The sequence below is a fragment of the Candidatus Defluviilinea gracilis genome, assembly GCF_057138825.1.
The window spans coordinates 1-43375 of sequence record NZ_DBNHEF010000061.1 but is presented as its reverse complement, the minus strand read 5'-3'; the positions used below and the strand labels follow the sequence as shown (position 1 = coordinate 43375).

General features: G+C 53.2%; 47 protein-coding genes and 1 pseudogene. 12 read left to right on the top strand and 36 right to left on the bottom strand.

Translation table 11 applies throughout. The features are described 5' to 3' along the window. Positions 1 to 134 precede the first annotated feature (134 nt). The 8 genes from msrB to AC16KF_RS09355 form a co-directional block, all read right to left on the bottom strand. On the bottom strand, positions 135 to 581 hold the full coding sequence (msrB, locus tag AC16KF_RS09390) for a peptide-methionine (R)-S-oxide reductase MsrB (protein WP_484037050.1): 447 nt from the start codon (positions 579 to 581) through the stop codon (positions 135 to 137). 398 nt (positions 582 to 979) lie between these two features. Continuing rightward, the gene (locus AC16KF_RS09385) at positions 980 to 1807 is read right to left on the bottom strand and encodes a serine/threonine protein kinase (protein ID WP_484037049.1); all 828 of its coding nucleotides are present in this window, start codon (positions 1805 to 1807) and stop codon (positions 980 to 982) included. 50 nt (positions 1808 to 1857) lie between these two features. Next, a complete protein-coding gene (locus AC16KF_RS09380) occupies positions 1858 to 2826 on the bottom strand; it encodes a hypothetical protein (protein WP_484037048.1) in 969 nt (322 codons plus the stop codon). 60 nt (positions 2827 to 2886) lie between these two features. After that, on the bottom strand, positions 2887 to 3375 hold the full coding sequence (locus tag AC16KF_RS09375; RefSeq protein ID WP_484037047.1) for an aminoacyl-tRNA deacylase: 489 nt from the start codon (positions 3373 to 3375) through the stop codon (positions 2887 to 2889). Positions 3376 to 3520: 145 nt separating this feature from the next. After that, the gene (locus AC16KF_RS09370; protein ID WP_484037046.1) at positions 3521 to 4564 is read right to left on the bottom strand and encodes a proline racemase family protein; all 1044 of its coding nucleotides are present in this window, start codon (positions 4562 to 4564) and stop codon (positions 3521 to 3523) included. A 153-nt stretch (positions 4565 to 4717) separates the two neighbouring features. Next, entirely contained in the window at positions 4718 to 5143 is a 426-nt protein-coding gene (locus AC16KF_RS09365; protein WP_484037045.1) for an aconitase X swivel domain-containing protein, read from the bottom strand. Next, positions 5131 to 6399 (bottom strand): aconitase X, encoded by a 1269-nt coding sequence (locus AC16KF_RS09360; RefSeq protein ID WP_484037044.1) that lies wholly within the window; start codon positions 6397 to 6399, stop codon positions 5131 to 5133. Before AC16KF_RS09360 ends, AC16KF_RS09365 begins: the two co-directional genes overlap by 13 nt. A 4-nt stretch (positions 6400 to 6403) precedes the next feature. Beyond that, positions 6404 to 6979 (bottom strand): TMEM175 family protein, encoded by a 576-nt coding sequence (locus AC16KF_RS09355; RefSeq protein ID WP_484037043.1) that lies wholly within the window; start codon positions 6977 to 6979, stop codon positions 6404 to 6406. A gap of 197 nt (positions 6980 to 7176) precedes the next feature. Here AC16KF_RS09355 and AC16KF_RS09350 point away from each other — a divergent pair, with 197 nt between their 5' ends. Beyond that, positions 7177 to 7782, top strand: a complete 606-nt coding sequence (locus AC16KF_RS09350; protein WP_484037042.1) for a superoxide dismutase — start codon at positions 7177 to 7179, stop codon at positions 7780 to 7782. 272 nt (positions 7783 to 8054) lie between these two features. Beyond that, positions 8055 to 8468, top strand: coding sequence for a 4Fe-4S dicluster domain-containing protein (locus tag AC16KF_RS09345; protein WP_484037041.1), 414 nt, complete (start codon positions 8055 to 8057; stop codon positions 8466 to 8468). Between the two features lie 175 nt (positions 8469 to 8643). Here the strand turns inward: AC16KF_RS09345 and AC16KF_RS09340 are convergent, their stop codons facing one another. The 4 genes from AC16KF_RS09340 to AC16KF_RS09325 form a co-directional block, all read right to left on the bottom strand. Continuing rightward, the gene (locus tag AC16KF_RS09340) at positions 8644 to 9117 is read right to left on the bottom strand and encodes a GNAT family N-acetyltransferase (RefSeq protein ID WP_484037040.1); all 474 of its coding nucleotides are present in this window, start codon (positions 9115 to 9117) and stop codon (positions 8644 to 8646) included. Next, complete coding sequence (hisS, locus tag AC16KF_RS09335) at positions 9110 to 10387, bottom strand: histidine--tRNA ligase (RefSeq protein WP_484037039.1); 1278 nt, start codon at positions 10385 to 10387, stop codon at positions 9110 to 9112. The genes AC16KF_RS09340 and hisS overlap by 8 nt, the downstream gene beginning before the upstream one ends. A gap of 532 nt (positions 10388 to 10919) precedes the next feature. Beyond that, positions 10920 to 11528 carry a hypothetical protein gene (locus AC16KF_RS09330; protein WP_484037038.1) on the bottom strand — a complete coding sequence of 203 codons (609 nt, stop codon included), beginning with the start codon at positions 11526 to 11528 and terminating at the stop codon, positions 10920 to 10922. A 42-nt stretch (positions 11529 to 11570) separates the two neighbouring features. Further along, positions 11571 to 12770, bottom strand: coding sequence for a hypothetical protein (locus AC16KF_RS09325; RefSeq protein ID WP_484037037.1), 1200 nt, complete (start codon positions 12768 to 12770; stop codon positions 11571 to 11573). Between the two features lie 168 nt (positions 12771 to 12938). On the opposite strand from AC16KF_RS09325, the gene AC16KF_RS09320 reads away from it, so the two are divergent. Together AC16KF_RS09320 and AC16KF_RS09315 are read left to right on the top strand one after the other, a co-directional pair. After that, positions 12939 to 13739 carry a class I SAM-dependent methyltransferase gene (locus tag AC16KF_RS09320; protein WP_484037036.1) on the top strand — a complete coding sequence of 267 codons (801 nt, stop codon included), beginning with the start codon at positions 12939 to 12941 and terminating at the stop codon, positions 13737 to 13739. Between the two features lie 72 nt (positions 13740 to 13811). Beyond that, positions 13812 to 14444, top strand: coding sequence for a PIG-L deacetylase family protein (locus AC16KF_RS09315; RefSeq protein ID WP_484037035.1), 633 nt, complete (start codon positions 13812 to 13814; stop codon positions 14442 to 14444). 173 nt (positions 14445 to 14617) lie between these two features. Here AC16KF_RS09315 and AC16KF_RS09310 read toward each other — a convergent pair whose 3' ends face one another. The 7 genes from AC16KF_RS09310 to sufC form a co-directional block, all read right to left on the bottom strand. Then, positions 14618 to 14965, bottom strand: a complete 348-nt coding sequence (locus AC16KF_RS09310) for a Rieske (2Fe-2S) protein (protein WP_484037034.1) — start codon at positions 14963 to 14965, stop codon at positions 14618 to 14620. An 84-nt stretch (positions 14966 to 15049) separates the two neighbouring features. Then, positions 15050 to 15445, bottom strand: a complete 396-nt coding sequence (gene sufU / locus AC16KF_RS09305) for a Fe-S cluster assembly sulfur transfer protein SufU (protein ID WP_484037033.1) — start codon at positions 15443 to 15445, stop codon at positions 15050 to 15052. A 91-nt stretch (positions 15446 to 15536) separates the two neighbouring features. Further along, entirely contained in the window at positions 15537 to 16763 is a 1227-nt protein-coding gene (locus AC16KF_RS09300) for a cysteine desulfurase (protein ID WP_484037032.1), read from the bottom strand. Between the two features lie 79 nt (positions 16764 to 16842). After that, positions 16843 to 17391, bottom strand: a complete 549-nt coding sequence (locus AC16KF_RS09295; RefSeq protein ID WP_484037031.1) for a hypothetical protein — start codon at positions 17389 to 17391, stop codon at positions 16843 to 16845. A gap of 15 nt (positions 17392 to 17406) precedes the next feature. Then, on the bottom strand, positions 17407 to 18747 hold the full coding sequence (gene sufD, locus AC16KF_RS09290) for a Fe-S cluster assembly protein SufD (RefSeq protein WP_484037030.1): 1341 nt from the start codon (positions 18745 to 18747) through the stop codon (positions 17407 to 17409). 66 nt (positions 18748 to 18813) lie between these two features. Further along, complete coding sequence (gene sufB, locus AC16KF_RS09285; RefSeq protein WP_484037029.1) at positions 18814 to 20223, bottom strand: Fe-S cluster assembly protein SufB; 1410 nt, start codon at positions 20221 to 20223, stop codon at positions 18814 to 18816. 87 nt (positions 20224 to 20310) lie between these two features. Continuing rightward, entirely contained in the window at positions 20311 to 21084 is a 774-nt protein-coding gene (sufC, locus tag AC16KF_RS09280) for a Fe-S cluster assembly ATPase SufC (protein ID WP_484037028.1), read from the bottom strand. A gap of 189 nt (positions 21085 to 21273) precedes the next feature. Here sufC and AC16KF_RS09275 point away from each other — a divergent pair, with 189 nt between their 5' ends. Together AC16KF_RS09275 and AC16KF_RS09270 are read left to right on the top strand one after the other, a co-directional pair. After that, positions 21274 to 21894 (top strand): helix-turn-helix transcriptional regulator, encoded by a 621-nt coding sequence (locus AC16KF_RS09275; RefSeq protein ID WP_484037027.1) that lies wholly within the window; start codon positions 21274 to 21276, stop codon positions 21892 to 21894. 55 nt (positions 21895 to 21949) lie between these two features. Continuing rightward, the gene (locus AC16KF_RS09270) at positions 21950 to 22297 is read left to right on the top strand and encodes a metal-sulfur cluster assembly factor (RefSeq protein WP_484037026.1); all 348 of its coding nucleotides are present in this window, start codon (positions 21950 to 21952) and stop codon (positions 22295 to 22297) included. 215 nt (positions 22298 to 22512) lie between these two features. Here AC16KF_RS09270 and AC16KF_RS09265 read toward each other — a convergent pair whose 3' ends face one another. After that, entirely contained in the window at positions 22513 to 23184 is a 672-nt protein-coding gene (locus AC16KF_RS09265) for a peptidylprolyl isomerase (RefSeq protein WP_484037025.1), read from the bottom strand. A 202-nt stretch (positions 23185 to 23386) separates the two neighbouring features. Here AC16KF_RS09265 and AC16KF_RS09260 point away from each other — a divergent pair, with 202 nt between their 5' ends. The 3 genes from AC16KF_RS09260 (at position 23387) to AC16KF_RS09250 (ending at position 25698) form a co-directional block, all read left to right on the top strand. Beyond that, the gene (locus AC16KF_RS09260; RefSeq protein WP_484037024.1) at positions 23387 to 24205 is read left to right on the top strand and encodes a YwiC-like family protein; all 819 of its coding nucleotides are present in this window, start codon (positions 23387 to 23389) and stop codon (positions 24203 to 24205) included. 105 nt (positions 24206 to 24310) lie between these two features. Continuing rightward, positions 24311 to 24550, top strand: coding sequence for a putative signal transducing protein (locus tag AC16KF_RS09255; protein WP_484037023.1), 240 nt, complete (start codon positions 24311 to 24313; stop codon positions 24548 to 24550). Then, on the top strand, positions 24547 to 25698 hold the full coding sequence (locus tag AC16KF_RS09250) for an acyl-CoA dehydrogenase family protein (RefSeq protein WP_484037022.1): 1152 nt from the start codon (positions 24547 to 24549) through the stop codon (positions 25696 to 25698). Before AC16KF_RS09255 ends, AC16KF_RS09250 begins: the two co-directional genes overlap by 4 nt. A 94-nt stretch (positions 25699 to 25792) precedes the next feature. Here the strand turns inward: AC16KF_RS09250 and AC16KF_RS09245 are convergent, their stop codons facing one another. Continuing rightward, positions 25793 to 26812, bottom strand: a complete 1020-nt coding sequence (locus AC16KF_RS09245) for a hypothetical protein (protein WP_484037021.1) — start codon at positions 26810 to 26812, stop codon at positions 25793 to 25795. Positions 26813 to 26975: 163 nt separating this feature from the next. On the opposite strand from AC16KF_RS09245, the gene AC16KF_RS09240 reads away from it, so the two are divergent. The 3 genes from AC16KF_RS09240 (at position 26976) to folK (ending at position 28601) form a co-directional block, all read left to right on the top strand. Continuing rightward, on the top strand, positions 26976 to 27704 hold the full coding sequence (locus AC16KF_RS09240) for an SDR family oxidoreductase (protein ID WP_484037020.1): 729 nt from the start codon (positions 26976 to 26978) through the stop codon (positions 27702 to 27704). A 68-nt stretch (positions 27705 to 27772) separates the two neighbouring features. Further along, the gene (folB, locus tag AC16KF_RS09235; protein ID WP_484037019.1) at positions 27773 to 28129 is read left to right on the top strand and encodes a dihydroneopterin aldolase; all 357 of its coding nucleotides are present in this window, start codon (positions 27773 to 27775) and stop codon (positions 28127 to 28129) included. Continuing rightward, positions 28122 to 28601: a 2-amino-4-hydroxy-6-hydroxymethyldihydropteridine diphosphokinase gene (folK, locus tag AC16KF_RS09230; protein WP_484037018.1), complete on the top strand. Its 480-nt coding sequence runs from the start codon at positions 28122 to 28124 to the stop codon at positions 28599 to 28601. Before folB ends, folK begins: the two co-directional genes overlap by 8 nt. Positions 28602 to 28640: 39 nt before the next feature. Here folK and folE read toward each other — a convergent pair whose 3' ends face one another. The 15 genes and pseudogenes from folE to AC16KF_RS09155 all read right to left on the bottom strand — a co-directional run bounded on the left by folE (position 28641) and on the right by AC16KF_RS09155 (position 43144). Beyond that, positions 28641 to 29261 (bottom strand): GTP cyclohydrolase I FolE, encoded by a 621-nt coding sequence (gene folE / locus AC16KF_RS09225; RefSeq protein WP_484037017.1) that lies wholly within the window; start codon positions 29259 to 29261, stop codon positions 28641 to 28643. Positions 29262 to 29428: 167 nt separating this feature from the next. Further along, positions 29429 to 29998: a ribosome hibernation-promoting factor, HPF/YfiA family gene (gene hpf / locus AC16KF_RS09220; RefSeq protein WP_484037016.1), complete on the bottom strand. Its 570-nt coding sequence runs from the start codon at positions 29996 to 29998 to the stop codon at positions 29429 to 29431. A gap of 47 nt (positions 29999 to 30045) precedes the next feature. Continuing rightward, positions 30046 to 30555, bottom strand: a complete 510-nt coding sequence (locus tag AC16KF_RS09215) for a ComF family protein (RefSeq protein WP_484037051.1) — start codon at positions 30553 to 30555, stop codon at positions 30046 to 30048. A gap of 36 nt (positions 30556 to 30591) precedes the next feature. Further along, a pseudogene (locus tag AC16KF_RS09210) lies at positions 30592 to 30726 on the bottom strand (double zinc ribbon domain-containing protein); the annotation flags it as partial. 66 nt (positions 30727 to 30792) lie between these two features. Continuing rightward, positions 30793 to 31734, bottom strand: coding sequence for a type II secretion system F family protein (locus AC16KF_RS09205; RefSeq protein ID WP_484037015.1), 942 nt, complete (start codon positions 31732 to 31734; stop codon positions 30793 to 30795). Position 31735: 1 nt separating this feature from the next. Then, positions 31736 to 32704: a type II secretion system F family protein gene (locus tag AC16KF_RS09200; protein WP_484037014.1), complete on the bottom strand. Its 969-nt coding sequence runs from the start codon at positions 32702 to 32704 to the stop codon at positions 31736 to 31738. 27 nt (positions 32705 to 32731) lie between these two features. Next, positions 32732 to 34144 (bottom strand): TadA family conjugal transfer-associated ATPase, encoded by a 1413-nt coding sequence (locus tag AC16KF_RS09195; protein WP_484037013.1) that lies wholly within the window; start codon positions 34142 to 34144, stop codon positions 32732 to 32734. Positions 34145 to 34167: 23 nt separating this feature from the next. Further along, positions 34168 to 35409, bottom strand: coding sequence for a CpaE/TadZ family protein (locus AC16KF_RS09190; protein ID WP_484037012.1), 1242 nt, complete (start codon positions 35407 to 35409; stop codon positions 34168 to 34170). Between the two features lie 41 nt (positions 35410 to 35450). Continuing rightward, positions 35451 to 36506, bottom strand: coding sequence for a CpaB family protein (locus tag AC16KF_RS09185; RefSeq protein ID WP_484037011.1), 1056 nt, complete (start codon positions 36504 to 36506; stop codon positions 35451 to 35453). A 157-nt stretch (positions 36507 to 36663) separates the two neighbouring features. Next, positions 36664 to 36813 (bottom strand): Flp family type IVb pilin, encoded by a 150-nt coding sequence (locus AC16KF_RS09180; protein ID WP_484035248.1) that lies wholly within the window; start codon positions 36811 to 36813, stop codon positions 36664 to 36666. Between the two features lie 144 nt (positions 36814 to 36957). Beyond that, entirely contained in the window at positions 36958 to 37989 is a 1032-nt protein-coding gene (locus AC16KF_RS09175) for a sensor histidine kinase (RefSeq protein ID WP_484037010.1), read from the bottom strand. Between the two features lie 3 nt (positions 37990 to 37992). Beyond that, positions 37993 to 38694, bottom strand: a complete 702-nt coding sequence (locus tag AC16KF_RS09170; RefSeq protein ID WP_484037009.1) for a response regulator — start codon at positions 38692 to 38694, stop codon at positions 37993 to 37995. Between the two features lie 193 nt (positions 38695 to 38887). After that, positions 38888 to 40360 (bottom strand): hypothetical protein, encoded by a 1473-nt coding sequence (locus AC16KF_RS09165; protein ID WP_484037008.1) that lies wholly within the window; start codon positions 40358 to 40360, stop codon positions 38888 to 38890. Then, entirely contained in the window at positions 40323 to 41882 is a 1560-nt protein-coding gene (locus AC16KF_RS09160; protein WP_484037007.1) for a hypothetical protein, read from the bottom strand. The genes AC16KF_RS09165 and AC16KF_RS09160 overlap by 38 nt, the downstream gene beginning before the upstream one ends. Further along, the gene (locus AC16KF_RS09155; RefSeq protein WP_484037006.1) at positions 41879 to 43144 is read right to left on the bottom strand and encodes a hypothetical protein; all 1266 of its coding nucleotides are present in this window, start codon (positions 43142 to 43144) and stop codon (positions 41879 to 41881) included. Before AC16KF_RS09155 ends, AC16KF_RS09160 begins: the two co-directional genes overlap by 4 nt. Positions 43145 to 43375: the final 231 nt, after the last annotated feature.

Genomic DNA, 43375 nt, shown 5'->3' with positions numbered 1-43375 from the left:
GGGGTCTGGTGTGCATGGCGCACAATTTACGAAAACTGGCGATCCAATGACCGCCAGTTTTTTTGTCTCTTGCTCCGTTTACGCCGTTTTCTCAACTTGTTCTTCCCCTTTTTAGACAACCCCAGGTCTAAACTTTACTTCTCAAACAACGACTTGTACTCCCCATATCCTTCCTCTTCCAATCTTTCGGCAGGGACAAACTTCAGCGAAGCCGAGTTCATGCAATACCGCAGACCTGTCGGCGCGGGACCGTCGTCGAACACGTGACCGAGGTGCGAATCGGCATGTTTCGAGCGGACCTCGGTGCGCGGCATGAACAACTTGAAGTCGCTGCGCTCAATAAGATTATCCGACACTAACGGGCGGGTAAAGGAGGGCCAGCCGCATCCCGAATCGTATTTATCCAGCGAACTGAACAGCGGCTCGCCGGAGACCACGTCCACATAAATCCCAGCCTGTTTGTTGTTCCAATAAGTGTTCGAAAACGGACGCTCCGTCGCCTCATGTTGGGTCACTTCATATTGAAGCGGGGACAATTGCTTGCGCAGTTCGGTATCTGAGGGTTTCGTAAAGTCTTTCATCGGACGATCTCCTTTTATCTTGTTCTACTCGATAGACGAGAAGTAGACGTTCACTTTTACCCGTGAATTCATTAAGCAAATCTTACAAATTCACTTTACACAAAAAAAACAAAGTTAGATTCTGTAACGAGGCATTTTACAGGTTAACAAGTAAACCGAGCATTACGACAATGACTCACAGACCCCGAAGGGGTCAAATGATTCTAGTTGAGGATGTATCACATTCAACCCCGAAGGGGTGTCAGAGGCGGCAAATTTATGTCATCTGTCGCCACGGCGCCACGCGACGCCTTCGGGATTTGGAGACCCTTTTGCCGTTTTTAGAATTCTGCCATCCCTTCGGGATTGGCTTTATGGCAACAATCCATATCGCGCTAATTGCTAGATGCAAAGGTTAGTTACAAAGCATTCAGTGCTTGTCTCATTTCTCGCGCCGTCCAAAACCGCCGACTTGGTTTCGGCTGAACCGCTTTCATCACAATCGCTTCCATTCCTTTTGAAACGGCGGAGTTCAGTGACCGCACGCGATAATTTTGAAACGTGAAAGGTTTTTCCTTACGAGGGTCTCTTTTTGTCAACAGATGATGTAATGTCGCGCCGAGCGCGTACACGTCACTGCGCGGGGTGACGATGCCGCGATATTGTTCGGGCGGAGAATATCCCTTTGTGCCGATGGGAAATCCTTTTTTGAAGTGGTCGAATTCCTTTTTGTCTTCCTCAAAGAAACGCGGCGGAAATATGCGGGCATGTTCAAAGTCAACGAGAGAGACGCGGCTCGCTGAATTGACCATAATGTTGTTCGGCTTCAAGTCACGAAAAACCATCGGGTGAACGGGATGAGTATGTAGAATCTCCAACGCGCCGCAGATTTGGATCGCCCAATGGACAACAACTTTCTCTTTCAAAAATCCTTTGCAGCTATCGAGAATCTCTTCAAGGTTTGACCCTCGCACCAACTCACGCACAAGATAGGAATGGGTATCGGTGGCAAAGTAATCGAAGACGCGTGGAATGGACGGATGGATCAACGTCGCGCGTAAATCTGCCTGCCGCTCGCAGTCAACGATCATTTGCATGGGCATCTGTTTGATGGCGACATAACAAGGCGTGTTGACCGCTTTCGTGTCCCGCGCTTGGTACACCGTGCCAAAATCTCCCGCGCCTAATATTTTTATAATCTCATAGCGCTTGTGGAGGATGGTTGCTTTTTTGAGCGTTGAGGTCATTTGGAAATCATCCGAGGAACACTGACTTTTCCCTCTCCGTCAAATTACGATCAAAAGATAATCGAAATCAACCCAGCAAACACAAAAAGCCAGACACTGACCGGAATAATGTAAGGCAACCGCTCAAAAATGTTTTCCGCTTCTGAAGACCAAAATCTATTCCGTTCTTCTAGATCCATGACGCCCGCCGACTCGCTGTAGGTGCGACTGCCTCTATGTCTTCCTGAAAAGCTGACATAGCCGTAGACAGCCAGTAACAAACTCGTCCAAAAGAGTCCCTCACTGAATTGGGCGCTTGAACTCCAGCCTAAAATTTGCCAGCCAACAACCGAAAGGATTATCCCTACAACCACAGCAGAGACAAACGCTCTTAACAAAATAATAATTTTCCCGCCTTTTTGAAAATTCATACGGCTTTGCAAAGGAGGAGAAGAGTTAGTTGTCTGGCTTATTTGTACAGGAGATATTCTTTTTGGCGTCTCTGGGTATCCCCAACTCATTGGAGGCGAATTCTTCATCAGTTCGCGGTTTCTCTGTAACTGCAAATGAGACTGAATGATCTCATGAACGACTCCAACCGCGCCAAAAAGCGCAAAAGTTACGGCACCAACGTAGCCGCCTACTTTGGCGCCGTACCCCATGATTGGGGTTACTGCAAGCCGATGACTTGCTCTGATCCTGTAAAAATCACTTTGGTCATAAACTTCAACATATCCATAAACAAAAACAACAACGAAAAGCCCAATAAGGACTCCAGGGATTACGCCAAGGAATAAATTAATGTTGGTTTCATTCAACCTATTGTAGACCCTTGTCGCAAACGAACTAAGGGAGACTCCTAATAGCGCAGAAATGAAAAAACTAATGAGAGTCGCTTGGTGGGATGTAAATACATCTGGAACTAGAAAACTGGCAATTATTCCAAACACAGCCCCAAGGATAGAGCCTAGGAAATATCCGACAATGCAACCGACAATGATGACCCCAACAACCTTCAAGATGTTTCCAATCAATGTCATTTTTATCCTTAGTGCGTATTGAAGAATGGCTTCATTGATTCAAGTATAACCTCGAAAAACTTACGCAAACACAGACTTCTCCCTCTCCGTCAAATTGACCACGATCGCGCTACTCGCCTTCACCAAATTCTGCGGCGTGATCATGATCTCCTCGCCCCATTGACCCGCACCCGTGCCAAGGATGGGTTCGTCGAGCAGAGTCGCTTCAAGGAAGGAGCGGAATCCGCTGGGTTGCCAGCCGAACGCGGGAATCGAACCGATCACGTAACCCGTCGTCTCTTTCACCGCGTCAGGCTCAGCCATCCGAATATTGCGCGAGCCGATAGCCTTCTTCAAATTTCCAGAGATCGCGTTCTGGTCGCCGCCGAGCATCACCAACACGCGCTCACCCGTGTCCACTTGAAAGATCAGCGTCTTCACCGCCTGCCGTTCCGAGAACCCAAGCGTCCGCGCTACGTTCACCGCGCCCTTTTCAGTTTCAGGCGAAAAACTGCGCGCTTCGTATGGGATGTTTCGTTCATCGAGATAGATGTGTGGTGGAAGTTTCATAAAATCGGGTCTCTCGTAATTAACGGAAAAGTGCCTCACCACGAAGGACACAAAGTACACAAAGGAGAAAAGAGTTAGATTACTTGTGTTTTCCTTCGTGACCGTCGTGTCCTTTGTGTTTGAAAAAAAGAATTCTCGGGACGGTTTACCTCAAAATAAATCCACTGCTAAACGGATCATTCGGATCGATCCACAACTCGTTCCTACCAACGATATGCGCTTCACCTCGGACCTCGGGGATGATCGCGGCATGGGGACCGAACGTCGCCTCTTCGACGACCCTGCCCGTGAATTTGCTTCCAATGATACTCTCGATCACAATGGACTCGTTCAACTGAATCTCGCCGCGCGCGTGATGGATGGCGAGTCGCCCGCTGACGCCTGTGCCTGTGGGACTACGATCCACCTCCCCATCGGCGAAGATGCACACGTTGCGGCTGTGTGACGCGGGGTCTTGCGGTTCATCCACAAAGATCGTGCCGTACAAAAATCCCAAATCCTTTTCAAACGGATGCGCGATCTGCTTCGTTTGCATCACCGCGCGTTTGATCGCCATCCCCTTTTCGATCAACGGACGATAATCTTGCGGAGAGCAAGTCACACCGACATCTTTCGCGTTGACGTACGCATAGAACGCGCCGCCAAACGCAAGGTCATAGCGGACTTTTCCCAACTCTGGCACATCAACCACCGCGTCGAGTTCCGAAACAAAAGACGGCACGTTCAGAAACGAAACGTTTTTCACGTGACTATTTTCGATATGAGCAAAGGCAGTGATTCGACCTGCTGGGCTGTCAATCTTGATTTCGGTGATCGGCGAGACCATGGGCATCATCCCCGTTTCCAGCACGACGGTTGCGATGCCGATGATTCCATGTCCGCACATGGTGCTGAATCCCTCGTTGTGGATGAACAGGATTCCAAAGTTCGCGCCTTGCGTGACGGGAGGCGTGAGGATACATCCGTACATGTCCGCGTGACCGCGCGGCTCCCACATCAACGCAGTGCGGAGGTGGTCATAATTCTCTTTGGCATATCGCCGCTTTTCGAGGATGGTGTCCCCTTTCAATTCAGGGAATCCATCCACGATCACGCGGAAGGGTTCTCCGCCCGTGTGCGCGTCAATCGCGGTGATTTTGAGCCAATCGGAGGGAGGAACGAATTTTAGGGCGGGGTTGAAGCTGAGCATAGATTCCTCGCTAAAAGTATATCCGGTGGTTGAGTAGCCCGAGGCCATAGCCGAGGGCGTATCGAAACCACCAGGCGCCAAAGCAATTCTCGTTACAAAATTATGTATGCCTACCTGTGGTTTCGATACGGGGCGGAACTGCACCGCCCCTACTCAACCACCGGGTTTGATTGAAATAGTATTTCCTTCAATCTCAACCTCATCACCCGTCTTCAACCGCGCAAAATCTTCGGGTGAAACAGCCACCAGCGGAATTGGACTCGCGTACATCTCGTCCGCTACCACAGAGGCGAGCGCGAAGAAAAAATCGGTGGCGGTGGTGATGATGCCCGCTGGCGCGGTCCCAGCGCGAATCGACTCCAGCAAAACTGCTGTCGTGGTTGATGATCCGCGCGTGAACGGGATGGCAAGAATTTTACCTTTCGCAATCTCACCCGAAAGCGGATGCCTGCGGTCAATGATCTCGCCCGTCTTCCAATCGTAGCCACCCCAAAACGAAAGCGGCTCACTGCTGACGAGTGCGATTCCCTTTGCCGAGCCTGCGATGAACGGTTTGCCTGAAATCGTCAACTTGTCCATAAGGATTCATCCCGAACGATTTTGCCTTCGCTGGCAGAGTCCACGCAGTCTTTCAAACTTCCAAACGCGATTTTTCTGCCGAGCAAGCCCGGCGTGTAATACGCGAACTTCGCCGAGTTGGTCATCAGGCGTTTGATGTCTGGCGGAAGCATCGGCGTGGTGAGGATGCACGTATCCACAGTCAATTGCGCGCCGAAGGATTGAAGCGAATCCAGATAGCCCGCTTGCTGTGCGAGTTGAGTCATGGCGCGGCTGGAGGTGACCAAAAATTTCACGCGCGGATGTTTTTGTTTCCCAGCGATCAACGGCGCGAGGTGTCTAAATTCTGCCAGTGAAAAATGTGGACTTCCCAGCACGACCATGTCCAACTCGTCGCTGTCGGTGTGCGTAAGTTCGGCGCGCGCGTTGCGCAACAGATCCATCGTCACATCAATCGTTTCATGTGGAGATTTATTTTGAAACGCCGACTCCAACGTCGGCGCTTCGGGCGTGACGCCGACGACATGGAACAACGCCACTCCGCCCGACGACGCAGACGCGGCGCCTAACGCTTTGAGTTGATCCTCCGCAGGCGAAACAGCCAGCCCGTGGATGACCGGGATTCGATCCCGCGCAATCTTGCCGATGAAATGTCCAAGCACTGGATAAAAATCATCGCTGTGTTGAAGCGCGGCGGGAACGTCTCGCAATTGCAACAACAATTCGCCCGCGCGATTTTCCGTGAGATGCAAGCCAATCGCGGGCGCGCGACCCGTGATGGCGCAACAGATGTCAAACAGGTCGGGATAGCGTTCTGTTCTTGCTCCGATCACAGAGTTTGCAAACACGATCGCATTCGACTCGCCCCACGCAATTTGCTGACCAAACTTCGGCTTGGATTCCTCTGTCTGATACGGAGCGCACGTCCACGTGGGAGTCGTGCCCATGCTTCGATACGCTTCCATCTGACGTTGAGCCTGCCTCGCCCACTCCGGCGGGACCGCCCACTCCTGCCAGTGATGCTCGTCGAGTCCGCTCACGTTGAGGCTGGTCGGCACGGCCACTTTCGCGCCGAGGCTCGCCAGCCGTTCGGCAAACTCCAATCCCGCGTCGCCGATGTACACCGTGCTGTCAATGTGCGCGCCGGTGATGTCGAGCAATTCTTTCGCGCCAGACACCTCCGCCATGCGGACGATGATATTCATCGCCATCTTCGCGGCGGCTCCTCCATCTCCGCGCAACATGGCGCGGTCTTTGTCCGTCAATGCGAGAGTCATGTTATCAACGACCTATCATCTTTTCGATTCGACGGTCGGGAATAAACCAGTGCATGGCGACAGCCGCATACAACCCCAATGAGATCAACGGATTGAAAAACGCAACGATGATCGCGACCGTGTATCCAACCAACGAAACGATGCCTTTGAAATCGTTGCCGATCGCGGAGGCAAGACTCGATTCTTTTCCATGATGCGAGATCATCTCATGGACGAGTATGTAATATGCGAATCCCGCCATCCACAACACGAATCCATACGTTGCCATCGGCAGTGTCGCAAAACTCGTTTCGCCGCTCCATGCGGTTGCGAACGGAATCAACGACAGCCAAAATAGGAGGTGCATGTTCGCCCACAGGATTCGTCCGTTCACCTGTTTGCCCATCTGCCACAGATGATGATGGTTATTCCAGTAAATGCCGACGTAGATGAAACTCAATACGTAACTGAGAAACACGGGAGCCAATTCGCTCAACGCGGCAAACGTCGGTTCGTGTGGAACTTTCAATTCCAACACCATGATGGTGATGATGATGGCGATCACGCCATCGCTGAAGGCTTCCAGTCTGTTTTTGTTCATGCGGGGAGGATAACAGAGGGAGCCGATTCGAGGCAAGAGAGAAATCGAATATCTTTCTTGACACGCTCCCTCCACAGGGCTACAATTTCTTTGTAAGAAATCCACAACGTAGTGACGACTTCAGTCGTCAAATAACGACTGACGCACAGCGCGCTTCGCAGAGTCGTTACTACGATAATTCCAACAAGGAGACGATCATGGCATTCGAACTTCCAAAACTGGCATACGCCTACGACGCGCTCGAACCTCACATCGACGCGCGCACAATGGAGATCCATCACACGAAACATCATCAGGCTTACATCACCAACCTGAACGGCGCGGTGGAGAAGACCCCCGAACTCGCGGGCAAATCGCTCGTGGCGATGTTGAGCGACCTGAACGCCATCCCCGAATCGGTGCGCGGAGTTGTCCGCAACCACGGCGGTGGGACGTTCAATCACAATTTGTTCTGGGAAGTGATGGGACCGAACGCCGGCGGAGCGCCGAAGGGCGAGTTGGCAAAAGCGGTCGAATCAGCCTTCGGGTCGTTCGACGCGTTCAAAGAGGAGTTCGCCAAATCCGCCGCCACGCGCTTCGGATCAGGCTGGGCATGGCTCGTCAAAAAAGGGAGCGGACTCGCGGTGGTCTCGACGGCGAATCAGGATAATCCGCTGTCCGACGGCGCGACGCCCATCCTCGGCATTGACGTGTGGGAACACGCGTATTATTTGAACTATCAAAGCCGCCGCGCCGATTACGTCGCTGCGTGGTGGAACGTGGTCAACTGGGATGCCGTCGCCGCGAAGTTTGCCGCGAAGTAAGCGCGTTACCCTGCGGTCTTAGCCGCAGAGTCCACAGAGCGCTCAGAGTTTTTTCTCAAAATCTCGGTGTTCTCTGTGGCGAAAACAACTTTAGCAGGACTTACGCAGTTGGCGGGCAGTTGTACTGCCGCCGCCGCAGTGCAACTACGGCGCAACAGGTTCAGTGGCAAAAACAACTTTAGGAAGAAATCGAATTTCAATCTTGCAGAGTACGCGAAGGCAGATATAATCAGACAACTTCGAAAATAACTTCTCAAAGGAGACGTTTCTACATGACCCATATCATCACCAGTTTGTGCGTTCGAGACCGCGGTTGTATCGACGTTTGCCCCGTCGAGTGCATGTTGCCGGGCTTCCCGCTCGACAAATGGCCCTGGATCTACATCGACCCCGACACTTGCATTGACTGCGGCGCGTGCGTGCCTGAATGCCCGTATCTTGCGATCTTCCCCGAAGACGAAGTGCCGACCGCCTACACCGCGAAAGGCGGCGAATACATCAGCGCCGTCGGACTCACCGGTCTCTTCGAAGGGACGAACCATCACGGCAAGCCCATCCTGCTCGAGACCGCCCGCCAACTTGAGGCTGGCGAAGTCCTCGACTTTACGCCGGACATCAAACCGCATTACGATTTCTTCAAAGACGGTCCCGGTTACGGCGTGAAAGATCAAGACGACGGAAGATAATAAATTAAGAGCCGCGTAAAAACGTGGCTCTTTTTATTAGTCACAGTGCAATCAACCAGGCATCTCTTTTCAAACACAAAGGACACAACGGTCACAAAGGAAAAAGCCGATCAAATCAAAGGCGCTTTTCCTTCCTTCGTGTCCTTGGTGTCCTTCGTGTTAAGGTTCTTTCGCTTTAGTTATTGGGGGCTTTCAACTTCAACACCGCTTCCGCTTCACCTTCGATGATGCGCCCTGTCTCTACAAACCCCAAACTTGCGTACAACTTTCGCGCAACGTCGTTCTCTGGCTCATAGCTAATGCTCACTTCTTTGACGCGTTCATCGGCGCGAAAAATTTCGAGCATCTTTTCCATCCCAAACCGCCCATAGCCCTTGCCCTGAAATTTTTCATCCACCATCAAGCGTTGGATGTAAGCCTGTTGCGACGGATGCGAAAAATTAAATCCATACATCAAAAAGCCGACGGGCGTATCGCCATCGTAAATTCCATACGCGAACAGATCCCAATGTCCCTCGAACTCATCGCCGAACTGCGCCTGGGCAATCGAATACAAATTCGACGCGACAAAATTTTTCTGATCGTCGCGCACTTTCAGATCGATCAACGTTTGCCAGTTCTCTTTTGTTACAGGACGAATTTCAGGCATCCCTCAAAATCCCTTTTACGGATTCAAGAACCGCTTCTTTCTTGACCTGAGCCTGCTCGCCCGTCGTCAGGTTTTTGACCACCACCAAGCCTTTCTCCGCTTCGTCGGGACCCAGCACCAGCGCGACCTTCATCTTCATCTTGTCGGCGAATTTAAATTGCTTCTGTAGTTTTGTTGGCTCAGGATAAACCATCGCATTGAGTCCCGCAGTGCGCAACTCCGCCGCAAGCGCGAAGGATTGAGGCAAGAGAGTTGCATCGAACACAGTGACCAATACCTGCGCAGGGCTTGGCTGAAACTCAGGGATGAGTCCCGCCTCTTGCAGGATGATCCCCGCCACCACATCGCCCATCGCAAAGCCAACGCCTGAAAGCGGTTGCCCGCCGACATCTGCCAGCAAATTATCGTAGCGACCTCCGCCGAAGATGGCGCGTTTGACCGATCCGCTGGTGTCGAAGGCTTCGAAGACCGTGCCTGTGTAATACAACAGTCCGCGCATGATGTTTGGATCGAACCTCACGTAGTCTTTCACACCCAACGCTTCGAGCGCGGCGAACGCGCGAGTGAGTTCTTCGCTTTGCTTCCATAAGTCGAAATTACCGAGCAAACTTTTCAAGCCGTCGAGTTGATTCTGATTCAGTCCGATCTCAAGCGCGTACGCGTCCCATTTCGCGGATTCCATTTTGGCGCGGCGGTCAACGAGATTCGACACGTCCACGCGCTTGTCGGCTGGGATGTCGAGCGCGTCGAACTGCGAATCCATCAGACGCCGATTATTCACACTAATTTGAGTCAGGCTGGGGCTGAGTCCGACCGAGCGCAGGAACGTCGCCCCCACCGCGATGAGTTCCGCATCCGCTTCGGGCGAGTCCGCGCCGAGCATGTCAATATTCCACTGGAAGAATTCGCGCGAGCGTCCGCGCTGAGGCGACTCGTATCTCCAAAACGGACCGAACGACCACCAGCGGACGGGGAAATTCAACTCGCCCTGTTTCGCCGCGATCATGCGCGCCAGCGACGGCGTGAGTTCGGGGCGCAGGGCAACTTGCTCGCCGCCGCGATCTTCGAACGTGAACGATTGCTTCTTCACGAGTTCCTCGCCCGATTTCGCGGCGTACAACTCAAGCGGCTCGATGAACGGACCGTCCCACTCTTGATAACCGAACATCTCAGACGCCGCGCGAACTTTTGCATAGATGAAGTTGCGCGCGAACATCTGCTCGGGGTAAAACTCGCGTGTGCCTTTGACAGAATTTATTTTGCTCGCCATAATGACTCCAGTGCGGAGATTTTATCATGGCATCGAAAGACTTCCCGCTGTTCACAATGCAGGAGTGGCGATACATGTGGGCAAAAACCTCTTTGCCACAGAGAACACAGAGACCGCAGAGAAAAATCTCAAATCCTCTGTGATCTCTGTGGCTTTACGCACCCAAATAGCCACTACCCACAATGCCCCTGCCTGCACTCCCCTGGGCACGATGATCCACCGCCCCCACCTCCACCCGTCCCTCCCCAGCTACAGTAGCCACCACTCCCACACGTATAGCTCCCGCCAAATCCCGCCGCGTTGCAAGTCGCCTCATTTGTATAGTCCGAGCAGTACTCGATAGCCAGCGTCACCCCGCTACAACTCTGAGTGCAACATCCAGGTTGACTAGGTTGACACGCACCCCCGCAAACCGTTATCGGTTGTGCGCCCGTGATCGTCCCGCCTCCACAGCTCTGCGCCCCTACACTGCCTGGCAACACCAACAGAGTTGTGAGCAATATCCCTGCCGAGAGTAACAGGTTAAGGTGCTTCATGGTCTACCCCCCGCCTTATCTATGCTCCACCAGCTCGCTCCCACCCCGCTCTGGATATACTCACTCATCCCCGCAAACCGCTCCATCCCTGTGTACTCCGCTTTTTGCGGGTGGGTCAAGTCCCAGAGAGCGTTCAGGAGTACGCCCTGATACCACTTGGCGAGCGACTCGCCCGTCTCTCTCTGCACGATATCCTCCCGCACATACAGCCAGATGGTTAGGTCGTGCTTGGCGCCCGACGCCGTCGGTGCATACTCCACCCCCCAGCTCTGAAAAGGCTCACGCTCTCCCTGATAATAGGTCAAGCCAAGCGGTTGTTTGGTAGGAGTCAAAACTATTTTGATCTTGCGCACGCTCACGCTCCCCTGCTGTGCCGTCGTGGGTGCATAATAGGTGACGCCTCTGGCATCATACAAGTTGATCGTATTGAGTTCGTCCCTGATCTTGTCCCTATCTACCGTCCCCACCGCTAGGAGGCTCGAGTCAGACACGACCTCGATATCAGGAGTCACGATGTCAGTCGCCAGGTCACCGAGATATTTTCTCCCCACCACCGACCCTGCAATCACCAATAACAATAAAACAATCCATCCATATCTCTTCACCCCCTCATTGTGCAAAAAATCTCGCCCACAGTCAACTTAATCTTACTTTCTCGTAAACAAAGACCATGTGTAATCCGTAAAAGCATCATTATATTTGGCAAAAAGATCTCGATCCAATATCGTGTTACCTGGACGATAACTCGCCCCTACTCTGGCAAAGAACTTTTGCAACCACTGATTGGGACCAAAGTCGCCTGCGTCGCTAAATCCGTCGGTCATTGCCGCCAAAATCTCCAACTGATCAAACAAGTCCCCACTTACATACTCTGCCCTACCTGTAATCATCGAGCCTTCGTAATCAAAACGCACATGGACCAAGGCGCCTTGCGCGTCAACAAACCATCCACTCCGCTCTCGAGAGTCGCCGATAAGAAATAGTACCCTCTCGGGTAGATCGGTCAATACCACTCCATTGACTGCCTGACCCAGATTGACCTCCGCGCGATGGCTCCGATAAAACGGCTGGGACAAGTCCACCTCTACCAGCTCCGACTCGGTCAGGAGCGAGGGCGAGTAGCTCGACCCGTTGGCTCTGTTAGGCAACCTGATTTTGATTTTGTAGTCATGCTCTACGATATAGTCCCATATCTGGCTCTCCGCTATCCCCCTCTGGTGAGCAATCGCCCGCAAAAACTGTCCATACACCGAGTTGGGTCCATTCTCCTCTCGAAAATAGGTTGCCAGATCAGTCCCAGGCGACACTGGCATATCAAGCACAATGCCTCCCGATCCTGGGTATGCCGTGGTCGGATACCATAGTCCCCGCACCCAACGTAGCTCGCCGTCGATCATCACCTCCATCCCGTCAATGCGCTGTCCCTCAACAGAAGGATCGTCATGGATGAGCATCCGCACCTGCTGTCCCTGCCATTCGCGCGTTTCGATGGTGTAGAACTCAGAACCAAAGCTCTCGTGATCAGAGGCGTCGTAGTCGAGGTCTGCGAGGAGGTCCGCCACCTCAGCGGTATTTGCTTGTTCGTCTTCTGTGGGGGCAGGGATTGGCGCGGGCGTTTCAGTTGAAATTGAAATTGCCGCGCGCGTCGAAGTGGGGACAGCCGTCACTGTCGCTTGCGCTGTCGGCGCGGCGCAGGAGGCTAAAAGAATCGTTGCAAGAAAAGCGAAGACCGTCCACGAATACACACGAATAAACGAATTGACGCCTCGACATTCGAGAATTCGTGGTCTTATTCGTGGACGGTTTACCATCGAGTCAAAATTATGCAAGGTGAGTTTTCTAATCATGGCAATTCCAACAGGGCTTCAAAATTCAGCGGTTGAATTTTAGTTTGTTTGTTGGTATAATTTTTTGTACCAGTTCGTACCGCAAGATTTATCTTGCGCTTCACTTGCTTTTACACTGCGCATCCGCAAAGTGAACTTTGCGGTACGAGGACCACATCAGGAGAATCAATGGAAATCAATTACCAAGAAACATCAAAAGACCTGCTCACCCGCATTGACATTCACGAAACATACGGCTCCGCCAACATTGACGTGTGGACGAACGAATTGCTCCAGCCTCAGGCGGGCATGAACATTCTCGATGTCGGCTGTGGCGCGGGCAAACTGTCTTTTCTCTTCGACGATTATACTCAACGCGGCGCGAAAATCACGGGCGGCGATTTCTCGGAAGAACTGCTCGACAAAGCCCGCGCGAAAAACAAGGAGCGCGGCTCGAACATTGACTTCGTCTTTTTGGATTTCAACAAGCCCTTCAACTTTGCGGACAACACCTTCGACCTCTGCACCAGCGCGTTTGCGATTTATTACGCTTCTGACCTCGACTTTACATTTGGTGAGGCTCATCGGGTGCTGACTTCTGGCGGACGGCTTTTCGTCTCGGGTCCACTGCCTGAGAACAAGCAGATGTTCTACGACATCATCAAAGAAGCGACGAATGCGACCATCCCGCCGATGCCTGGGTCGAGTCGCTTCAAAGGCGACATCTTCAACACCATTGACCGCATCTTCGCCAAGACCGAACTGCACAAGTTCGAGAATCATCTCACCTTCCCCAGCGTCCCACCGTTCATCGAATACGTCCGCGCCTCGTTGAGCGAAGACCGCAAGTTGTGGACTTCGATGTTTAACGGTCACGACGAATACGAAGCGCTCATCGGCAAGATCACCAATGTGGCTACGCGCTGGTTTGAACGCGACGGCAAGTTAGTGATGACGAAGGTTGTGGGCGGAATTTTGGCGACAAAGTAATAGTATCCGCAGATTACGCAGATTGAACAGATTTTTTTCTGCGTAATCTGCCAAATCTGCGGATTGCATTTCATGAACTTCTCTGGCAAACGAGTCCTCTTCCTCGGCGCGCATCCCGATGACATTGAGTTGGGATGCGGCGCGTTACTTCATAACATCGCGGACAAGACCGATGTTCTCTGCGTCACGCTATCGGACAACCAAAAGAATCCCGATCTGCAAAACGTGAAGAGCGAACATCACGAAGCGATGGCAGTGTTGGGTATTTCAAAAGAAAAAATTATTCTGGGACCATTCACCACGCGCGTCTTCCCCGATTCGCGGCAGGAAATTCTCGAATACTTTCTCAAACTCCGCAAGGACTTCAAGCCTGATCTTATCTTCACCCACTCCAAGCAGGATGTGCATCAAGATCACAACACGATGACCGATGAGGCGCTACGCGCGTTTCGCGGCATCACCGTGCTGGGATTCGACGTTGTCCGTTCCTCGTACGGATTCTTCCCCCACTTCCTCGTCGAAGTCACCGAGGAGGATGTGAACAAGAAGATCGAAGCGCTATCCAAATACGAGACGTATCGCGACCGCTACTACTTCAACAGCGAATTGACCCGCTCCATCATGGTTCGTCACGGCGCGCTGGCGGAGCGTCCCTTTGCGGAGGGGTTTGATATTTTGAGGATTGTGGGGACGTTTGAGGGGTGAGGAAGTAAAGAGAATTGGGAGAATTAGAGAATTGACGGTGGTCGAGTAGCCCCGAATGGTTTTGAGGGGCGTATCGAGACTGGAGACTGCGATGGAATTCAAAATTTTTGGTAAACAAAAAGCGGAAGGACAACCAAGCCTTCCGCTTTTACTTTCCACTTTCTACTTTTGCCTTACTCCTTCGGTATCCCGATGAAAACAACCCCATCCCGCACTTGCACAGGATACGCGGGGATATCGTCCACGGCGGGAAGTTGAACCACCTTGCCAGTCCGCACGTCGAACTCGGCGCCGTGGCGCGGACAGATCACATTGAATCCCTCCAGGTCGCCCTCCCCTAGCGGACCGCCGTCGTGCGAGCAGATGTCGGCAATGGCAAAGAATTGACCCGCAATGTTGAAGATCACCAGCGAGTTGCCTTCGATCTCGATAAACAATCGCTCTCCGTTCGGCAATTCGCTGGCGGGGATGATTTCATAGTATTCGATTTTTGATTCGTCTAAGGTTGTGTAGTTGAACATTCGATGATGTATACAGGTAAACAAGTAGACACGTGGGTGCGTGTTTCCCTGTTTACCTGTGTACGTGTCTCCTTGTCTGTGTTTTTATTCCACCAATTCATCACTCGCTTCGCCGAGACCATACACCCCCGCCTTCAAAACTTTCAGCGACAGCAACGCGCATTTCAAGCGAACAGGTCCCAATTCGATGCCGAGCATATCGAGGATGTCCTGTTTGCTCATCAGTTTTATGTCTTCAAGCGGCTTGCCAATGATCGACTCGATCAGCAGATCGGCGGAGGCTTGCGAGATAGCGCATCCATGCCCATCGAAGCGCGCGTCCTTGACCGTTCCATCCGCGGCGGCTTGAAGCGTGATCTCGATATGGTCGCCGCACAGCGGATTGTTGTCCGCAAATTGAATATCGTGCGGGTCGAGGCGCCCGCGGTAGGCGGGGTTCTTGTAGTGTTCGATGATGACTTCGCGATAGAGGTCGTCCATAGGTAGTCTCGTAGTCCAATAGCCAGGTAGTTTCGTAGTCGGTCAGCGAAAAGTCAAAACAATCAGACTATTCGACTAACGAACTATGCGACTAACCAAACAATTCCTTCACCTTATAAAGTCCGTTTACCAGAAAATCAACTTCTTCTTTTGTGTTGTACAAATAGAACGAAGCGCGGCTGGTGGCAGGGATTCCAAATTTCTCGTGCAACGGTTGGGCGCAGTGATGTCCCGCGCGGATGGCGATCCCGTCGCGGTCTAGGATCTGCGCCACGTCGTGAGGGTGGACGCCGTCAAAGGTGAACGCGGCGACGCCGCCTTTTTTATCTGCCGAGGGACCGAACAACTTCACGCCGGGGATCTCTTCCAAGCGTTCGAGCGCGTATTCGGTGATCGCGTGTTCGTGGGCGGCGATATTGTCCATACCGACTTTGGTCAGGTAATCCACCGCCGCGCCGAAACCGACCGCCTCCGCGATGGCGGGAGTGCCCGCCTCGAATTTGTGCGGAAGTGTGTTCGGTCGAAACGAACGGAGTTTCACTTCTTTGATCATATCGCCGCCGCCCAGGAACGGAGGCATGGATTCGAGCAATTCAGTCTTGCCATACAACGCGCCGATACCGGTTGGTCCGCACATTTTGTGGGCAGAGAAAGCGAGGAAATCCGCGTCGAGGGACTGCACATCCACTGTGAGATGCGGGACAGATTGCGCCGCGTCCACGATGGTGATCGCGCCAACTTCATGCGCCATGCGGATGAGGTCGGCGGCGGGGTTGATCGTTCCCAGCACGTTGGACATGTGGGTAAAGGCGACCAGTTTCGGGGTCCGCGAAAGAAGCGTTTTGTACGAGTCCAGATCCAGCAAGCCGTCTTCGGTTACAGAAATGAAATCCAATTCGATGCCGCGTTCGGCTTGCAACATCTGCCACGGCACGAGGTTCGAGTGATGCTCCATCTCGGTGAGGATAACGAGGTCGCCCGCCTTGAGATTCGCGCGCGCCCACGTGTACGCCACGAGGTTGATGGACTCAGTCGTGTTGCGCGTGTAAATGATCTGCTTTGACGATGGCGCATTGATGAACCTGGCGATCTTCTCGCGCGCCTCTTCGTACATCGTCGTCGCTTCTTCGGCAAGCGTATGCACGCCGCGATGGATGTTCGCGTTCGAGCGGCGATAATAGTCATTCATCGCTTCGATCACCGCCGTTGGCTTTTGCGAGGTGGCGGTCGAATCCAAATACACCAGCGGGACACTGTCATGCGTCTTACGCTGGAGGATGGGAAAATCTTTGCGGATTTCGTTGGGGTCGAGAGGCATGGTAAGCAAGTACACACGTAAACAGGTAAACAAGTAAACATGTGTGCGTGTCTATTTGTCTACGTATATACGTGAATTCCTAATAATCTGGAATAAATTTTTCTTCGCGCTTCGCCGATTTCTTGCCCGGCACCGGTCGCATGTGTTCGGAGGTCAGCGGATACCACAGGATGCGGTCGGGAACCATCCAGCCGTCGGTGAGATACACGTTGGAGCGGAACTGCACCGCGACGAGTTTGTTGTCCACCTGCACCACAACGCCCTGGATCCAGCCGCGAATTCGCTCGCGATTCTTTTCGTGGTCGCAAAACACTTCCACCTTATCGCCCACTTGAAAGTTATGCGCCAAACCGGGCGGCTTCATATAATTGTATTGAGGCAAGCGCAGTCCCTTCGACAATCGCCGTCCGTCACGCGATAAGATGTCTGGAGATGCAACCTTGTTCACCACGCGCACTTTCGTAGAGGTTGACGCCTTCGGTTTCGCAGACAAGTTTTTCGCGCGAGACAAAACAATCGATTTTGGCTTAATAATCGCCACTGTCGCTTTTTTCTCAGCAACCGCCTTCTTCTTTAACTTTGGCTGGGTTTTCGATCTTGCAACTGTTTTTGTTTTCAACTTTGTCATGGTTTTCTGGTTTCCTTATGCCATTTTATCCGCTATATACTGCTGAAACCGCTCCCGCACGCCTTCGAACGGGATGCGCTGGAAGATCGGGTCGAAGAATCCCTCGACGACAATTTTCTCCGCTTCGTTTTGCGGGATGCCGCGCGACTTCAAATAGAATAACGGCTCGGCTTCCAGCTTGCCAACGGTCGCGCCGTGCGTACAGCGCACATCGTCGGCGAGAATTTCCAAGCCGGGGATCGAGTCGGCGCGCGCCCCTTCGCTCAACACGAGATTGCGATTCGCTTGATAGCCGTCGGTCTTTTGCGCGCCGGGCGCCACGTAGATCATGCCCTGCCACACCGAGCGGCTCTTGCCTTTGAGCGCGCCCTTGAACAGCAGGTCGCTGGTGGTGTGCGGCGCGAAATGATTCTGTTGCGTGTCGTGATCGAGATGCTGGTTGCCATCGGTAAAATAAAAACCCGACATGCGTCCCTGCGCGCCTTCGCCAGCCAGATCGAGTTCGGAGAAATTTTTTGTAAGGCGCGAACCGATCGCGCCGAAGATCCAATCGAGATTGCCGCCGCGTTCGACGCGCGCGCGCTCGTGACTGAAATTCCACACGTGACGTCCCCACGATTGCAGTTCGACAAATTTGAACGTGGCATCTTGCATCACCTGGATTTCGACGATTCCCGCGTGCAGTGAATTTGATCCAGTTTCGTCGGGCGACGCCGCCTCGTGGACATACGTCACGGACGCGCCTTCGTCCACAAGGACGAGGATGTGCGAGATGTGAGCCAAGTCTGCGCCGGGACCCCACAACACGGAGTGAAGCGGTTCGTCCACGGTCACGCCTTTGGGGACGTACAACACAACTCCGTTTTGCGCGAACGCGCCAGCCAACGCGGAAAATTTCCCTTCCTCAACGTTGACGGTCTTGCCGAACATTTTCGCAAGCAGTTCAGGATGTTTTTCTTCCGCAGTTTTCAAGTCAGTGAAAATGACGCCCTTCTTTGCGATCTTTTCATCCAACTCGATCTTTGAGCCGCCGGGCAACAAAACGATCTGTCCGCCGTGTTGATCGGCAACCAGAGGACGAAGCAGATCTTCGCGGACGGGAGGCAAATCGTCGAACGCGCCATCCTTCGGCAGGACGAATTTATCGGCGGGGAGCGCGTGAATATCCGTGCGGCGCCATGCCTCTTCGGTCGTTAGGGGGAGAGAATGTTTCCTAAAGGCGGACCAGGCTGAGGTCCGATAAGAAGCGACTGCCCCTTGTCCCATGCGAATATCAGATTCGGCGAATGCAAAATCCTTCGCGGCAGAATCCGCGCGTCTAGTTTTTGAAATTACTACTTTTGGTTTTTCTTGCATGTGAATTCCTCAAGTCGAAAGTCAAAGGTCGAAGGTCTGGCTTTTGACTTTCGACCTTAGACTAATTTATCCGATCGACCCTTCCATCTGCAATGCGATGAGGCGGTTCATTTCGACGGCGTATTCCATCGGCAGTTCTTTGACGAGCGGCTCGATGAAACCAGAGACGACCATGGTGGTGGCTTCTTCCTCGCTGAGACCGCGCGACATGAGATAGAAGAGCTGCTCCTCGCCCACTTTGCTGACCGAGGCTTCGTGACCGATGGTCACATCGTCTTCGTCAATTTCAATGTATGGATACGTGTCGGAGCGCGATTTGGGATCGAGCAGAAGCGCGTCGCACACCACGTTCGATTTGACGCCCTTCGCGCCTTTGTGCACTTTGAGCAGACCGCGATACGAAGCGCGTCCGCCAGACTTTGAAATTGATTTGGATGTCACCTTGCTGGAGGTGTTCGGCGCGAAGTGAACCATCTTCGAACCCGCGTCCTGCGTTTGACCGGGACCTGCGAACGCCATCGAAAGCATTTCGCCATGCGCGCCCGGTTCCATGAGGTAGCATGAGGGATATTTCATCGTGACCTTCGAGCCGATGTTGGCATCCACCCATTCATGCGTGGCGTCAGCGAAGACCTTGGCGCGTTGGGTCACAAGGTTGTACACATTCGTTGACCAGTTTTGCACGGTCGAATAGCGCGAGCGCGCGCCTTGTTTGACGATGATCTCGATCACGCCGGAGTGGAAGGAATCGGTGGTGTACTGGGGCGCTGTGCAACCCTCAACGTAATGCACCGACGCCCCTTCGTCCACAATGATGAGCGTGCGTTCGAACTGTCCGACGTTCGCCGTGTTCAAACGGAAATATGCCTGCAACGGCAGATCCACTTTGACGCCTTTCGGCACGTAGACGAACGATCCGCCCGACCAGACCGCGCTGTTCAACGCGGCAAACTTGTTATCTTCAATTGGAATCACTGTCCCGAAATATTCACGGAACAGATCGGGATATTGCTTCAAGCCGTCTTCGATCGAAAGGAAGATGACGCCTTGCTTTTCGAGATGTTCCTGAATCGAGTGATAAACCATCTCCGATTCGTATTGCGCGCCGACGCCCGCTAAAAATTTCCGCTCCGCTTCGGGGATGCCCAGTTTGTCGAACGTCCGCTTAATGTCATCGGGAACATCGTCCCATGATTTTTCGCTCTTCTCCGTCGGCTTGACGTAGTAGTAGATATTATCGAGGTCCAACTCTGCGAGAGTCGGTCCCCAGTTCGGCATGGGACGCTTCATGAAATGTTCGAGCGCTTTCAAGCGGAAGTCGAGCATCCATTGCGGCTCTTGCTTCATACGCGAAATGTTTTCCACCACGGCGCGGGAGAGTCCGCGTTCCGATTTGAACACGTAATTATCGTCGCGGTCGTGGAAGCCGTATTTATATTGTCCAATATCTTCAAGCAGTTGCGCATCTTCAGACATAGTATCTCCAATTTGTCAGCCACAGAGAGCACAGAGACTCTGAGAAAAGATTTAAAACTCATCTTTCTCAGTGGGCTCTGTGGCTAATTATGCGGCGACTTCTTCGTGTTTCTCGCGCACCCAATCGTAACCTTGCTCTTCAAGATGCAACGCGAGGTCGGGTCCGCCCGATTCGACGATACGCCCGTCCAGCATGATGTGGACGAAGTGCGGTTTGATGTAATTCAGCAAACGTTGATAGTGTGTGATGACCAGCACGCCGAGTTCGGATCCGCTCAGGGCGTTGACTCCCTCCGCCACGATGCGCAGAGCATCGATGTCCAGACCCGAATCGGTTTCATCCAAAATGGCGATCACGGGCTTCAAGGTTGCCATCTGCAAAATTTCGGCGCGTTTCTTTTCTCCGCCCGAGAAGCCGTCGTTGAGGTAGCGGCCCGCAAAATTCTGATCCATTTTCAACATGGACATTTTTTCTTTGAGCAGTTTGCGGAACTCGGGAATCGGCATGCCCTTGTCTTCGGGATTCTCCGCGCGTCGGCGGGCATTGATGGCTGTCCGCAAAAAGTTGGCGACGGTGACGCCGGGGATGGCAACCGGATACTGGAACGCGAGGAAGATTCCGAGGCGCGAGCGCTCATCGGGTTCGAGTTCCAAAACGTTCTGCCCTTTGAAAATGATTTCGCCTTGTGTGACGGTGTAATTGGGATGCCCCATCAATGTGTATGCCAATGTGGACTTCCCCGTTCCGTTCGGTCCCATAATGGCGTGGATCTCGCCCTGGTTGACAGTGAGCGAAAGCCCTTTGAGAATTTCCTTGTCTTCGATGCTCACGTGCAGATTCTTGATTTCGAGTTGCGACATGCGTGATTTGCTCCTGAGATGATTCACTGTCCCGCGGGTTTCTGTTGAAAAAATGACCCTGCCACATACCTGCGGGGCGCTTATAGTGCCGGTCGGCGGCATTATAGCAGGGCTGGAGCGAAAAGTCAATATTTATGATATTTTTCTAGTATATTGACAATACAAAAGCAGACGGTTATACTCCGCCACATGAAAAGCACGAAGGACAAGATTCTCCAAACCTTACTTCGCAAGCCGAAGATCACGATCAACGAGATTGCGGAGGCTGTGGGCATCAACGCTATTTCCGTGCGCCATCATCTGTCGAATCTTGAAAAGGAAGGGCTCATTACCGCTGAAGAAGAGCGTCACGGCGTAGGGCGCCCGCGTCTGATGTATTCACTCACCGAAGATGGCATGGAGCGCTTCCCCACCAAATACCTGCGCTTGACAACCAAATTACTGGCGCAGATGAAAGAATCCATGCCGGCGCCAACCGTGGCAAAATTATTCAGCCAGGTTGCGGAAGGAATGGCAAGCGATTATTCAGAGCAGGTGAAAGGCATGAGCATGGAAGCCCGGCTGGAGTTTCTAAAAGAGACGCTCGCCCAGGAAGGCTTTACTGTGGAATGGGAGAAGAAGGGTAAGGAATACCAGATCCACGAAATTTCATGCCCTTATTATCAGATTGGCATTGCCCATCCGGAAGTGTGCGCGGTAGACCAGACCTTGATCTCAAAAATGCTTGCCCTGCCCGCCCAAAAGGTACAATGTGTGTTGGACGGCGGCCCGCATTGCACGTATGTGGTGAATGTAGGCAGTAAAAATTAACTTCAAAAACCTCGCAAGTCTCGAAGACCTGTGAGGTCTACAACAACGAGGAAATATGACCGAAGAAACCGTCAACGAAATCCAATGGACGATCCACCAGACTAATCCTGAGCTAGTTCAACCTGCCCGCGCGAGCCTCTCCGAGGTGATCGACCCGGAGATCGGGATGCACATCATCCAACTGGGATTGGTGCGCGACATTTCCATCGAAAACGGCGTTGCCCACGTGAAAATGATCCTTACCACCCCGTTCTGCCCGTACGGTCCCGCCATGATCGAAATGACCAAAGCCAAAGCCATGGAAGGACTCAACATGCCTGTCACCATCGAAATGGGCATGGACATGTGGGACTTCTCGATGATGGAAGATCCCTCCGCGTTGGACTGGGGAATGTACGCGTAGTTCGCTCGTCTGGTAGTCAAGTTGTCATTTCTCTACCGTACATGAAAGCTTTTTACCGCAAAGCACGCTAAGGTCGCCAAGTTAAAAAGGTTTTCTTTGCGTTCTTTGCGGGTGTCGCATGGCGCCATGGCGACACTTAGCCGTGCAAATGTATGGTAGAAAGGTTGTTATAAAAAGACGCCGTCCGTAAGGGCGGCGTCTTTTCTCTTCACCTTTCATTTCTCAGTGATCGTAATCGTCTCGATCACATCGGCAGGGACGCCGGAACCCGGCTCCGTGCGCGTAATACCGTTGACCACATCCATGCCCTCGATCACTTGCCCAAAAATCGTATGCAAACCGTTCAGCCATTCGGCTGGTCCGAATGTGATAAAAAACTGACTACCGTTCGTGTTCGGACCCGAATTCGCCATGGCGAGCAGTCCGGCCTTGTCAAACACAAGATCGTCGCGGATCTCATCCTCGAAAGAATAGCCGGGATCGCCTGTCCCATCCCCGAACGGGTCGCCGCCCTGCGCCATGAAGCCGTCGATCACGCGATGGAACGTCAAGCCGTTATAAAAACCTTCACGGGCGAGGAATACAAAATTATTCACGGTCACTGGCGCTTTGTCTGCAAAGAGCTCAGCCACAAACTCGCCGCCATTTTGCATCTTGAACGCGGCAAAATACTTTGCGGATGGGTCAATGGTCATTTCGGGAGGCGACGCATATTGCATGATCTGAACCCGCTCCGCCTGTTGCGTCGGACGGTTTCGCACAAAAACAAAAACCAACCCCACAACCACCAGAAAAACGATCGCAAGACCGACCCGTTGAACGGTCTGCTCCGATTGTTTTGCCTGCAACGCTCTTTCGCGCTCGTCGATCTTCTTCTTGTTTGCCATATCTGCTTTTCTCCTAATTCCTGTCGGGATATTTGAAGTGGCGAAACAAGTGTGCAAAAACCATCTTTGCCACAGAGAACACCGAGACCGCAGTGAAAAACTCAAATTCTCTGTGGACTCTGTGACTGTACACACCCAAATAACCACTCCCGGGATATTTCCGACGATTCTAGCATACTCATTACCGAATATAATGGGAACCATGCAACCATACGCCTTCAAAAAACATATCACCATACCTCAAGATCACGGCTCGTGGGTCTTCATCCTCAGCCCATTACTGATCGGCATCTTTGCCGGGAACACCTTCAACTACGGCTCCTTCAACCTGATCGTCGCGGCAATGGCGGCGTTCATGCTCCGCCAGCCCACAACCGTGCTGGTTAAAATTCTCGCGGCTCGCCGCCCGGATAGCGAACTACCCGTTGCGCGGTTCTGGCTCGCCCTCTATTCAGCCATCGCCCTGGTATCGGTCATCGCCCTCGTCCTTGAAGGTTTCTACTTCATCCTGTATCTGGCGGTTCCGGGCGCGTTCGTCTTTGGCTGGCATTTATGGCTGGTGCGCAATCGCGATGAAAGAAAACAGGTCGGCGTCGAGATTATCGCCACAGGCGTGCTATCGCTAACCGCGCCCGCCGCCTATTGGATCGGTGTCGGACGATACGACCCCGCAGGCTGGTGGTTATGGATCCTTGTGTGGTTTCAATCCGCGGCAAGCATTATCCACGCCTACATGCGACTCGACCAACGCGTCTTGAAAGCGATGCCCACTCGCAACGAATCGTGGAAGATGGGATTCCGCGCCGCGCTCTACACCACCTTCAACCTCGCTTCCACCCTGACGTTAGGCTTGCTCGGCTTTCTCCCCAGCCTTCTCTTCCTCCCCTACCTCTTACAATGGAGCGAGACCATCTGGGGAATCTTTTTCCCCGCCGTGGGATGGAAACCCACCCGCATCGGCGTTCGCCAGTTGATCGTTTCCATTTTGTGGACAGTATTGTTTATTCTTGTGTGGAGGTGATGTGACCCGCGCTTTCATACCCGGAACGCGGTTTTTTCCGCGCGATTTGCCGAATACGCCGAACTCGTCAGGAAGATGCTCATGCGTCAACGGAGATGAACTTAGATGAGCCAATCAAACCTGGAATTGCTCGCTGAAATTCAAGGTCGCTGGCAGGCGGATATCATTAAAGGATACCTTGCCCTGCATGGGATCGATGCCCACCTCGCGCAGGAGGCGATCGGTCAACTGATTCCCACAAACTTGGACATCTTTGGACGCGTGGAAATTTTTGTGGCAAACGAAGATCTGGACACTGCCCGAACTTTAATGGAAACTTATTTTGATAACATGGAGGCGAAATGAATTTCGATTTGACCGAGGAACAGACGCTCTGGCGCAAGACCGTTCATGAGTTTGTGGCGAAGGAAGTGCAACCCAAAGCCCAGGAAGTGGACGCGACCAGTGAATTCAACTGGGAGGCAACGCGCAAGATGGGTCCGCTGGGGTTGCTGGGGTTGAACATTCCCGAAGCGTACGGCGGCGCGGGCGTGGATTCGATCAGCGCGGCGATCGCACTGGAGGAATTGGGTTGGGGGTGTGGATCAACCGCACTGGCGATTGCGGCGCATAACGGTCTCGGCACAACTCCGATCGTGCTGTTCGGAAGCGAATTGATGAAATCAAAATGGCTGGCTCTCGTATCCAGCGGAAAAAATAAGCTCGCCGCGTTGTCGCTCACCGAACCGGGCGCGGGCTCCGATCTACAGGGAGGCGTGATCACGAAAGCCGTCAAAGATGGGAACGAGTGGGTGATCAACGGCGCGAAGATGTGGTGCACGAACGCGTCCATCGCTGAGTACATCGTCACGCTCGTCCGCACGGATGCGAAAGGCGGCTCGCGTTCGTTGAGTCAAATTTTGGTGCCGACGAGTTCGCCGGGGTTGAAGATCGGTCGCGCCGAGAAAAAGATGGGACTGCGCGGCTCCCCCACCCATGCCGTGACGTATGAAGATGTGCGCGTGCCGCTCGATCATTTGGTGGGCGAAGAAGGCAAGGGATTGCAACAAACGTTGTCGATACTCGATGGCGGGCGCGTGGGCATTGCGGCAATTTCAATTGGGCTGGCGCAAGCCGCGTTCGAGTATGCGGTCAGTTACGCCCGCGAACGCAAAGCCTTTGGCAAGCCCATCGCCGAGCAACAAGCCATCCAATGGATGCTGGCAGATGCGGCGACCGAGATCGAACTCGCCCGCACAATGTTGTACAAAGCCGCATGGCTCAAAGAGCAGGGACGCAACTTCAACAAGGAAGCCGCCATGGCAAAGATGTTTGCCACTGAAATGGCGGAACGCGTCTGCCGTAATGCGATCCAAATTCACGGCGGCTACGGCTACTCGAGCGAATATCCCGTTGAAAGAATTTATCGAGACGCGAGGTTGATGACGATCGGCGAGGGGACGAGCGAGATTCAACGGTTAGTGATCGCGCGGCATGTGTTGGCGAGCGAATAGACAGAGAGACGGTCACAAGCGACCGTCTCTCTGTCTATATGGGCATGGTTGATATAAGGCGAATACTGTCGCGTCAAGAACTTCCCAGTAGCGCCTATGCGCCGTTCCTCGCCGCAATGGGACCCAGATACGACTCCAGCAACGCGTCCATCTGCTCCAGCGACTCGCACACGAACAGCATCGGGTTGAAGGCGTAGACCGTCTTCGGGATGCGGGCGATGGTCTCGATGTCGAACGGCGCGATGATGACCTCGCCGCCGAAGATACCCTCCTGCTCGATGCCCAAACTCTGATACAGCGACAACACCACGTTCCAGCCTGCGTCGGCGGAGGACATCTGTCCCTTTTGGTGGAGCGCGTTCACCCCGTCTATGATGCGGAACAATTTATTCTTGTTCGCCATAAACTGGTGATGCACCTGCTTGTACACATCGTGAGTAAAGTCAATCACGTTATCGCGCCCGAGGCGGTAGAACTCCATGATGGTGCGCGTCAACTCTTTGCGACCTGAGATGATCCCCGCGCCGAAGACCTTGAAGCGGTTATCCTGCACGACGAGTCCGAACTCCGTGCTGTACCACGCCAGACGTTTGATCACCTCGCGCTCTTCTTGAGTCGCTTTCATGTAGGCAGGCGCAAATTTATCTTCGATGCGCGCATAAAACTCCTGCGTCAAGAACGGCAGATGCCCAAAGATGTCATGGAACATATCTGGCTCAGGCGTAAATTCCATTTGGTCGCGCGTGCGCAAATAATCGGTGATGAGGAACACGCGGTTGGCAAATTTTTTATACCAATCGTCCGCCATCGTGTAACGCACCACCGTCCGCTCGATGCGCCAGCCCGAACGCGGCGTGATGTTCCCATTCAAATGCGCCACCGTCGAAATGCCGCGCGGGTCGAGTTGCAGAAATCCCATCCCCTTCTTCCATTCGTCGCAGATATGCTCAACAAGATACGGCTGATGCACGCCCGCGTATAAGTCCGCCCAAATGGCGTGCTGCTCGGCGGAAAAACTGATCTCCTGATTTTCGCTCGAATATTCTTTGGTTGGGTCAACGTGTTGTTCGGCAATATCCCCCGTGTAAACTGTTGAGGTTTGATTGGTAGCCATTGGTTCACCTTTCTTGATCGATGAAGGAGTCGGCTTGCGACGAAAATATATCACCGCCAAACATGAGCGTCAAGTTTCGCCCGTACCGCAAAGTTCACTTTGCGCGTTCTTGATGCAGTACAACTCCTCAAGATCGTAGTCAATCTGGATTACAATCTCTCTCATGCCCGATCAGCCTCTCAAAAATAAAACCGTCCTCATCACTGGCGCGGCTCGCCGCCTCGGGCGGATGTTCGCACTGGCGTGCGCGCAAGCGGGCGCGGATGTCGTCATCCATCACGCGCACTCGCAAGCGGATGCTGAATCGTTACGCGACGAAATCACGCGACTCGGTGGACGCGCGTGGATTGTTCAAGCGGACTTAAACGATTCAACTCAGACGGGCGACCTGATTCGGCTTGTCAACGAATCCACGCCTCTGCATTTTCTCGTCAACAGCGCCGCGATCTTCGAGTCACTCACGTTCGATTCAACCACGCTGGATGATTGGAACCGTCACCTCGCCCTCAACCTCACCGCGCCTTTCCTCCTCAGCCAAGCCTTCGCCCGTCAAGCAGACGAAGGCGCGCGCATCGTCAACATCCTCGACTGGCGCGCCCTCCGCCCCGCCGCCGACCACTTCCCCTACACCGTGAGCAAATCCGCGCTCGCGGCGATGACCAAGTCCATGGCGGTTGCCCTCGCGCCGAAGATCACGGTCAATGGACTTGCGCTCGGCGCCATCATCCCTCCCGCCGATGGAAACGCCTCGCCCGACATCACGAAAAATATCCCCATGAAACGCTGGGCAAAAGAAAATGAAGTGGAACAAGCCTTGCTGTTCCTGCTCACCTCCCCCACGTTCATCACAGGCGAGATCATTCATGTGGATGGCGGAAGACATTTGGTATAGTCGTAGTGGCGACTTCAGTCGCCCACGCAGAACGACTAAAGTCGTTACTACATTCAAAGGAAATCCCCATGGACAAAGTCATCATCAAAAACCTGCTCGCCCGCGGCATCATCGGCGTCAACGACTGGGAACGCAGCCGCGCCCAAAATATCTTGATCAACCTCACCCTCTTCACCGACACGCATCGCGCGGCGGAGACCGATCACATCAACGATTGCGCGGATTACAGCAAGATGTCGAAGAAAGTGATGGCGCACGCCGAAAGCGTACAGCGTCTCACCGTGGAAGCGCTCGCCAACGATCTGGCGAAGCTCTGCCTTGAGGATGCGAACGTGCAAAAAGTCATCGTCCGCGTGGAGAAGCCAGGCGCGGTGCGCTTTGCCGAATCGGTGGGCGTGGAGATCGAACGTAGCCGCGATGAATGAACTCCACCTCGCGTATTTGAGTCTGGGGTCGAATATCGAGCCTGAGGTCAACTTGCCGAAGGCGGTGAAATTATTATCAAAACGCGGGGAGGTCGAAAAAATTTCAAGCACGTGGGAGACAGAACCCGTCGGCGGCGAGGGTGGAAATTATTTGAACGCGTGTTTGTCCTACAAAACAACACTCGCGCATGATGAATTGAAGACCACGATTCTTCATCTCATCGAATCAAGCCTTGGACGCAAACGCACGCAAGACAAAAATGCGCCTCGAACCATTGACATTGACATCGTCTTGTTCGACGACGAGATCGTCGGCGGACGCTGGCTCTCGCAATTGTTCGTCGTTGTGCCGCTGGCAGAAATTTATCCCGACTTTCAAAACCCCACCTCTCATGAAAGCATCGCAGAAACAGCGACGCGCCTCCGCCGTGAATTTTGGACGGAGACGCGTCGGGATGTGTTGCTAGGCTGACGAGGGCGAACCAGCCCGCCCTGCGAACGAAGCGCGGCGTCAGAACTGAATCGGTTTTGCTCCGCGGCTGATGTTATCCAAAAATTCCTGCCGCGTCGCCAGGCTCGCGCGGAACGATCCGTGCATCGCGGAAGTCGTCATGCGCGCGTCGTGCTTCTTCACGCCGCGCATCATCGCGCACAAGTGCATCGCTTCGACGACGACCGCCACGCCTTGCGGCTCAAGCGTTTTTTGGATGAAGTCCGCGATCTGGCGCGTCATGCGTTCTTGAATTTGCAAACGACGCGCGTACATATCCACGATGCGCGGAATTTTCGACAAGCCGATCACTTTGCCCTTGGGGATGTACGCGACGTGCGCGCGGCCGATGAACGGCAGCATGTGATGCTCGCATAAACTGTAAAATTCGATGTCGCGCACGATGACCATTTCGTCGTAGGCGATGTTGAACAACGCGCCGTTGATGATTCGCTCAGGCTCGGCCGTGTAGCCGCTCAACAATTCGGTATACATCCGCGCCACGCGGTCGGGCGTGTTTTTCAATCCTTCGCGTTCGGGGTCCTCGCCCACCGCTTCGATCAACTCGCGGATGATGCGGCTAATGGTTTCTATGTTAATCTTGCTTTCGCTTGCTTCGTTCGATTCCTCGTCAGACTCCATGCTCGCTCCTTGAACATTCAGCCCGACAATGTTTGCCGGGCTGATGATTTTTTTCTTTCGTCAGGACTTACGCAGTTGGCGGGCAGTTCGATTTGCCAAGCAAATCGTGCCGCCGCCGCAGTGCAACTACGGCAAAACAGGTTCAACTGCGTACGTCCTATTTCGTTTTACCCGACGATCGGTTCGATCAACCCATACGACCCGTTCCGCCTTCGATACAACACTTGGATCGAATTCTTCTCGGCGTTGAAAAAGATGAAAAAGTTGTTATGCCCCAGCAGGCGCATTTGTTCAACGGCTTCATCTTCATTCATCGGCATGATGATGAACTTCTTGCGCTTCGCGATCAACGGCAGGAGTTCGCCGGTCTCGTCCACCGGCATCTCTTCTTCCTCCACCACCTCCGCCGCCGAACGCCCATCGCCGCGACCGCGATGACGCTTCCCTTTGTACCGTTCGATCTGCCTCTGCATTTTATCCAACGCCGTATCGAACGCGAGATGCAGATCGTCCGCTCGCTCCTCCGTTCGCAGCAGAAATCCTTTTCCGCGCACGGTCATTTGCGCCACTTGCCGGTCGCTCGCCTGCCGCGCGTTCTTCTCGTGCGACAACTCGATGTAAACTTCTTCTATATCTTGAAGGAGCCGCTCAAGTTTGGCGGTCTTCTTTTCAACATACTCGCGGGTGTTATCGGTCAAACGCATGTTTCGAGCCTGAACATCGATCTTGCTTGTCATGACAGACCTCCTGAAATTATTTTATCAATCACGCATATGCGCGATTGTCAAACGCGATTCAGATCGTGATGTGAAAGCGCCCGCGCGATCGTGATGGCGTAAATCTCTGATGCGCCCGCAGACAGCAACGCGTCGGCACAGGCGGAGATGGTGGAACCGGTCGTCGCCACATCGTCCATCAACAGGACGGACTTCCGCTTCACCTCCGACGGGTCAGCCTGATACGCCGCGCGGACGTTTTCTCGCCGTTCAGCCGCCGTCAAGCCAACCTGCGTGCGCGTCTCGCGGACCTTTCTCACTCCATGCGGCGCGTACGAAATCCCAAGTTCATACGCGAGAGGCTTCGCAACGAGCGCAACTTGATTATATCCTCGCTCTTTCAAACGAGCCTTCCCCAACGGAATCGGGATCAACATATCCACATTCCAGTTCAACTGCTGGGCAAATTCCGCCATGTCTACCGCGATCGCATCCGCAAGCCCAATGTTGCGGCGATACTTGATGGTATGCAACGCGTTCTGCACCGGCGAATCAAAAACCGCCCAAGAACGCATCATTCGATACGCGGGCGGGTTTACTTTGCATTTCTCGCATCGTTCAGCCCCTTTCGTTGGTATTCCGCATTTCTCACAGAACGGTTTGCCGATTTTCGGCGCGCGCTTCCTACAATCAGCGCACCAGCGCGAACCGGGTTTTCCGCATCCGCCGCACACGGGCGGGAAGAGCAAATCCAACCCGCTCCAGGTCCATCGGTACAAGCGATACGACCACGGAATGTTTTTCAAAGCAGTAGATCACAAAGTTGCGTAAATATTAAGCGCCGCCGGAGTGAGAATAATGATCATAATGGACGGGAAGATCAACAACGCCATGGGGACGATCATCTTTACTGGCGCCTTATGAGCCGCTTCTTCCGCAATCTGGCGTCGCTTGACGCGCATTTGATCCGATTGAATTCTCAAAACGCGCGCCATGCTCACGCCCAACATTTCGCTTTGAATGATCGCCGCCACAAAACTCGATACTTCGGGGATTCCCAGACGGTCTCCCATCGCTTTCAAGGCTTCGCGGCGGGTCTTGCCCAACTGCACTTCGCGAATGGTCCGCGCAAATGCCAAAGAAAGTTCATTCTCCCATTTCTCGGTCACTTTTGCCATGGCGGCGTCAAAACCCAAGCCAGCCTCTACGCAGATCGTCAACAAATCCAAGGCGTCGGGCATTGCCCTGCGCACTTCAGATTGCCGCTGGGTGATTCGGCGCGTCAAGATGAGATGCGGCAGAAAAAACCCTCCAAAGAGCGCGCCGCCGATATATAAAAAGTTGTTACTTGCTTGTGGCGCGGGATTCAAAGCCACCGTTGTAATCATGAATCCGCCCAACAAAACGGCGAGGATAAATCGAATTGCCAAAAACGTGGGCGCATCCACGGGCCAGGGGTTACCCGCCAATTCAAGATTACGGGCAGTATCTTGAATCATCTTTTGGGGCGTAAAGCGGGCTGAAAATTCGCCCAACCTCCTCACCGCCGGGATGAGCACCCGTTCGCTGAAGTTCTGAGAAAGCTCAATCTCCTCAAGAGACGCCACTTCGCCCCGCTGAATGAATTCCGAAAGCCGCTCCTGCAACGGATCGTCCGCTTCGCCTTGCGCGGCCGCGTTCGCCCGGATGCTGAAGACCACCACGGCAATAATGACCAGGACAACAACACCGCCGAAGATCAATAATCCAGCGCTCACATCACACCTCGATATCCGCGATCTTCATCATGATGAAATAGCCCAGCGCGATCATGCCGACAATGACTGCCACAGCCACAATTCCGCAGAGCGGTTGGGGTATTCCTCCGCGATCGTCAAAAAATCCTGCCAGATAGTCCGGGCTTACGAACCAAAGCGCCACGCTTAGAAACACCGGGATGAGAGACAAAACAGTTCCAGAGGTGCGCACGGAAGCGGTCAACACGCGAATTTCGCCTTTGATCCGCACGCGTTCCCGGATGGTGAAGGAAATCGTATCGAGGATTTCGGATAGGTTACCGCCAACTTCACGCTGAACATTGATCGCCGTGATCACGAAATCAAGGTCGTCGCTGGGAATGCGGCGAAGCATATTGTCAAGCGCCTTCTCCTGCGGGATACCGATCTGTATCTCCTGGACCAATCTCCTGAACTCATCGGAAATCGGCGCGGGAAGTTCCCGACTCACCGCTTCCATGGCTTGCATCGTGGAATACCCCGCCCGTAAGCCGTTTACCATCAGGTTCAGCATATCAGAAAGTTGATCGTTGAACTTGTAAAGCCGCTGAGTTTGTTGTCGTTTGACGTACAACCGCGGCAGGAAGAACCCGATCACACCGCCGATCACAGCGGAGATCCAGATCGGTTGGAGGAGAAAGCCAATCGCGCCCAAGGCCGCTACCGAAATAAAGATCAAAGCGTAATATTCAGATACTTTAAACTTGAGATCGGCGCGCGCCAACTCGCGGGCAACCCGGTCGCCCCAGGAAGATTTCGCAACCCGTCGGTTTAACCATTCACTGACGACAGCGCCTCGCGAGGATTCTTCCACTCGAGGCTTGTCATCTTCAAGGAATTGACCCAGGCGCTCCTCTACCAACGACCGGTCACTGATCACAGTAATGACTGCGCCAACAATGAGGAGGACCAGGAGGAGGATGCCCCCCCCAAGCAATATGACGGGATTCATTGATCACATACCTGCAAAATCGACCTGCTAATATCGTCGCCTTTCGCCAATACCAAAAATCGATGGGGGCAAATTAATACCCGACGCCTCGATCTTATCCATAAACTTGGGACGCAGACCCGTCGGGCGCAATCGTCCAACGATTTGGCCGTTCTCGATCCCGGTTTGTTCGAACACAAAGATATCGGTCATGGTAATCACATCGCCTTCCATGCCGCTGACTTCGGTGATGTTGGTCACTTTTCTTGTTCCATCGCGCATGCGCTCCTGATGGCAAATTACATCCACCGCAGAGGCAATCTGTTCACGGATGGCGCGAGCAGGGAGTTCCATACCAGCCATTAGCGTCATGGTTTCGAGGCGCGAAAGAGTATCTCGCGGACTATTTGAGTGAAGGGTGGTCATCGACCCATCATGACCTGTATTCATCGCCTGAAGCATATCTAATGCCGCCTCATCGCGGATCTCGCCCACCACAATACGGTCGGGGCGCATACGCAACGCATTGATCACCAACTGTCGGATTGTGATTTCACCGCGTCCTTCAATATTGGGCGGCTTGGATTCAAGCGTAACCACGTGTTCCTGACGAAGCTGCAACTCTGCGGCGTTTTCAATCGTCAAGATTCGTTCATCCACAGGGATAAAACTGGATAACACATTTAGCAATGTTGTCTTTCCAGAGCCTGTGCCGCCGGAAATTACCACGTTCAATCTCGATTCCACACACGCTTTCAAGAACTGCACGCCTTCAGCCGATAGCGATCCATACGTGATGAGTTGATCCACGGTAATTGGGTTCTTGGAAAATTTACGGATCGTCAGGACAGGTCCAACGAGCGAGATTGGGGGAATCACTGCGTTCACACGGGAGCCGTCCGGCAAACGGGCGTCGACATATGGGCTTGATTCGTCGATGCGCCTTCCCAGAGGCGCCACAATACGGTCGATGATGCGCATGACATGATCGTTGTTCTCAAAAGTGACCGGCACGCGATGAATCTTACCTTTACGCTCAATATAGAGATTTTTCGCGCCGTTCACCATCACTTCCGTAATGGTCTCATCCTCCAGTAAGGGTTGTAACGGACCAAAACCAAGGATTTCCGCCGTGATCTGCTCAAACAAACGGGCTTTTTCAGGCCGTGACAGAACGATGTTTTCTTCCGCCAAGATTTGTTCGAAGAGATCCTGGATCGTTTTGCGAACATCATCGGTCCGCGAGATATCCATGGTAGGATCGAGTTCGGATAGTAGTTTATTCTGTACGCGGGTTTTCAGGTCGAAGTATGTGCCAGCCTGCGGCGATGTGATGGGCGCGTTTACGCGCCTTGCCTGCAAGGATGCAAGTTTTGAACCATCCCCTCCCTGATTGCCGGAGGATTGTCCGCCGCCGGACGACCCCGTCTGTCCTTGTTCAATTCTTTTCAATAGAGACATATATATCTCCTATAACTCTTTGCTTATCGCCTGGCAACCCGGCCCGGTTCACCGTCAGACTCGAGTTCGGCAACACGCGCCCGGACGTTTTCAGCCAAAGAAAGAATTCCTCGGGATGCAGGCTGATTTCTGGCTTCCAAAATAAACGGGACGCCGCGATTCACCGCCTTTGTTACAACTTGTTCGTCCAGCGGGATGATCGTCGCAACAGGTTGTTTTAGGTTGTCAGCCACCCGGTCCGGCGTGATATTAATCCGTTTGTCAAAGCGGTTCATCACAAAAATGATCCGGTCGCGATCGACGCCCATGGTTTGCAGAAGATCTAAAAATAAACGACAATTCTTGATCGAAGGAATATCCTGGGAAGTGACAAGAATGATGATATCGCTAATATCAAGAATGGAAAGGACGTTGTCGGTCAGGTAGGGTGATGTATCAACCACCACATAGGGGTAAAGTTTTTGCAGATATTCGAGCACCTTAGACAACTGCTCGCCAGTCACCTTTTCGGCGTATTCAGGGCGGCTGGGTGCGGCAAGGATGTGCAACCCCGATGCCGCATGTTTCACCATGACTTCCTCAACGATCTCCGGGTCGAGTTCTTCGGCTCGCGGCGCCAGATCGGCAATGGTATTCTTACCTTGTTCATTGACAAAGACAGCGACGTCGCCAAATTGAAGATTCGCATCCACCAACGCGGCGCGAGTGTCTTCATTATTTAGGGTCAGGGCAAGATTCACGGCAATGGTAGTGCAACCGACACCGCCTTTAGGGCTGTAAATCGTTACAATTTTCCCCTTCGTGCCATACGAATAACTAGTCCCAGCCATCGATCCCATGGCAGGCGCCACTTGGACCTGGGCGGCCTTCGCTTTTTCGCTCAGCGCCATTGCGCCAGCCCGACGAATCGCAGAGATCAGCTCGTCCCCCATGGGAGGTTTTGTGAGAAAATCACGCGCCCCGGCAAGCATAGCCCGCCGCATATAATTTTGATCGTTCTGAACCGAGAGGATGACCACCTGCACGGCAGGTTGTTTGGCTCGAATGGCTTCCGTCGCGGCTATTCCATCCATATCCGGCATGTTGATATCCATCAAAACAACATCCGGCTGCGATTCTAAGGATGTTTGAATTGCCTCCTTGCCGGTTCTCGCAACGCCAACAACCTCAACGTCAGATTCAAACTGAAGGAGTTTCCGAACATTCTCTCGTGTTTCGGAAATATCGTCAACGATCAAGACTTTAATTTTGTCGCCTGGTGCCATGAAGGATCAGCCTCTACTGATTGATGATCAACAATTCTCGATTAAGGCTCTGCCGGTACGGTGTCATTCGGTAACACCGGCGGGGTCAAGATATCAACTCGTGGACCGGTGGTATAGGGAAGTTTGGAAGGCAGGGAAATTCCGTACTTCGTCAACAAGTTGGTCAGAGTTGCCGCTTGTGTTTCGATGCGGGAAGTGTCATTCGGGTTGCGCAAGGTCATGGTAATGAGCGCCCCGTTATACATCAGGTAATTCAAATAGATCGAATCCTGAGGGTCAACCATGATGGTAATAATATCCGGCGCCGCTTGAGCCTGGGCTTGAGCAGGAGATGGAGTGGCGTTCGGATCCGCCGAGGGAGCCGCCAACGTGAAATTGCCAAGCTTCATCACAACCTTATCCTGCAAGATCATTTGACACACCATGCGAGGGCGTTGCGCTTCGGATGGAATCACATAAAACGGCTGTTGAAATGTGGGGTCAAGTTCCACCCGCCCCTGAGTTGATAGCTCGCCGCCAGACACAACGGCGGCAGACAGGACCGGCAAGGCATTGGGAGGAAACCCCGTTCCGGTAACGACTGATGTGCGATTGGGCAAAATGGTCTGATAGGCTGGGTCAATATCAATAAATAGTAAACAGGCATTGACGTTGACGTGGGCTCCATCATTGATCCCGTAGCCGGCTGTGGCGAGACGGCTCGTTGGAATCGTGATCGCCACCATGCCCGTCGGGATTTGAACCGCCCAAGCGGGACCGGAAATTTCCACCGGTTTCGATCCAACCATAGACGAGGTAATCACAACGCCTTGCTCCAAGGTGAACCGAGCGGTCTGACCCACCAAATTCGCCTCTTCGCCTGCGGTAAACATAACTTCTGCAACATTTGCCGAGGGAATGGAAAATTTGCCAAGCAAATCTGCCGTAATTTCAGCGCCTTGGGGAATGTTCTGGGCGGCATAGTAGATTTCAGTTACCGCCGTTTGGGTCGCTTGCTGCTGTGTGGCAGGGGCGAGCAAATTAAGGGCAACGAACAAGACTCCCAGCCCCACTACAAGAATTAATACAACGAAGATTAGTAATCGTCCGCGACGCATATTTCAGATCTCCTCTCTTGACTGTTCATCCGTCAAGCTGGTATGTCCATCTTTCCTGTGATTATACAGCATAAACAAGAGGCGATAATGGCAAATTAGTAAAAAAGTAGGACTCTGCCAATGGCAGAGTCCTACTTTTTGACAGGTCAGAGTGGGGTTACGGCAGGGAGTTGTTGATGCTGGAGAAGGTATTGCCGATCTTGGGTCCGAGCAACGTCATGACCGCAATCACAACGATCGCCACAAGAGCAATGATGATGGCATACTCAACCAAACCTTGACCTTTTTCTTTGGGTGCAAATAACATGATGAAATCTCCTTTTGATCTGAAATATTTACCTGAGGCATTCCTCAGTGTTGTTTCTATTGTATTCAGCCTTGGCTAAAAATCAAGATGGAGAGGATGAGAATCGCTTACAATCCTGTTATCTTCACCTAACGACTTTGAAACTTACGATCGCGCCGAAACCGCAAAAGAAACGCGCGCGCCTTTGCCCGGGGAACTGTCGATTTCGAAATTTCCACCCAACATCTCAGCCCGCTCGCGTATCAGTTTCAACCCAAGACTATTATTCTGGAGCGCGCTGTCGGGGTCAAACCCTTTACCATTATCGTCAATACTGACGCGGATTCGATCCTCTCCCAAATCTGTCAGCACTTTCACCTGGGTAGCCTGCCCATGCCGAGCCGAGTTCCCGAGCAGTTCTTGAATTGCGCGGAATAACATAACTTCGAGATAGGGTTGCAGGCGACGTTCATTACCGGTCACGGTGATGGTTATATCAATGCCTGTCTGTTCTCTGTAAGCGTCGGCATAACGACGGAGCGTGGGGACCAGCCCCAAGTCGTCCAACATCATCGGGCGCAACTCAAAGATGAAATTCCTCACCTTCTGGAAGGTGCCCATCGCGGACGATTTCAAATTATTCAATTCATCGCGAGCTTGGTTTGTATCCACATCCATCAGGCGCATTGCGATCTCGGTCTGGAGGATGAAATTCGAGAGCGCTTGCGCGGGTCCGTCGTGTATTTGGCGCGATAAACGCTGGCGTTCGGTTTCCTGCGCATTGACCAGCATTTCGACGCTTGCCATGGGTCCTTTGGATGCCGACCCGGGCGAAGCAGTGACCGCTCCGCCGCCTGCGGTCATTGCGCTTGCCCGTTCAAGCGCAGATTTGAACCGTTCGAGGTGGGTTTTTTCACTTTGGAGTTTTTCCAACTGCCCTCGCATCACAAACAGCCGTTGCTGGGCGTCCAGGGCGGAATCGTAGGCGTTTCGGATTTCCTGCTGGGGCATTTTATCCAATTGGTTCTGGACCTGTTGCAAGTGAGTGGTAATTGCCGCATTCCGCTGGGAAAGTTTGGAGACTTCAACCTGACTTTGCTCGATCATCAAGGTAATCTCACGCAACGCGCGGACTGTTTCGTCAAGTTCAGTTTGAATGTCCAATTCGCCGGCGGGCGATTCCATTTCCACAGACATACATTACTCCTGGGTTTTCTCTTGGTCGAATTGTAACTTAACCCAACCGCGCTTGAGGGCATAGACAACGGCCTGGGTGCGGTCTTCAACGCCGAATTTGCGAAGGATCGAGGTGACATGGTTTTTCACAGTCTGGTGGCTGATCCCCAACATGCCGGCAATTTCCTTGTTGCTCATGCCGCGCACAACACAACTGAGGACTTCCATTTCACGGTCCGATAAAGGATGAAATGGCGCGCCAGGCTCACTGTAGGATCGACGCGTGCCTTCCATCTGTTCGTCGATCCAGTGGTCAAGTTCGCGCCGGTTGAACACATTTCCGCCAACCGCGTACCTCCCCTCGGAAACGGCTCGAATCGTTCGCGCTAACACATCGGGTTCAATATCCTTTGCGCAATATCCAGCCGCGCCTGCGATCATTGCATGGATTGCCTGTTCGACATCGTCATAGCCGGTCAGCAAAACAACACGGGTCGGGATGCGATCGGATGACACGTGATGCGTAACTTGTTGACCATTCAAGCCGGGCATGTTCACATCGAGGATCGCCACATTGGGCTTCAACGACCGAATTTGATCAAGCGCGTCATTCCCATCTGAGGCTTGAGACAAAATCCGAAAATCCCGTTCCAGAGATAACGCATCCACCACCCCCTGCCGAAATAACGGGTGGTCGTCTGCAACGATCAGAGTGATTTCATTCATAATTCAATCCCATGTTTAACTGTGCGCCGGAGTATAGCACAGGTGGAACATGGGGGCAATTTGGCGAGTTTGCGCTTGCATTTCAATATCGTTTTAGCATTCATGATTTCCATTTTAAGACCTGAACCTGTTGCGCCGTAGTTGCACTGCGGCGGCAGTACAACTGCCCGCCAACTGCGTAAGTCCTGATTCATTATTTCCATTTTAAGACCAGCATGTGTTCATCGGGGTTTGTAGAGGATAAAGCCCCGCCCGCAACATGGATGATTTCCCGGTTTGCGAGTAGCGCATGATAAAAACCTGGGGGCGCAATCAGGTAATCAACCGACCGCTCGTTGAGATACTCTACCAGCCTAGCTTCATCGCGGATAAACGGGATCACTTCCGGATCAACCAACCCGGCAAGGTCAACAAGCGGATTTGAGACAAAATATCCCATCGCGCCGATATCATGAACGGCGAGGGTGTCGTCGGGTGGGATATTTTGTTTCACCCATTCGGCAGTGGCGACCATTTCACTTTCCACCCAGAGCACATCATCCGCATTTTGCAACCCGCCCAGGATGAAAAACAATACCGAGAACACCGCGACCAGAGTCGTCCACAGAAATTTCAGGCGCAGATTCGATGTTGCCCTCAACGCGAACCCAGCCATGCCTAACAATCCCCACAGGTAAAGGATGGGAAAAGCAGGGATGATGTAACGCCCGTGTTGATAGGGAGGCAACCGCAGGAAATAGATCAAGATATATCCAATAAACCAGATCACCCCAGCCAACGCGCCCCAATTTCGATTCCGAATTGCCCCGCCCACCCACCCTACTGCGCCGGGGAACAAAGCAATGAAAGGGCTCGCAAAAATGGGCGCCAAATAATCGACTAGGCGGTCTTTCAGCGGTTGGTCGAGCCAGGCGGCTTGATACTCCGCTTGCTTGGCGTAGAACGTATTTGGCATCGGGTTACCGGACAGCGCAAGATTGAACAACATATACAGAAGGAACAAAACCCCAAAACCGATCAACGCAGAGACAGCCGATCTACCGCGCGAGGACCAATTTTTTTCATTGAAGACAATCGTAAATAAAATCGGACCCAGCAATGTCGCTCCATCGGGACGAACCCACACACTGAGACCGGCAAGCAGACCCAACATAGCATAGCGCTTCGCGCCGCCGCTAAGAGCTGTTAGAACAAGAAAGATCAACAACGCGTGGAGCAGGGTTTCCATCCCGGAGGTTGCCGACCAGGTGAGATGCCAGGCAAACGCAAAAAAGATTCCCACCCAAGGGACGCGAGGCTGATACCCCGTCAGCAATTTTCGCGCGCTGGCTTCGGCTGAAATGGCGAGCAGGGTTAGCATCAACCATCCGAGAAAAAATGTCCAACCATAGGGTGCCAGGCGCAGTACATATCCGATCGAAAGCAGTAGCGTCCAAAGCGGAGAGGTGGAACCGGCAGATTGTTCGCCGAGTCGAAACGCCCACTCACCATGCTCGGCAAAATTTCTCGCATAGGTCAAGTGAATCCACGTGTCGTCAAGCGGAAAGCCGACACGAGCAATCAGAGCGCTGACCAACAAATACAGCCCCACGGCAACAAGCGCCGCGCAGGCGACGATCACGCGCCAATCAAGGGTTGGCTTCGATGAAATAGAGGCGCGCGCCATCGACTTCTCCTACAAAAATAAAATTTGAGTTCCCTTCCGGGATGTCGTATAAATCTTGAATCGCGTCGTACGTGCCACCCTTCTCAAGGACAAGATATCGCGCGTCAAATTTTTCCGCGACGGCAAGAATCGTCGCTTCGTCTCCAAACGGCAACGCGACCGCCGCCCGACCCGATGAGATGAAGTACCCGGGCGGATTACGGACGATCACCACATCCTTCGGGCTGATTCCACTTTCCTGAAATTTTTCCTCCACTTTCGCATACACGGCATCATCCTGCGCCCATCCGTCGGAGATCACGCGAAGATTCACGAGATAGAACGTCATAAACACAGCCAGAAAGATCATCATCCCTTGAAATACAAACGGCGCGTTTTTGTCTTTAAACTGACCACGATCGCGCGCCCACGCAAGGACGGCGTCCAGCCCGACCGGCGCGACAGCCCACCACATCGGCTGGAACGCCGCGCCCGCATGGAAAAAACTTCCGCGCGGACCTGCGAATGGAAAGACGACCGTCATCACAGCAAAAAGGATCAGCCAGCCTATTACCGCGACCTTTGTCCGCAATTCCTTTCGCAGACCCCACAATCCAACAACAATGAAAGGAAGAAGAAATATCTCGCCTTGCGCGCCAAATGCGATACCCAAGTTCGATGCGAGCGCGGCAAGCCGGTCTTGCAATGCCGCGCTCCAGCCTGCTTGCAGGAAGCCATCGCGAGTCAATGCGTCGAGCGGGTAGATGAAGGTTTGGTTGTAATTCTCAAGCCAGAGCAAACGTCCGCCGCCGGGGGCGAGGAACGAGTGAAACAAGGTATAGGTGCGATAATGCCAAAAGCCCATGGTCAGGATGTAGCCGAGGAGGGTGAGCAAGCCGGCAGAAAGTGTAGAGCGGGCTTTCGCAATCACACTTGCCTTCTCCATTCGAAAGAGGGGGATTAACCCCGCAAGACCGAGCCAGAGCAAACCGTCACTGCGCGAAAGAGTCAACAGGCCGGCGAGCGCGCCGAGGGCGAGGGGAATCCATTTTTCGTTACGGGGGGCAAGGAGGAAAAAAGTCGCGCCGAGAATCATAAAGATGGCATAGTTATCAGGGACGGGCATGAACGGCGCGTAGTATAGCGAGAAGATCGAAAGCAAACCTGAAGCCATGGCGAGGCGGGTTTGGCGAGAAATGTCGAAAGCGAGAGCGGCGATGAGGAGGGGCGCGCAGGCTGAAAGGAGGATGAACGGGGCGCGTCCAGCCGCGTAGGTGGTGAGTCCCATGATCCACATCCCCAGCGCAGAGATGATGGACGCCAGCGGCATCCAATATGTGTGCGAGGGATTGGGGAGTCTTTGCGGATCGCTGAGGTAATTCCAAATGTAGGGTTCGGTGAAGCCCTTGCCTTGCGCGAGTTGAATGCCGCCGGCAAAATAGTAATCGGCGTCCATGTAGCCCGGCAGGTTTTGATAGCGCGAGACCGCGATTGGGACAGCCAAGCCAACGAGGAAGAGAATAAGGTAATGACGCCAGTTCATTTGCGTAACCCAACTTGATCGAACCACGTGCGCGGCGAACGGACGGCAAACCAGCGCATCCAGTACAGGGCGAGGATCGCCGCCATGGGCGGAAGGGTCGCGAGTAGATCTTTGTACAGGTATGATGCAAAAACAAACGACGCGTAGTACAAACCGAATGGGATCAGCAAGCCGCTCGCGAACACGATGAAGCCCGCCATGATCGGGCGGCGATTCCAGCGCTCGGATACAAGCAGGAGGATCAAAATAAAAGCGGGTAACAACGTCGCATAGTTGGACGGGAACATCGGAAAGCCAAGCAAGGGCGTTGCGGCAAGCGCGAGGCAAGCGACCCAGGTAATGCGGCGAAAATGCTCCTGTGCCGCGCGAAGCATTTCGATGAACACGATGATCAGCAAAGCGGCAGAAATCGCTCCGCCCATAGGAAACCTCGAAGCGGGGAACCAAAATTCCAACATGGCGTTGAGGTTCAATGCCGCGCCGCGATACCCATCTGATAGCGTCGCGCGAATGTACGGGAGGAACCAGTCTGGCTTCATTAAAAAAGATACCGCGAGCAGAACGAAAAGCGCCATGCCAAACCCGGTCAGCGCCGCCCAGCGTTTATTGGCAACGACCAGGACGATGATGAATAGAAAAAATAACGCGCCGACTTCCCACTGATAGAGGAGAAGGCCAAGCAGTCCGCCGGCGAGTTCATCATTGAAGGAACGGAGCGCGAGCAGGACTGAGATGTAGATGAAGGTGAAGAATATTGCGGGCGACGCGGAGATCAGGGGCAAAAGGCTGTAGTAACCGAATAGCGAAAAAGCAAAAAGGCAGATAAGCGCCCAACGCGAAGCCTGCCATTCGAGCAGGCGCAAGGTAAGCAAAACGGTTCCCACCAATGCGGCTTCGGCGAAGAGCATCCAAATCCCGCGCGCGATCGAAAAATCGCTGAAGACCGCCAACGGCGCGTACAACAACACAATGTAAAACGGATCGTTCAGCACGTATCCATACTCGCTCGCCGATGCGGTTCGCCCATAGACCAATTCCTGCGCGCGCTCGGCAACGGCTGTGCTGTACGGCTCCACACCCTCGAACATAAAGGCGCGCGCGCCATTCCAACGTAAAGACAACCACTCGCCGCCGGGCAGGGACCGCGCGAGGAAGATGTTCAGCGCAAGCAATGCGGCGAGGGCAAGGAAAAACAAAATAAGGAAGCGAATATCATCCCAACTCCATCCTTTGCGCATTTTGCGAATATCTTGAAATGCCATATTCTCTCGAGTGGAACAACCGTGGAACTGCGAAGCCCGCTATGAACGCTAAGAATTCTGAAACTTCGCGATCCTCACGGTCCTGGTTAAAAAATTACGGGTGTCCCGTAATCAACGGGAAAGAGCCTCACCACGAAGGACACAAAGTCTTGCGCTGAGTTCGTCGAAGCGACACAAAGGGGGGAAAAGAGCCTAGATTCCTTGTGTTTTTCCTTTGTGACCGTCGTGTCC

Excerpts from the sequence above, each read along its gene's own strand:
- msrB (WP_484037050.1), bottom strand. The coding sequence starts at position 581 with ATGAAAGACTTTACGAAACCCTCAGATACCGAACTGCGCAAGCAATTG.
- AC16KF_RS09385 (WP_484037049.1), bottom strand. The coding sequence starts at position 1,807 with ATGACCTCAACGCTCAAAAAAGCAACCATCCTCCACAAGCGCTATGAG.
- AC16KF_RS09380 (WP_484037048.1), bottom strand. The coding sequence starts at position 2,826 with ATGACATTGATTGGAAACATCTTGAAGGTTGTTGGGGTCATCATTGTC.
- AC16KF_RS09375 (WP_484037047.1), bottom strand. The coding sequence starts at position 3,375 with ATGAAACTTCCACCACACATCTATCTCGATGAACGAAACATCCCATAC.
- AC16KF_RS09370 (WP_484037046.1), bottom strand. The coding sequence starts at position 4,564 with ATGCTCAGCTTCAACCCCGCCCTAAAATTCGTTCCTCCCTCCGATTGG.
- AC16KF_RS09365 (WP_484037045.1), bottom strand. The coding sequence starts at position 5,143 with ATGGACAAGTTGACGATTTCAGGCAAACCGTTCATCGCAGGCTCGGCA.
- AC16KF_RS09360 (WP_484037044.1), bottom strand. The coding sequence starts at position 6,399 with ATGACTCTCGCATTGACGGACAAAGACCGCGCCATGTTGCGCGGAGAT.
- AC16KF_RS09355 (WP_484037043.1), bottom strand. The coding sequence starts at position 6,979 with ATGAACAAAAACAGACTGGAAGCCTTCAGCGATGGCGTGATCGCCATC.
- AC16KF_RS09350 (WP_484037042.1), top strand. The coding sequence starts at position 7,177 with ATGGCATTCGAACTTCCAAAACTGGCATACGCCTACGACGCGCTCGAA.
- AC16KF_RS09345 (WP_484037041.1), top strand. The coding sequence starts at position 8,055 with ATGACCCATATCATCACCAGTTTGTGCGTTCGAGACCGCGGTTGTATC.
- AC16KF_RS09340 (WP_484037040.1), bottom strand. The coding sequence starts at position 9,117 with ATGCCTGAAATTCGTCCTGTAACAAAAGAGAACTGGCAAACGTTGATC.
- hisS (WP_484037039.1), bottom strand. The coding sequence starts at position 10,387 with ATGGCGAGCAAAATAAATTCTGTCAAAGGCACACGCGAGTTTTACCCC.
- AC16KF_RS09325 (WP_484037037.1), bottom strand. The coding sequence starts at position 12,770 with ATGATTAGAAAACTCACCTTGCATAATTTTGACTCGATGGTAAACCGT.
- AC16KF_RS09320 (WP_484037036.1), top strand. The coding sequence starts at position 12,939 with ATGGAAATCAATTACCAAGAAACATCAAAAGACCTGCTCACCCGCATT.
- AC16KF_RS09315 (WP_484037035.1), top strand. The coding sequence starts at position 13,812 with ATGAACTTCTCTGGCAAACGAGTCCTCTTCCTCGGCGCGCATCCCGAT.
- AC16KF_RS09310 (WP_484037034.1), bottom strand. The coding sequence starts at position 14,965 with ATGTTCAACTACACAACCTTAGACGAATCAAAAATCGAATACTATGAA.
- sufU (WP_484037033.1), bottom strand. The coding sequence starts at position 15,445 with ATGGACGACCTCTATCGCGAAGTCATCATCGAACACTACAAGAACCCC.
- AC16KF_RS09300 (WP_484037032.1), bottom strand. The coding sequence starts at position 16,763 with ATGCCTCTCGACCCCAACGAAATCCGCAAAGATTTTCCCATCCTCCAG.
- AC16KF_RS09295 (WP_484037031.1), bottom strand. The coding sequence starts at position 17,391 with ATGACAAAGTTGAAAACAAAAACAGTTGCAAGATCGAAAACCCAGCCA.
- sufD (WP_484037030.1), bottom strand. The coding sequence starts at position 18,747 with ATGCAAGAAAAACCAAAAGTAGTAATTTCAAAAACTAGACGCGCGGAT.
- sufB (WP_484037029.1), bottom strand. The coding sequence starts at position 20,223 with ATGTCTGAAGATGCGCAACTGCTTGAAGATATTGGACAATATAAATAC.
- sufC (WP_484037028.1), bottom strand. The coding sequence starts at position 21,084 with ATGTCGCAACTCGAAATCAAGAATCTGCACGTGAGCATCGAAGACAAG.
- AC16KF_RS09275 (WP_484037027.1), top strand. The coding sequence starts at position 21,274 with ATGAAAAGCACGAAGGACAAGATTCTCCAAACCTTACTTCGCAAGCCG.
- AC16KF_RS09270 (WP_484037026.1), top strand. The coding sequence starts at position 21,950 with ATGACCGAAGAAACCGTCAACGAAATCCAATGGACGATCCACCAGACT.
- AC16KF_RS09265 (WP_484037025.1), bottom strand. The coding sequence starts at position 23,184 with ATGGCAAACAAGAAGAAGATCGACGAGCGCGAAAGAGCGTTGCAGGCA.
- AC16KF_RS09260 (WP_484037024.1), top strand. The coding sequence starts at position 23,387 with ATGCAACCATACGCCTTCAAAAAACATATCACCATACCTCAAGATCAC.
- AC16KF_RS09255 (WP_484037023.1), top strand. The coding sequence starts at position 24,311 with ATGAGCCAATCAAACCTGGAATTGCTCGCTGAAATTCAAGGTCGCTGG.
- AC16KF_RS09250 (WP_484037022.1), top strand. The coding sequence starts at position 24,547 with ATGAATTTCGATTTGACCGAGGAACAGACGCTCTGGCGCAAGACCGTT.
- AC16KF_RS09245 (WP_484037021.1), bottom strand. The coding sequence starts at position 26,812 with ATGGCTACCAATCAAACCTCAACAGTTTACACGGGGGATATTGCCGAA.
- AC16KF_RS09240 (WP_484037020.1), top strand. The coding sequence starts at position 26,976 with ATGCCCGATCAGCCTCTCAAAAATAAAACCGTCCTCATCACTGGCGCG.
- folB (WP_484037019.1), top strand. The coding sequence starts at position 27,773 with ATGGACAAAGTCATCATCAAAAACCTGCTCGCCCGCGGCATCATCGGC.
- folK (WP_484037018.1), top strand. The coding sequence starts at position 28,122 with ATGAATGAACTCCACCTCGCGTATTTGAGTCTGGGGTCGAATATCGAG.
- folE (WP_484037017.1), bottom strand. The coding sequence starts at position 29,261 with ATGGAGTCTGACGAGGAATCGAACGAAGCAAGCGAAAGCAAGATTAAC.
- hpf (WP_484037016.1), bottom strand. The coding sequence starts at position 29,998 with ATGACAAGCAAGATCGATGTTCAGGCTCGAAACATGCGTTTGACCGAT.
- AC16KF_RS09215 (WP_484037051.1), bottom strand. The coding sequence starts at position 30,555 with ATGATGCGTTCTTGGGCGGTTTTTGATTCGCCGGTGCAGAACGCGTTG.
- AC16KF_RS09200 (WP_484037014.1), bottom strand. The coding sequence starts at position 32,704 with ATGAATCCCGTCATATTGCTTGGGGGGGGCATCCTCCTCCTGGTCCTC.
- AC16KF_RS09195 (WP_484037013.1), bottom strand. The coding sequence starts at position 34,144 with ATGTCTCTATTGAAAAGAATTGAACAAGGACAGACGGGGTCGTCCGGC.
- AC16KF_RS09190 (WP_484037012.1), bottom strand. The coding sequence starts at position 35,409 with ATGGCACCAGGCGACAAAATTAAAGTCTTGATCGTTGACGATATTTCC.
- AC16KF_RS09185 (WP_484037011.1), bottom strand. The coding sequence starts at position 36,506 with ATGCGTCGCGGACGATTACTAATCTTCGTTGTATTAATTCTTGTAGTG.
- AC16KF_RS09180 (WP_484035248.1), bottom strand. The coding sequence starts at position 36,813 with ATGTTATTTGCACCCAAAGAAAAAGGTCAAGGTTTGGTTGAGTATGCC.
- AC16KF_RS09175 (WP_484037010.1), bottom strand. The coding sequence starts at position 37,989 with ATGTCTGTGGAAATGGAATCGCCCGCCGGCGAATTGGACATTCAAACT.
- AC16KF_RS09170 (WP_484037009.1), bottom strand. The coding sequence starts at position 38,694 with ATGAATGAAATCACTCTGATCGTTGCAGACGACCACCCGTTATTTCGG.
- AC16KF_RS09165 (WP_484037008.1), bottom strand. The coding sequence starts at position 40,360 with ATGGCGCGCGCCTCTATTTCATCGAAGCCAACCCTTGATTGGCGCGTG.
- AC16KF_RS09160 (WP_484037007.1), bottom strand. The coding sequence starts at position 41,882 with ATGAACTGGCGTCATTACCTTATTCTCTTCCTCGTTGGCTTGGCTGTC.
- AC16KF_RS09155 (WP_484037006.1), bottom strand. The coding sequence starts at position 43,144 with ATGGCATTTCAAGATATTCGCAAAATGCGCAAAGGATGGAGTTGGGAT.